The sequence below is a fragment of the Stenotrophomonas sp. 99219_Sma genome (genome assembly GCF_056480785.1).
Map to the genome: position 1 here is coordinate 4570001 of NZ_CM151117.1, position 57203 is coordinate 4627203.

The following is a 57203-nucleotide window of genomic DNA, read 5'->3' on the forward strand; positions in this document are numbered from 1 at the left end:
GTGCCGATGGCGCTGGCCGCCGGCATGCTGGCCGGGGTGCTGCTGCGCTTCGGCCTGGACGTGTTCGTGGCCATGAACACCCAACTGGTACTGGCGCTGGCCATGTTCGCCACCTGGCTGGGCGGACGCCGCCTGTTCCCGCGCTATGCGGTCATCGCCACCCTGCTGGTCGGCATCGCGGTGGCGGCCAGCCGTGGCCTGCTGCACGCACAGCAGGTGCAGCTGCAACTGGCAGTACCGCAATGGGTGACCCCATCCCTGTCCTGGACTGCAGTGGCTGGCATCGCCCTGCCCCTGTTCGTGGTCACCATGGCCTCGCAGAACATTCCGGGCGTGGCGGTGATGCGCGCATCCGGCTACGAAGCACCGGTGTCGCCACTGATCGGCTGGATCGGTGTGGTCAACACGCTGCTGGCCCCCTTCGGTGCCTATGCGCTCAACCTCGCTGCAATCACCGCCGCGATCTGCATGGGCCGCGATGCGCATGAGGACCCGGCACGACGCTATACCGCAGCGATGGCGGCCGGCGCCTTCTACATTGTCGTCGGGCTGTTCGGCGCCACCGTGGCCGCACTGTTCGCGGCGTTCCCGAAAGAGCTGGTGGCCTGCGTGGCCGGTATCGCGCTGTTCGGCACCATCGCCAACAGCCTGGCCAGTGCGCTGGCAGTAGAGCGGGACCGCGAGGCGGCACTGGTCACCTTTCTGGTCACCGCCTCGGGCGTCTCGCTGGCCGGCATCGGTTCGGCGTTCTGGGGGCTGGTGGCCGGAGCCCTGTGCCTGCTGGTACTGCGGCCACGCCAGGCCGGCTGATCCGGCCTAACCCGCCAATGCAGCGCCGACCGTACTTAGCACCACCGCGATGACGATGGCGATCAGTGTAGCGACCACGCTGGTGCCGCCGCGTGCAGTCAGCTCGCTGCGCAGCCGTGTGTCATCACCGCCGGTCACGGTACGGGCCTGGGCGATCAGGCGCTGGCAGTGTGCCAGGTACCAGCTGTTGCCAAAGATGCCGGTGGTGATGCTGAGCGCGAAGGTGATGACCAGCGACAGGCCATCCGGCACATCCAGCAAGGTCTCCACCACACTGATCAGCAGCAGCAGGCCAGCCCACATCGCCGCCAGGCGGTACATCTTGCGGTACATCATCCAGATCAGGCCGAGCAGGAAGGCCGGCCAGTGCCAGGTGCCACTGCCCGTGGCGATGCCCTGATCCAGCCGCCAGCGCTGGCGATAGATCGGGAAGTTGCCACCGACCACGCTGGCGTACAAGGCCATCTCGCCCTCCAGCCCGGCAGCCGCAGCCACATCCGGTGCAGCGACCGGCGCACGATAGGGGTCGGACGGATCGCCGACACTCGACGCGATGCCCTCAGCCGCGGGCGCTGCGTCGATATCCAGGACCGGAGCCACCTCGACCTGCGTTGAGGCCTGATCCAGCTCCGCCAACGGCCGCCACGAGGGCATGCCCTCGCACCAGAGCAGCGTTCGCGCCGTGACCGTCCCTTCCCGCTGCAGCTGGCGAAGACCGGCCAGATCCACCGGCCCACTGCTCTGCCTGCCATTGGCGTACCACCATTGTGCTTCCTGCATGTTTTCCGTCCTTGCTACTGCATCGACAAACTGAAACCGCTGCCAGCGCCTACAGCGCGGTACTGGCCAGGGTCTGCACCAGTTGATGGCGCTCACCCGGCGCAAGCGTAATCTGCTCCGGGCCTGCGTTGGCCACTTCCAGGCAAACGTAATCGTGCCAGCCATCGCCGACATCGGCCATTTTCGCTGCCGCCTCCGCACCGGGATTCCAGGCCACCAGCGTCTGGCTGCCTTCGCTGCGGATCTCGATCCGCCGCTGCAGTACGGGATCACGCAGCACGTAATGGCCGCCGGCACCGGTATAGATGCGATCGCTGCGACCGGGGTCACGCGGATCGCGCAATGACCACGGTCCCTGTTGCAGGCGAAGCTGCGCATAGTCCTCGTACTTGTCCAGGTACTGCAGGCCGTCGAGGCCCTCGACCTCGACCTGGTTGGCATCGCCCACCCGGAAATAGCTGTGCAGGGCCTGGGTGAAGGTCACCGGCGAGGTTCCGGTGTTTTCGGTGACGAGCTGCTGACGCAGCTGGCGGCCGATGCGCAACTGCATCTGCAGGCGCAGGCCGGGATCGGCGCAGGGTGCAGGTGCCAACTGCAGCTCGACCTCACCGTCATCGCTCTGGCTGGCCTGCAGAAGCTCCCAACGCGCGGTGCGCACCAGGCCATGCGCGGGCACATCATTGTTCTGGCCCTGGCGGCCGAACCACGGCCAGCACACCGGGACGCCACCGCGGATGGGCGTGGGCAGCTCGGCGCGCGTGGGCGAAAGCCACAGTACATCGGGCTGCCCATCGGGAATGAACGACAGCAGCTGTCCGCCGAACACGCTGATGACCGCCGTCGCGCTGGGGGTGCGCACGTGCCAGGCCTCCAGCCCGTGATACAGGCCGCTGCTGATGTCCGGATCCGACTGCATGCGATGACGCTCCTTGAAGACCGCGGCGATGATGTCGCGGTCAGCGTGCCTGGGGCAAGGCCTTCTGCGCAGCGGGTGCGATGGCGGCCGCCTCTTCCTGCAGCGCGCGCAGGATGCGCTGGCCGGCACGCCCATCGGCATTGGCCCAGCCCAGGCGCTGCTGCTCGGACTGGATCGCGCGACGGGTGGCGGTACCGATCATGCCGTCGGCGGTACCGATGTCGTGGCCACGCGCCAGCAGCAGGGTCTGCAGCTGACGGCGTTCATCGCGGCCGATGCCGGGATCATCGGTCGGCCAGGCGGTGGCCAGCTCATTGCCGCCACGCAGCTGGTCGGCCAGCGTGGCGATCGCCAGCGCATAGCTTTCGGCGGCGTTGTAGCTGTAGATCGCGTCGTAGTTGCGGAACACCAGCAACGCCGGGCCCTTGTTGCCGGCCGGCAGCAGCAGGGCGGCGCGCGCATCCGCCGGCAGGTTGGCCGGAGCCAGCACACTGCCATCCAGCGCGGTCAGGCCCTGCGCACGCCAGTCGGCCAGGGCGCGACGCTGGGTACGTCCGGCCTGGCTGGCGTTGAAGCCAGCGGGAACAAGAACTTCCATGCCCCACGGCTCGCCACTGCGCCAGCCGGCACGCTTGAGGTAGTTGGCAGTGGAGGCCAGCGCATCGGGAATGCTGCCGACCAGATCGCGGCGGCCATCGCCATCACCGTCCACGGCGATGCGTGCGTAGGTGCTGGGCATGAACTGCGTATGCCCGAAGGCACCGGCCCAGGAACCGGTGAGGCCCTGTGCCTGCAGGTCGCCGCGGTCGATCAGCTTGAGCAGTGCCAGCAATTCACCGCGGAAGAAGGGTTGGCGACGGCCGGCGCAGGACAGCGTGGCCAGTGACTGCAGCAGGGGGCGCTTGCCGAACACGCGGCCGTAGTCGCTCTCCACGCCCCAGACCGCGACGATGGTGGCCGGATCGACGCCGTACTGCGCCGACACTCGATCGAGCAGGTCGCGATGCTGCTGCAGCATGGCGCGACCATCAGCCACGCGCTGGCGATCGACCAGCGCGGCCAGGTAGTCCCAGATCGGCGTGGTGAATTCCGGCTGCGCGTCGAGCAGGCCGAGCACGCTGGGGTCCGGGGTGAGGCCGGCGGTGATTTCGTTGAAGCGCTCGGCGCTGATGCCCTGGCTGGCGGCCGTGGCCTGCAGGCCCGAAAGGCAGCGGCTGAAGGCCAGATCGACGCTGGCATCCGGTGCTGCAGGCAGCGCGGGGGGCGAGGCGAGAGCGGCCGCCAGGCCGAGGGTGGTCAGAATGGGCATGGCGTCCTCCGTGTTGCCGTTGCACGGCCATCTTAGGGGTAGCGGTGCTGCAGAACCTGAAGGGGTACCGGCTGGCCGGCCGCCCTAGATGGCACGCAGCAGGCGCAGGCCGTAGGCGGGACTGTCGGCATTCCAGCGCTGCGTGACCTGCAGGCCCGCGTGCTGCAGCAGCGCCTCGAAGCTGTCGTCGGTGTACTTGTGGCTGTACTCCACACGGATCGGTTCGTCGGCGGCGAAGTGGAAGGTGCGGCCGTCCAGATGCATATCCTGCGCCCAGCGGCTGACCAGATCGGTTTCGATGCGCAGCCGCGCGGTGCTGTAGCAGGCACGGTGGTGGAAGCCGTCGAGGTCGAAGTCGCTGCCGATCTCGCGATTGAGCCGGGCCAGCAGGTTGAGAGTGAACGCGGCGGTGACGCCCTGCGCGTCGTTGTAGGCCGCTTCGATCAGAGCCGGGTCCTTGTGCAGATCGATGCCGACCAGGGCCAGGCCGTCGCGGCCCATCGTCTGGCGCATCGCCCGCAGCAGTGCGACCGCGTCTTCGCCTTCAAAGTTGCCCAGCGTGGAACCGGGGAAGAACAGCAGCCGTCGCGCGGGTTCGCGCTCGGGCATGGGAACGGCGACGGGGCGGGTGAAGTCGGCACAGACCGGCAGCATCTCCACCTCCGGCAACGCCGGCGCCAGATGATCGATGCTGGACAGCAGCGCGGCCCGCGAGATTTCAATCGGCGTATAGGCCACCGGGTCGTGAAGTGCGGCCAGCAGCAGCGCGGTCTTGCGTCCGCTGCCGCTGCCCAGCTCCACCACGTGCAGACGCGGGCCAACGCTGCGGGCGATGTCCGGCAGCACACGCTTAAGCAGGGCCAGCTCGGTGCGCGTGGGGTAGTACTCGGGGGTCTGCGTGATCTGCTCGAACAGTCGCGAGCCACGCGCATCGTAGAAGTACTTGGACGGCAGCTGGCGCGGCGTACGTGAGAGTCCGGCCACTACGTCGGAGAGGATCTGCTGCCGCCCGGGGGTGAGATCGGTCAATGCCTGCAGCGCGTCATGCACGGTGCTCATGTGAGGTCCCTGGCCAGGCGCAGCCCGGAGAACTGCCAGCGCGCCGGCGGCATGAAGAAGTTGCGGTAGCTGGCGCGCACATGGCCGCGGGGTGTCGCGCAGCTGCCGCCACGCAGCACCCACTGCCCGCACATGAACTTGCCGTTGTACTCACCGAGGTTGCCGGCGAAGGGACGGAAGCCCGGATAGGCGCCATACGCGCTGTGGGTCCACTCCCAGACATCGCCGAACAGCTGCCGTATTCCACTGCCCTGCGATGCCTGCGGGTGCAGCCGGTCGTCGTCAGCGAAATGGCCGCGCAGCGGCTGCGACGCAGCGGCGGCTTCCCATTCGTACTCGCTGGGCAGGCGCGCGCCGGACCAGCGGGCGCAGGCATCGGCCTCGTAGTAGCTGAGGTGGCAGACCGGCGCGTGCGGATCCAGTTCGCGCCAACCGCCCAGGGTGTACTCGCGCTGCAGGGCGTCATCCCAGTACAGCGGGTGCTGCCAGCCCTCGGCTTCGCGCAGCGCCCAGCCTTCGCTGAGCCACCAGCGCGGTTCGCGATAGCCACCGGCGTCGATGAAGGCCCGATACTCGGCATTGCTGACGGGACGCTCGGCCAATGCGTGCGCGGGGAGCAGCACGCGGTGCGCTGGCGATTCGTTGTCGTAGGCGAACGCGGCCTGCTGCGGCCATGCCGCGGCGCCGACCGTGACGATGCGCTCGGGTGATTCGATCCAGCCCTGCGCACTGGCAGCGCTGGTGGCAGGCTGCAGGTCCTCGCGGTAGGCGGGCTGCAATGGGTTGCACCAGAACGCATGCTTGATGTCGGTGAGCAGCAGTTCCTGGTGCTGCTGCTCGTGCTGCAGGCCCAGCTGCAGATGTTGCAGTGCCTGTTCATCGAGATCGCCCGCCGCCAACCGCGATTGCACCTGCGCATCGACCTGCTGGCGGTAGTCTCGCACCTGCTGCAGCGACGGGCGCGACAGCAACCCGCGCTGTGGCCGCGCATGCGCCGGGCCGATGCTCTTGTAGTAGCTGTTGAACAGGTAGTCCCAGCCCGGGTCATGCGCTGGCGCGGTGCCGAAACCCGCCAGCACGAAGCGTTCGAAGAACCAGGTGGTGTGGGCCAGGTGCCATTTGCTCGGGCTGGCGTCAGCCATGCTCTGCAGCATGGCGTCCTCGGCACTGAGCGGCGCGGCCAACTGCAGGCTGCGCGTCCGTACATGGGCGAACTGGCGGGCGAGATCGTGCTGCGGGGCAGCGACGGCGGCGGGTACGCTGTCCATGTGGGCAGCATCGGCGCTGGATGGTGAGTGCGACGTCATGGTTCGGCATCACTTCGTTCACATGGATGAGCCTGCCGCATTCAAGAAGCCACCACGAACGCCGCTAACGGCAATGCTGCGGCCGCGTCGTCACCGCGCTGGAATTCCTGCTTGCCCCTGCATCCGCTCCGCCAGCCTGCGCATTACCTGTTCGTGCTGCCTGCCGTGCTGGTTGCCGTGGTGGTGTGGACCGCATTGGATACCGCAGACGTGGCCAGCCCGGCGCAGCGCATCCTGCCCTGGCTGCTGGCCTGCCTCGGTGCCGGCCTGGCCCTGCTCTACCACCAGGTGCGCACGTTGTGCCTGCTGATGGTTGTGGCGGTGATGTTCGCGCTGCTGCACCAGGACGTCGCTGGCTACCTGCGCAATGGCCATGTCACCACGCTGACACCGCTGCGCTTCCACGCCATCTCGGCCTGGTTGCCGCTGTTGTCTGCCGGCCTTGCGTTGTGGCCGGAGCGCGGACGGCGGCGCCAGGACCTGCTGCTGCGCGGTATTGCCAGCGGCACCGCGGTGATGATCTTCCTGCTGCTAGCCACACAGCAGCCGCGCGGCATGCACGATCTGCTGTCGAACCGTCACTGGGCCTGGATTCCCGCCGACTGGAACGCGCTGGCGCAGCTGCCGGCGCTGCTGTTCCTGCTGGCGACCGCAGCGTTGGGCTGGCAGGCGTGGCGGCATCCTCGGCCACTGCACACGGCGATGCTGCTGGCCCTGCTGTGCCTGTGGTGGATGCTGCCGCGGATCTTCCTGCACCCTGTACTGCTGCCGGCGCTGAGCAGCGCCGCCCTGCTGCTGATGCTGGGCGCGATGCTGCAGGAGTCCTTCCACATGGCCTTCCGCGATGAGTTGACCGGCCTGCCGGGGCGACGGGCATTCAACGAGACCCTGCAGCGGGCACGCGGCACCTACAGCATCGCGATGGTGGACGTGGACCACTTCAAATCATTCAACGACACCCATGGCCACGACACCGGAGACGATGTACTGCGCCTGGTGGCCTCGCGGCTGGCGCGGGTGGGCGACGGTGGCCGTGCATTCCGCTATGGCGGTGAGGAGTTCGCGGTGGTGTTCCTGGACCGCTCGGCGGCGGCCTGCATGGATGCCGTGGAGGCGCTGCGGCAGAGCATCGAGGAGACCCGCATGCAGCTGCGCGACCGCAGCACCCGCAGCCGCGATGACGAAGCCGGCCGCCAGCAGCGCGGACGCGGTGGCAGCGGCCAGGTGGTACAGGTGACAGTGAGCATCGGCCTGGCCGACAGCCATGTGGATCCGCGCCCGATGGCGGTGGTCAAGGCCGCCGACCAGGCGCTGTACGTGGCCAAGGACGGGGGGCGCAACCAGGTGCACGCACATGCCGGCCAGCGCGTGCTGGCCGTGCGTGGCGGCTGAGGCTCAGACCGCGTCGAGGTAGTACCAGCGGCCGTCGATGCGCTGGAAGCGGCTGTGTTCGGTCATCTTGACCGCACTGCCGCCGCCGACGCGATAGCGCGCGGTGAAGCGGACATCGGCGCTATCGGCACCGGTGACGGTGTGCTCGTGCACGGTCAGGCCCAGCCAATGGGTACGCTGGCCGGGTGCTTCATCCAGTGACAGCTCGGCCGGACGCGTGTCCGGGTGCCAGCTCTGGCGCAGGTAGTCAGCCAGACCGCGCACGTAGGCGCTGTAACGCGAACGCATCAGGCGCTCGGCGTCGGGCGCGGCTTCACCGGTGTGGAAACGGCCGCAGCAGGCGGCATAGTCGGCGGGCAGGCCACAGGGACAGGGATCGGCGGGTTTTCGGCTCATGCCGGCATTGTCGCCGGGTTGCGCGGATTGATCCACGCGCGGCACGGGCCAGCTGAAGCAGGACAGGCGTATGCTGTCGCGCCCCCACCTTGATTGATCGCCGTGCTGGAACTGGTTCCCCCTGAGTTGTGGTGGCTGGTGGTGATCGCCTTCATCGCCGGTCTTGTGGATGCCGCCGTGGGTGGCGGTGGCCTGGTGCAGCTGCCCGGCCTGTTCACGGTGCTGCCGCAGCAGACGCCGGCGATGCTGTTCGGTACCAACAAGTTCAGTTCGATGTTCGGCACCGGTGCGGCTGCCTGGCGCTATGCGCGCAACGTGCGCTTCCCGTGGAAGCCGGTGCTGTTCGCGGCCGGCACCGCCTTCATCTTCTCCTTCGCCGGGGCCACCGCGGTGAGCCTGCTGCCCAAGGACGCGGTGCGCCCACTGGTGCTGGTGCTGCTGATCGCGATGCTGGCCTACACGTTGTGGAAAAAGGACTTCGGTGCGCTGCACCGGCCGCAGGAGATCGGCCGCCGCGAGCTGGTGATCGCGCTGGCGATCGGTGCAGCGATCGGCTTCTACGATGGCTTCTTCGGGCCGGGCACCGGCAGCTTCCTGATCTTCCTGTTCGTGCGCTTCTTCGGCCTGGATTTCCTGCGCGCGTCGGCCGCGTCGAAGGTGGTGAACCTGGCGACCAATGTGGCGGCGATCTCGTTCTTCGTGCCGACCGGCAACATCCTTTGGCTGTTCGCGCTGCCGATGGCGGCGGCCAACATCATCGGTTCGGTGGTGGGCACGCGGTTGGCGCTGAAGGGCGGCACGCCGTTCATCCGCAAGCTGTTCGTGGGGCTGGTGGTGGTGCTGATCGCGCGGATGGCGTGGGATACGTTCCGCGGAGCGTGAGTGCGGTTGCCGGCCAGCGGCCGGCACTACCGGGTCATGAACCCCGCCCATGGGTAGTGCCGGCCGCTGGCCGGCATTCCCATTCAATCGGCCGGGTCAGGCCTCCGCTTCTTCCGGTTCGTTGGCCTGCTGGCGGCTGCGCTCGGGCAGCTTCAGGCGCTTGCCTTCTTCGTCGTACTCGATCAGCAGCACGCCGGAGTCGTGGCGGCCGCTGATTTCGACGAAGCAGGCACCGCCGATGAACGGTTCCAGCGTCATCACCGACTTCAGCGGGGTGGCCACCACCATCTGGAAGCCGAAGTTGTCGAAGATGTTCATCGCCAGTGCGGTGAACTCGTTGTCGGCCTTGTCGAAGGCTTCGTCAAGCACGACCGCGGCGTAGCTGGGCAGCTGGCTGTCAGCGCCGCCGAGCTGGTAGCGCAGTGCCGCAGCCAGGCAGGTGGTGGCCAGTTTCTGGCGCTGGCCGCCGGACTTGCCGGCGCCGCTGCGGTAGATCTCGACCTGCTGGCGCGTTTCCGCATCCAGCTCGACGCCGATGAACTCCACGTGCATGCGCACGTCCAGCACCAGTTCGCGCCAGCGCTTGTCTTCGCCTTCCTGTGAACCCAGGCGGTTGACCAGCTGGCGCAGCACGGTGAACTGCGATTCGGCCAGCTCGCGCTGCTCGGTCTGCTGCTGCGACAGCACCTCGCGCAGCTGCAGGTGGAACTCACCGACTTCCGGCAGGCGGCGGTCGCTCAGTTCAATGGTCAGCAGCGTGCCACGGTTGAACGGCACCTGTTCCAGGCTGGCGTTCACCTCGTCCAGGCGCTGGCCGATCGACTTGCGGGCCTCGGCGCTGTGGCGCTGCAGGGCCAGCAGGTTGTTCTTGCTCTGGTTCTGCAGCAGATCGAAGAAGCGCTCTTCGTGCTGCGGCAGGCCGTCGCGCTCCAGGCGTTCGAGGCGGGCGAGGAAGTCCTCGGCCGAGGCCACCGAGACGGTGAAGTCGCCCGATTCCTCCGGCCACTGCTGGATGAAGCGACGGAAGCAACCGATCAGCTGGTTCTCGATGCGGTTGAGGTCCTGCTGCGAGGACGACAGCTGCTCGTTCAGCGCGTTGCTGACCTGGCGCATGTGCGCCTCCAGCGTTTCCAGGCTGAGCGGGCCCTGCTCCTGCAGGCGCTCGGCGAGCCCGGCTTCCTGCTCCTGGGCCAGGCTCGGCAGCACCAGCGCACGGCTCTGCTGGCGGGCGCGGTCGAGGCGATCGCGCTCCTTGACCAGCTGGCCGCGCTCGACGCGGACGTCCTCATAGGTGCGGCGGGACTGCTCGATGTCGGCGCGCACGGCGTCGATCTGCTTGGCCAGCTTGGCCAGATCGGCATTGCCTTCGCGCAGGTCACGCAGGGTGGCCTCGATGTCGCTCAGGCGCTGCTGCGGAGCGGCGATGTCGATCTCGTTCCAGCTGATGCTGACCAGCTCGTGGCAGGCCAGGCGGCGTTCGTTGTCGCGGTCACGCTGGCCGCGCAGGCGCGCGATGTCAGTCTCGCAGCTGGCGATGCGCTTGGCCAGTTCCTGTGCTTCGCGCTCGAAGGCGCCCACCTTGTCGTGGTTGTTGAAGCCGAGGATCCAGCGGCGGCGGTCGCCTACCGCGCTGCGGTCGTCCTTCTCGAAACGGTCGCCCGGATGCTTGACCTGGCCTTCGCGGGTGATGCCGCGGTCGACGTTGCGCAGCTGCTTGGCATCCACGCATTCGTAGTCAAAGCGCTTGCCGAGCTCGCGCCGCAGCCAGCTTTCGAACACATGCTCGCGCAGCTCCAGCTTGTGCAGCAGCGACTTCGCCGACGGCTCGCGCGCGAACGCATCATCGTTGCGGCGCACGCGGTAGTAGGTGAAGCGCATGCCCAGGTGAGTGCGGTTCACCCACTCGGCGACGTCGTTGTAGTGCTTGTCATCGACCAGCAGCGACAGCGCGAAGCCGCCCAGCACACGTTCGATGGCGCCCTGCCAGCCCTGCTCTTCCGAGCGGACCTGGATCAGCTCGCCGACGAACGGCAGCGCCGCTTCGGCGATGCCGGTTTCCTCGGCCAGGCGCGCGCGCAGCTTCTGCATCGGCGCCGGAATGTTGGACGGCGTGCGCTGCATCGCTTCGAGTTCGACGCGTACTTCACCGAAGCGGCGCTCGTCATCGCGCTTGCCGCCGAGGCGATCGCTGATCGCATCGTCCAGTGCCGCCGAGGCACGCTGGCGGTCCTGCAGTTCGTTCTGTGCGCGCTCGACCAGCTCGGCGAAACCATGGGCATCGTCGGGCAGTTCGGCCTGCAGCTGCTGTGCCGCCTCCTGGGCCTGGTCACGCTTGGCCTTGCGGCGGTCGCGCTCGGCTTCGGCGCGGCCCTGCTCGCGCTCCAGTTCCTCGATGCGCTCACCGCCCTGCTGGCGGCGCTGCAGTTCCAGTTCGGCCAGGCGCTCGGTGTGGTTGTCGAGCGCGGCGCGGCGCTGGGCCTCTTCGCCGAGCAGGCCACGGTCACGCACGTCCATCTCGCGCAGGCGCGCTTCGATCAGCGCCTGGCGGCGGCTTTCGCGGAAGCTGTCGACGCCGAGCTTCAGTGCTTCGTCGTCGCCACGCTGGCGGTGCATCTCTTTCAGATCGTTGTAGTAGGCGCGTGCCGGCAACAGGGTTTCCACCTGGCGGCGCGCGGTGACCACGGCCTGGTGCGCGCCATCGAGCTCGGCGAAGTCGCTGACCAGGCGCTCGGCGGCGTCGAAGGTCTTCGGCGTGTCGAGCATGAAGTCGCGCAGGAAGACGTTGAGGTCGCCCAGGTTCTTCGCCGACTGCGTCTTGTGCAGCAGGCGCAGTGCCATCTCGTTGTCGATGCCGAGCAGGTCGCGGAAGCGCTCGGCGTAGCCGGAGAACGTGTCGAAGTGGTGCAGGTCGGACAGCTTCTGCTTGAGCTTGCGCAGGTCCAGGTCGAAGCCGCCGAGATCCTTGGCGATGTCGAACGGACGCTCGGCGATCATGTAGTGCTTGCGCACGTCACCGGCCGAGGTGCCGTTTCCGGAGATCCACAGCAGGCGCACCAGGCTGACCACGCGGCCGTCGCCAGCGCGGTATTCCAGCACCAGTGCAGTCCAGGTCGCACCCTTGCGCAGGTACTGCGTAGCGATTTCACCGGTGCCGCTGTCCTGCTGGTCGGCCCACGCGCCACGCACATAGGACACCAGGTTGCGGTCGCGCCCACTGCGCTCGGCTTCACGCGCGGCGGCGTTGAAGTCGACGATGGCCGGTGGCGTCAGCAGCGCGGACATGGCATCGAGCAGGGTCGACTTTCCCGAGCCGGAACGGCCGACGAACAGGAAGCCGCGCTCGGCGATCGGCACTTCGGTCAGGCCATTGAAGGTGCCCCAGTTGTGCACCTGCAGGCGGCGCATGCGGAACTGCTGCAGGCGCGGGTCCGGCAGGCCTTCGTTGAACAGGGCGGGAGTGTGCTTGGAGATAGCCATGCGATGTTAGGGTCTCTCAGGCCTCGGCGGCCGGGGTTTCGCGCAGCTGGCGGTACACCGCCGAAAGCTGGGACACGTCTTCGGCGGAGAACAGCAGCTTCAGCGCCGGCGAGACTTCGTGGCGGTCTTCCTGGCCGCTGAGGCGGGTCAGGATGTGGTTGTCCTTCATTTTCTGCACCGCCGAGGCGACACGGCGGTTGAAGCCGGCGCGGTCGGTGGACAGGTTCTTCTCGTAGATGGCCAGTGCTTCGGCCATCTCGGCATCGGCCACCACCGCGCGGTTGCCGCGCGCATCGGCCTCGGCCAGCTGCTGGCGCAGATACAGCAGCAGCACCGAGTCGATGAAGGTCAGCGGCGAGGTGCGCAGCAGCACCGGCGCGTCGACGTCTTCGGTATCGGCCTGGCGGGTGAACGCCACGCCGCTGTCGCGATCCAGTACCAGTTCCAGGAACAGGTCGGCCAACGACGAGCGGATGGCGGCTTCGCTGCGGATCAATGCCGGCCACAGCTTGGCGTGGCGCAGCTGGTCGATGCTGGGGCCGATCAGCAGCTGGCACAGCGCGCGGCGCGCATCCAGCGGCAGGCGTCCGGTATCGCCCAGGTAGTACACGTCGTTGCCACGGCGGGGCTGTGCCACGGCCGCCACCGGCTCGGCTTCGTAGGCGTCTTCCGCCACGTCGGCCTGCGCTGCATCGATGGGATCTTCATGCCAGCTCATGGCGTCTCTCCTGGGTGAACCAAACCAGCGGGATGCGGGCGCGACGGATCTGGCCGTCGCCACCACGCCATTCGGCAAGCTCCTGCTCGCCGGCGATCACGTTGCCGAAGCGCGTGCCCAGCGACAGGTAGCCGATGACGCTGCCCAGGCCCTGCGGCGCTTCACGCTGCGACAGCGCCTGGGCAATGCTGAGCCGCGGCTGTGCATCGAGCAGGTCGTGCAGGTCGCGGCGCAGGGTGCGGAAGTCGATTTCGGACGAGGCGACCAGGTCGCCAACGCTTTCCAGGCTGATCGCGGCCGCGTCGTTGTATTCGACGTTGCCATCGACCTGGGCACTGCGCGGATCATGCAGCTTCCACTGCGACCACGAACGCAGGCGGCTGGTGGTCAGCTGCAGGTCGCGGCCGATGCCACGCTGTGCGGGGAACTCGTCGCGCAGCGCCAGCGCTTCGGACTGCGCCTGTTTCAGCAACTGGTTGAGACGGCGCTGTTCCAGGTAGCCACGGCTCTGCACGAAGCCGCGCAGGCTGCGCGCAAAGTTCTGCAGCACGTCGTGCACCTGGCCACCACGCTCGAGCATGGTGCTGGTGAAGCCACGCAGGAAGTTGCGTTCGTTGCGGTCAAGGCGGCGCGCAAAGCCACGCGCCAGCACCGCTTCCAGCGCGGCATCGAGCTGGGCGCTCCGCTCGGCGTCGTTGAGCAGGCGCCAGAAGGCCTGGAAGCTGCGCCCGGCATCACTCTCGCCGATCACGTCCACGCCTTCGAACAGCTGCGACAGCACGTCGCCGCGCTCGCCCTCGTCGTCGATGATGCGTTCGCGGAAATCGCGGTTGAGCTGTTCGAAGTCGTCGCGCACGCGGCGGAAGTCCTCGGTCAGCTCGTCGGCGAGGCCGATGATCTGGCGCGCACGTTCCAGCGCGCGCTTGCCGTCCAGCGCGATCACGCGGCCAGCGCCGACGCGGGCGATCTCGGCGTCGATGCGGTCGCGCTCGTCGCGCAGCGCCGACAGGCGCGCATCCGGATCGGACTCGGTCTGCGCGGCCAGCTGCGAGAGCTGTTCGATGACCAGCGCCAGGCGGCTTTCGGTGGCAGCCACGCGGGCCTGCTCCAGGCCATCGGCGAAGCGGATCGCCTGCAGTGCCGCGGTCGACAGCTCGTACTGCTCCTGGTCTGCGCCTTCGGGCAAACGGCGTTCCAGCCAACCCTGGGCCAGCCAGTGCGCGATGTAAGCCTGCGCGGTACGCGGCAGGTCGCGCGACAGTTCGTCGCCATTGAGCTGGTCCAGCGCACGTTGCAGGCGCTCGTTGAGCACTGACGACGACAGCGTGCGCTCGCCGTCCATCAGCAGCCCCTGCAGCAGGCCGATGATTTCCGGAGCGTGGTCGGCGGCGAGCAGCTTCCACTGGGGCTGTTCGCGCAGATGGCGGTAACGGGAGATGCGTTCGCGATGCTTCATGCAGCGAAAGAGGTCTGTTGGGCTGACAGGGACGAGCAGCCACGCACGGCGGCCGCGCGGGCAGCCGTGGGCATGCCGGCCCGCAGCGGCCGGCGGAGTGCGGGCAAGCGGCTCAGCGCTTGCCGCCCACTTCGATGAAGCGCAGGAACTCGGCGCGGGTACGCGCGTCGTCGCGGAAGCTGCCCAGCATCTTGGAGGTAACCATGCTGACGCCGCGCTTGTGGATGCCGCGGGTGGTCATGCATTCGTGGGCGCCTTCGACGACCACGCCGACACCGATCGGCTGCAGCACATCCTGGATGCACTGGGCGATCTGCGCGGTCATCTTCTCCTGCACCTGGAAACGGCGGGCATAGGCTTCGACGACGCGGGCCAGCTTGCTGATGCCCACCACCTTGCCGGCCGGCAGGTAGCCGACGTGCACGCGGCCGATGATCGGCGCCATGTGGTGTTCGCAGTGGCTTTCGTACTCGATGTCGCGCAGGACGATCAGTTCGTCATAGCCGGCCACTTCCTCGAAGGTCCGCTCCATGTAGGCGCGCGGGTCGTCGCGGTAACCGCTGAACCAGTCGCCATAGGCTTCGGCAACACGGCGGGGGGTATCCAGCAGGCCTTCACGGGACGGGTCCTCACCGGCCCAGCGCAGCAGGGTGCGCACGGCATCCTCGGCCTGGTCCTGGGTCACGTCGCCCTGCGGGGCGGCCTTTTCGTTGTTCTTGCTCATTGCGTACAGCGTCCCGAACGGGGGGCGAGCATCGTACCCGACCGGGGGGTGGGTCGTCCTGTTGGGACGGTTCATCGGGGGGTCGTTGTTGGCGCGTCGTTGCTGTCGGCCTGGAGGGGGAGAGGGGGCTGCGCAGGACACGCCGTAAACCCCCCTCCGGGGTCCGGCCCAGCCGCTGGCGGCTGTGCGTTCGAGCGCTTGCGAGGCATGCCTCGCAGGCAAAGCGCCCTCACCCATGGGGGCTCGATGGCGCCATCCATGGCGCCAACGGTCCTGCGCAGCCCCCTCTCCCCCTCCTTGACGGTTTCCTGCGGGCGCGACCGGACCGCCCGAAAGCGGGGGTCAAAAGCGGGGTTCATGGCTCCGGAAGCACCGCGCCGCTGCTGTGGTTTTTCCTGCTTTGGTGGGTGCGGACCTTGGTCCGCACTGCATCTGCTGCTGCCCCACCCGACACCAGGCAGGCGCAACGCTTTCCTCACTACACCCCGCCCATTCAGCAAAAACCATTGATAGGAATGAAATTAGTAGTATCCTATCTATCTCTTATGGACCGACCCCTCGACGAGCGCACCGTGCTGCAGATGCAGCTCAGCTCCGGCCTGCTTTACGCAGGGCGGCAGTGGCAGCGCCTGGCCGACAGCCGGCTCGGCAGCTACGGCATCTCCACCGCCTGCACCATGCCGCTGCTGATGATCGGCCGCTCCGGCGGTGGCATCCGCCAGGTGGCGCTGGCCCAGCAGCTGGGCATGGAGGGTCCTTCCCTGGTGCGCCTGCTGGACAAGCTGTGCGCCAGCGACCTGGTCCGCCGCGAGAGCGACGCCAGCGACCGCCGCGCCAACCTGCTGTGGCTGACCGACGCGGGACACGCGCTGGTCAGCGAGCTGGAAGACCAGTTGATCGGCCTGCGCCAGGACGTGTTCGGCGAGCTTTCCATGGATGAACTGCACGCCGTGCTGAAGGCATGGCGCCTGCTGGCCGAGGCTGCCGACCGCATCACGTAAGAGCGCTGCCCCCGAATACCGCCGCTGCCGTGCACACGCCAGCGGCTTTTGCCCGTTGCTGTTGTTTCGTTGTTCCTCCCCTCCCCCACCTCGCCCCCGCCCCTACCGATGCCCGGTGAATTCAGTCTCCACGGAGTGTTCGTCCCGACCCTGCTCGGGTTGATGTTGTTGGCCTATCTGGTCAACAGCGGCCTGCACGCGCTGCTGCAGCGTGCCGGCGCCTATCGCCATGTATGGCACCCGGCGCTGTTCAACCTGGCGCTGTACGGAATCGTGCTGGGCCTGCTGTTCCACCTCCTGCGTTGGATGCAATCGTGAACAAGATCGTGAAGAAGACCCTGCCGGTGCTGCTCACCAGCGCAGCCGTGATCGTCGCCCTGCTGGTGCTGCGCCAGCTGTGGGTCTATTACATGGATGAGCCATGGACCCGCGATGCCCATGTCGGCGCCGACGTGGTGCAGGTGGCGCCGGACGTATCCGGACTGGTGGAAACGGTGCAGGTGGCCGACAACCAGGCGGTGAAGAAGGGCGACCTGCTGTTCGTGGTCGACCGTGCCCGTTACCGCATCGCGCTGGAGCAGGCCAAGGCCAGCCTGGGCGAGCGCCAGGCCTCGGTGGCACAGCTGCGCCGCGAGATCGGCCGTGACCGCAGCCTGCAGGACCTGGTCGCCGCCGAGGACGCCGAAGTGCGCCGCGCCAAGCTGCAGGCCGCACAGGCCGCGCTGGCCACCGCACAGGCGGCGGTCGACCTGGCCGAGCTCAACCTGGGGCGCACCGAGGTGCGCGCACCGGCTGATGGCCGGGTCAACGACCGCACCATGCGCGTGGGCGACTACGTGGTGGCCGGCAAGCCGGTGCTGGCGCTGCTGGATACCGGCTCGTTCCGCATCGATGGTTACTTCGAGGAAACCCGCCTGCGTGGCGTGGCCCCGGGACAAGCCGTGGACATCCGCCTGATGGGCGAATCGACCCCGCTGCGTGGCCATGTCGAAAGCATCGCCGCCGGCATCGAGGACCGTTACCGCAGCAATGGCAGCACCCTGCTGCCGAACGTGACCCCGGCCTTCGACTGGGTGCGCCTGGCGCAGCGCATCCCGGTGCGCATCGCCATCGACGAAGTACCCAAGGGTGTGGAACTGATCGCCGGCCGCACCGCCACGGTGACCGTGGACACCGGCCGCCATCCGCACAACGACAAGGCCGGCACGGCGCCGACACAGGCGGGCCTGTGAACGCCGCCCTGCCCCGTCTCGGCCTGATCGTCGCGCTGGCCAGCCTGGCCGCGTGCAGGACCGTCGGCCCGGACTATGCATTGCCGGAAGGTTCGGCGTTCAAGCGCCCGCAGGCCAATGCCGCCTTCATCGATACCCAGAACCCGCAGATCGCCGCCAACCAGGCGCTGCCCGACCGCTGGTGGTCGCTGTACAACGACCCGGTGCTGGATGGCCTGATCACCCAGGCGCTGCGTGACAACGTGGAGCTGAAGGCCGCCGATGCGCACCTGCGTCGTGCGGCGGCGGTGTACGAACAGGCGCTGGACGCCGGTGGCTTCGAGTACGAGGCCGAGGCCGGGGTCAGCCGCGCGCAGCTGTCGGCCGAATCGTTCCTGCAGGAACACGAGCTGCCGGTGATCAACCTGGCCGATGGCAAGTTCGCGGTCAGCTACCAGTTCGACCTGTTCGGCAAGCTCAAGCGCGGCGCCGAAGCGGCCCGTGCCGACGAGCAGTCGGTCGCCGCGGCACGCGATCTGGCCCAGGTCAGCGTGGTCGCGCAGGTGGCCGACAGCTATCTGGAAATCTGCCACGCCAACCACGAACTGCACGTGGCCGAGCATTCGCTGCAGCTGCAGCAGCGCAGCCGTACGGTCACCGAGCGCCTGATCGCGGCCGGCCGTGGCACGCCGCCGGAACTGGCCCGCGCCAATGCCCAGGTGGCGCTGCTGGAAGCTGCACTCCCGCCGCTGCAGGCGCAGCGCTCGGCGGCCGCCTATTCGCTGGCCGCGCTGCTGGGGCAGACCCCGGGCCAGCTGCCGGCCGGTGTGATCGACTGCGCGCACGCCCCCGCCCTGGCGCAGCCGCTGCCGGTCGGTGATGGCCGTGCACTGCTGCAGCGTCGCCCGGACGTGCGCCAGGCCGAGCGCAAGCTGGCCTCGGCCACGGCGCGGATTGGTGTCGCCACCGCCGAGCTGTACCCGGACATCCGCCTGGGTGCCTCGCTCGGTGCCGCCGGCCTGCTGGAAGACTTCGGCACGCCGATGACCCAGCAGTGGTCGATCGGCCCGCTGATCTCGTGGACGCTGCCGTCGTCCGGCACGCACGCACGCATCCACGCCGCCGAAGCCGGTGCCGATGCGGCCCTGGCCGAGTTCGACCACACCGTGCTGCAGGCGCTGCGCGAGACCCAGACCGCACTGGACCGCTATGCACAGGACCTGCGCCGGCTGCAGTCGCTGCGCATCGCGCAGGAGCAGGCCGCACTGGCCGCCGAGCAGAACCGCCGGCTGTACCAGGGCGGCCGCACGCCGTACCTGTCCAGCCTGGATGCCGACCGCAGCCTGGCCACCAGCGATGCCACCCTGGCCGCCGCCGAAGCGCAGGTCTCGCGCGACCAGATCCACCTGTTCCTGGTGCTGGGTGGCGGTTGGCAGGCCAGCGCCGCCGCGCCCAACGCCTCGACCGCAGCGAAGTAAGCCATGAACGCGCTGACCGACCGCCAGGCCTGGCTGTTCTCGATCAAGACCTACCTGGCCGCGGTGGCCGCGCTGTACATCGCCATGGCCGGCAACCTGTCGCGCCCGTACTGGGCGATGGGCACGGTGTACATCGTCAGCCAGCCGCTGCTGGGCCCGACCCGCGCCAAGGGCGTGTACCGCATCGTCGGTACGCTGGTGGCGGGCCTGGCCACCCTGCTGGTGCTGCCGGCGCTGGTGGAATCGCCGCTGGTGCTGAGCGCGGCAATGTCGATCTGGCTGGCCGGCTGCCTGTTCATGGCCCTGCTCAACCGCGGCCCGCGCGGCTACGCGTTCCTGCTGGCCGGTTACACGACGGCCTTCATCGGCTTCCCGGCGGTGACCTCGCCGGAAACCATCTTCGACACGGTGGTGGCACGCAGCGAGGAGATCATCCTTGGCACGGTGGTGGCGGTGCTGTTCGCGTCGCTGCTGTTCCCGGCCTCGGTACGTCCGATGCTGCGCGCGCGCATCGGCAACTGGATGGAGGACGCCGCGCAGTGGTGCCGGCAGATCCTTGAACGTGGCCGCGCGCATGCGCCGCGCAACCGGCTGGCCGCCGACCTGGTGCAGTTCGAGGCGCTGATCGAGTTCCTGCGCCGTGATGATCCACGCCATGCCGGTTCGGCGGTGTCGATGGAGCGCCTGCGCGAGCGCATGCTGCTGCTGTTGCCAGTGCTGTCCTCGATTGCCGACCGCCTGAGCGCGCTGCGCAGCGATGGCCAGGCCCTGCCGGAAGGACTGCCGGCACTGGTCGACGATATCCATGACTGGCTGGACGGGCCGACCAACGCCAGCGAGTACGCCCGCCTGCGCGCGCGCATCAGCGCACTGAAGCCGCAGGTGGACCGCGACCTGCAGCACCTGCAGCTGGCCAGCCTGCTGCTGCGCCTGGAGGAACTGGTGGACCTGTGGCAGGACTGCCGCACCCTGCAGCACGCGATCGACCACGGCACCGCGCCACTGGACCGCGCGCACTACCGCATCCGCACCGAACGCGTGGCCGCCGACAAGCACGTCGACTACGGCATGGCGCTGTTCTCCGCGCTCAGTGCCGGCGTGGCGCTGATGAGCTACTGCGTGCTGTGGATCGCGCTGGGTTGGGAAGGTGGTGGCAACGGCGCGATGATGGCCGCGGTGACCGCTGCATTCTTCGCTGCACAGGACGACCCTGCACCGAGCATGGTGTCGTTCCTGGTGTGGGCGATGGTCGCCTCGGTGGTGGCTGGCGTGTACCTGTTCGGCGTGTTCCCGGCGGTGCACGACTTCGGCCTGCTGGCATTGGTGCTGGCGGTGGCGTTCCTGCCGCTGGGCTTGATGCTGCACCACCCCAAGAGCGCATTGTTCGCGTTGCCGTTGACGGTGAACCTGGCCGCGCTGCTGAGCCTGCAGAACACCTACAGCGCCAACATCCAGACCTTCCTCAACTCGTCGATTGCGATGTTCATCGGCATTGGCTTTGCGGTGGTGATGACCCGCCTGTTCCGTTCGGTGGGTGCCGAGTGGACCGCACGCCGCCTGGTGCGGCAGGGCTGGACCACGCTGGCCGAGGCCGCCGAAGGCCGTGGCCAGCAGGACCGGCAGCGCTTCGCCGCACGCATGCTCGACCTGCTGGGCCTGCTCGCACCGCGCCTGGCAGCGACGCCCGAGGGCAGCGACATCGCCTCGGTGGACATGCTCAACGAGGCGCGCATCGGCCTGAACATCCTGCAGTTGCGTCGCGCACGGCTGGAACTGCCCGAGCGCAGCCGCGAAGCGGTCGAGCACATCCTGGAAGAAATCGCCGTGCATTACCGCCGTCAGATCGCCGCGCGCAAACCGATTGTGGCGGCCGAGGCGCTGCGCGAGCGGCTGGATACCTCGCTGGGCCGGGTCGGCAGCGTGGCCGCCTGCAAGGCGCGCGACGAGGCGCTGATGGGCTTGATCGGCCTGCGCTTCGCGCTGTTCCCGGAGGCGAAGGCGTTGGCGCCGGGGCTGGCGGATGCCAACACTGCATCGGCCTGATAATGAGCACTAGCGCCGGGCGACGCCCGGCAGCCTTTCACCACGCCCACAGGACGGTTCAATGAGTTACGACATGATGGTGTTCGAGGCCAGCACCGCTCCACGTGAGGCGGCGGCCTTCATCGCCTGGTTCGAGAAGCAGACGCAGTGGAACGAACGCCACGAGTACGACGACCCGGCGGTCAGCAGTCCCACGTTGCAGGCGTGGTTCGCGGAGATGGCACAGGAATTTCCGCCAATGAACGGGCCGTTGAGCAATGACGACGATGATCGTGCTGAGGTGACCGAGTACAGCATCGGTAGTCAGGTGATCTACGGCGCGTTCGCCTATTCGGTGGCCGAGCGCGCGCATGGCCGCGTGCAGGACCTGGCCGAGAAGCACGGCGTGGGCTTCTTCGATGTGAGTGCCGATGAAGCGGCGATCGTGTTCCCGGATGGCCTGGTACTGATCGCGTAGATCCACGCAATGCGTGGATGAACCCCGAAGCGATCAGGACGCTCTTTTGTAGAGTCGAGCCATGCTCGACTCCGTGGCCCATCAGCCGAGCATGGCTCGGCTCTACATTATTGCGGCGCAGTCGAGCATGGCTCGACTCTACAGGGGCGCATCGCGCCCGTTTCAGAACAACGTGCCCTGCACCATGGGCTGTTCAATGCGCGCCGGCTCTTCGGCCACCGCTTCCGCACCCAGTCGCCAGGCCAGACCACCCAATCGGCTGGCGTGGCGTTTCAATGCGGCCTGCAGCACATCGGCGCTGCCGGCCACATGCAGCACCTGGCGGGCGCGGGTCAGGCCGGTGTAGACCAGTTCGCGCGACAGCACGCGGCTGTCCTGGCGCGGCAGCTGCAACCACACTTCGTCGAACTCCGAACCCTGCGCCTTGTGCACGGTCATCGCGAAGGCGCTTTCATGCGCGGGCAGTGCGGCCGGGTGGAAGGCGCGCGGCTGGTCGACGCTGTCGCCGGGGAACCAGGCCACCATCGCGCCGCTGCCATCACGCAGGCAGATGCCGATATCGCCGTTGAACAGGCGATGCCGGTAGCTGTTCTCGGTGACCAGCAGCAGGCGACCCTGGAAGTAGCCGGGGGTGTTGCCGGCCAGCAGCTGTTCGATGCGGCTGTTGAGCCCGCGTGCGCCCTGCGGGCCTTCGCGCAAGGCGGTCAGCACACGCAGGCGCCCGGCCTGCTGCAGGGCAAGCACTGGATCAGCCGCGTCGGCCAGTGCGCGCCAGTGGCCCAGCAGGTGCTCGCGCTGGCCACGCAGCGGATCGGCCTCGCCTTCGTGGAAATGCACGCCGGCCAGTTCACCGCTGCGCAGCAGCTGCAATGCTGTGCTGCTGTCGCCCTCGCGCACGGCGTGGGCCAGCGGTGCCAGATCCAGCGCATCGCTCTGCCGGTAGCCGCGCTGCAGCTGCACGCGGCGCCCGGCGAAGGCGCGTGGTGCGGCCTGCGGCTGCAAGATGGCCGGCGCCAGAAGACCATGCAGTGCCTGCGCGTCATCAGCGCGGGTACCGATGCCATCACCGCTGGCACGCAGGATCGCGCTGAGCACGTCGCCGGCCTCGACCGAGGGCAACTGATCGGGATCGCCGAGCAGGATCAACCGGGTGCCGCTGGCGATCGCGTCGACCAGCTTGGCCATCATCGGCAGATCGATCATCGAGGCTTCGTCGACCACCACCACATCCACCGGCAGCGGATTGTCGGCATGGTGGCGGAAGCGCGGTGAATCGGGAATCACGCCGAGCAGGCGATGCAGGGTGGTGCCGGTACTGGGCAGCGCCGCGCACAACGCCGGGTCCAGTCCTTGTTCCTGCAGCCGTTGCACGGCGACGCGAAGGCTCTCGGCCATGCGCTCGGCGGCACGCCCGGTGGGCGCGGCCAGCGCCACCTCGGGCAGTGGCTGGCCGGCGTGCCGGGCCTGCGCGGCCAGCAGCAGCAACAGGCGCGCGATGGTGGTGGTCTTGCCGGTGCCGGGGCCGCCGGTGACCAGCGCCAGCGGATGGCGCAGGGTCACGCCGGCGGCGCGTGCCTGATGATCTTCGCCGCCCAGTGCCTGCGGGAACAGCTGCGCGAACAAAGGCGCCAACGCTGCCATGTCCGGCGCCGGCAGCGGATGCCGGCCGATGCGCTGCAGCCCAGCCGCCAGCTGACGCTCGTACTCGCGATAGCGGCGCAGGTAGAGCAGGCCGTTCTCCAACACCAGCGGCGCATCCTCGGCGATGGCGTCGGCCTGCTCCGGCGTCGCGACCCACGGCGATGCGCACAGCTGCTCCAGCCAGTCCTGCGCGGCAGGCCACTCGGGTACGCCTTCCAGCAACCGCTGCGGTTGCGCCGGATCGAACGCAGCATGGCCTTGCGATACCGCCAGCGACGCAAGCGCAGCCGCCAGCGCCACGCTCTCGGGCGTGTCGTCGCGCAGCCGCTGCAGGCTGGTCGCCAGTGCATGGTCGAGGGTGCGCAGCAGGCCCTTCTGGTGCAGTTCCTTCAGCAGGCTCATGCACTGGCTCCGCGGGCACGCGCAGCCAGTTCGGCCTGGGCCTGTTCGCCACCGGCGAACAACGCATCCAGGGCATCCACCAGCGCCAACGGGAAGCGGTCCACATGCACACCGTTGCCGGCGGCATCCAGGCCGCGGCAGAACAGATAGCGGATGCCGCCCATGTCGCGCTCGTAGTCGTAGGCCGCACCCAGGCGGAAACGCAGCCAGCGATGCAGGGCCACGGTGTAGATCAGCGCCTGCAGGTCGTACTCGCTGTGCCGCATGGCAATGGCCAGCAGGTCCGGGCTGTAACCAGGCAGGCGGTTGGACTTGTAGTCGAGCACGTACCAGCGCCCATCGCGCACATAGGTCAGGTCGATCATGCCGGTCATCAGCCCTTCCAACCGGCGGCGCTGGCCGAAGCCGCGTCGCGTGCTGGAAACACCGTGCGCATGCAGCACCTGCAGCAGCGCCGGCACCGTGGTCGGCTCGATGGCGAAATGGAAGTCGATTTCCGCGCGACGCTCGCCTTCACCCAGGCTGTGCAGCGTACCGCCTTCGGGCAGCGGCACGGTGAGCGTGTGGCCGACCAGCGGCACCAGTACGGACACGCCATCATCCAGATCGACGTCAGCATATCCTTCGTCGTGCAGTGCCTTGCGCAATACCTCGGCCTGTCCCTCAGGGGCTTGCAGACCTGGCTGCCAATCACCCCATGCGGCGAAGTCGACGTTCTCCATCGCTTCGTGCAGCACGTTGCCGAAGCGACTGCCCATGAAGCGCGGGTCGACCGGTGTGCTGTCTTCGGCCGCCGCGGCGGGTTCCGGCAACGCCGGTTCCAGTGGCAGTTCCGGGCCAGCGGGTTCGTCGGCAGCGGGCGCCGGCAGCTCGGTGGCGGCGGCTTCGATATCACTGCCCGCGCCGGCATCGGCGTGGGCCAGCTGGGTGAAGCTGTACACCCACCAGTCGTGCGGGACGCGCCGGGTCAGGGCACGCACCGCCGGAAGGTCACCTTCCACTTCGGCCGCCAGCTGCGGCAGCGCGGCCGCTGCCTCACTGTCATCGATGTGCACATCGGCGTGCGCGCGCAGCGCCTGCAGGTCACCCAGCAGCGGCGCCAGCCGCGTCTTGCCGAGCCCGGCCAGATCACCCACGGCGATCCACAGCGCATGCTCGGCACGGGTCAGTCCCACATACAGCAGGCGCGCATCCTCGGCCCGCTGCTCGCGCTCACGTTGGTTGCTGGCCGCTTCCCAGGCCTCGTCCTTGTCCAGCTTCCAGTGCAGCTGGCGCTGGCCACCGACGTGCACCGTGCAGTGCGAGGCGGTGTTCGGTGCGCCGCCGTCGATGCCGACGAAGGGCAGGAACACCAGCGGATACTCCAGGCCCTTGCTCTTGTGCAGGGTGATGATCTGTACCCGGCGCGCATCCGATTCCAGGCGCAGCAGCTGTTGCTCGTCATCCTGATCGGCGCTGGCCATCTGCCCCTGCAGCCAGTCCAGCAGACCGTGCATGCCCAGCGCCTGCGCCGAGGCTTCCTGCAGCAGTTCGCCCAGCTGCAGGTAATTGGTCAGGCGGCGCTCGCCGTCGATCAGCGCCAGCAGGCGTTCGCCCTGTGCGGCACAGACATCGGCGATCACCGCGAACGGTCCGCCGCGCTGCCAGCGCTCGCGCCAGTTCAGCAGCTGTGCCTGGAACTCGCGTTGCAGGTCGCCCTCGCGCTCCATCGCCGCGATCGCGCTGGCGCGTTGACCGAGCAGGACAGTGGCCAACGCTGCACGCAGGCGGCCTTCGTCAGCCGGTTGCAGCAGCGCCAGCAGCAGCGCACGAAGATCGCGCGCTTCAGCGGTGGCGAACAGGCTCTGCTTGCCGGCTGCCACCGCGGGAATGCCGACCGCCGCCAGCGCGCGCTGCACCAGCGTGGCCTCGCGATGCGAGCGCACCAGCACCGCGATATCACCGGGTTGAACCGGGCGCCCACGCAGCACGGCATTGCCCGCACGCGCCTCGACCAGGATCTGGTGAATCGCAGCCACGCAGGCCTGGGTCGCGGCATCACGCGAGGCGTCCGCACTCATCGCCTTGTCACCGCCACTGCGCAGCACGCGCAGGGTGAGTGCCGTGGCGGCATGGCCATCACGCTGGTAGTCCTCGTCGATGCGCACGCCACCGGGCCGCACCGGCTCGAACTGGATGTCGCGTTCGAGGAAGGCGTCTTCGCCACCGTTGTCGTACAGCGCCTGCAACGCACGCAGCACAGCCGGTCGCGAGCGGAAGTTCTGGTCCAGCACCGGCGCCTGCTGTGCCACCTGCTTGGCCTTCAGGTAGGTGTGGATATCACCGCCGCGGAAGCCGTAGATCGCCTGCTTGGGGTCGCCGATCAGGAACAGCGCCGGTGGCAGGCCGAGTTCACGCACCTCCGGCGAATCGCCGAACACGGTGTGGAAGATGCCCCACTGGCGATCGTCGGTGTCCTGGAACTCATCGACCAGCGCGATGCGGTACTGCGCACGCAGTTGTTTCACCAGCGTCAACCGTTGCGGGCCTTCCAGTGCCAACGCCACGCCATCGATCAGGTCGTCGTAGGTCTGTACCCGGCGCGTGCGCTTCAGCGCCTGCAGGCGCTGCGTGGCTTCGGCGCGAAGCGCGTGCAGGAAGTTCAACGCGGTACCACGCAACCAGGCATCGCGTTCGGCCAGCAGCGCGACATAGCGCGCCAACGGCGCCTGCAATGGCGACGATGGCGTGCGATCGGGGAATTTCTTGTTGGTCTTGTCGGCCAGCACCTCCGGCAGCAGTGCCGGCAGGCGCTCGCTGGCCAGCATCTCGCGCGGGTCGCCGCGCTCAGCCCAGGCCAGCAGCTGTCGGCCTAGCGGGTGCAGCCAGCCCAGCTTGTAGGACACGCCGTTGATCCACTTGTTGTCGACGGCATCGCAGAGGTCGATGAAGAACTGCTCGCCATGCTCGCGAAGCGCCTGCTGCAGTTCGGCGGCGGTGGCCTGCAAGGCCGGGTGTGGATCAGCCAGCGTCACCGGCTGTGGCAACGGGTGCAGGGGCGGCGTGCCCAGCAGCGCGCGCAGATCGGCGGCCAGCGCGTCCGGGTTGGACCACAGCCAGGTCAGCGGCTCCAATGTGGCCGGGTCGTTGGCATGCACGCGCCACAGATCAGCGGCCAGCTCCTCCAACAGTTCACGATCGCTGGCCAGCAGTTCCGGCGGATCAAAGGTATGGCCGCTTTCCAGTGCATGCTCGCGCAGCACGCGGGTGCAGAAGCCGTGGATGGTGAAGATCGAAGCCAGGTCGATCTCGTCGGCAGCCACCTGCAGGCGGCGTTTCAGTGCGACCGCGCTCTCGGTTCCGCCCTGTAGATGGCGCTGCAGTACCTCGCGGGTCAACCGCAGGTCTGGCGCTTCGCCCTCGGCCGGTTCCAGATCGACCAGGCGCGCGGCCAGCGCCAGGCGCTCGCGGATGCGTTTGCGCAGTTCCTGGGTGGCCGCATCGGTGAAGGTCACCGCCAGGATCTGGCCGATACGCAGGCCCTGCTCCACCACCAGTCGGGTGAACAACGTGGCCAGGGTGAAGGTCTTGCCGGTGCCTGCGCTGGCTTCAATCAGGCGAATGCCGTCCAGCGGCAGGGCCAGGTAGGGATCGCCCGCCATACGCTGGGTTTCCTTGTCTGCGATGGCGGTGTTCATGCGTTGCCCTCCTGGCGTGCTTCGGTACCGAGAGTGCGGCCTTCGCGCACCGCGCTGAAGACCACCTGGCTGTTGCGCAGCAGCTCGGCATAGCTGGCATCGGTGGCAAACGGGTCGGCACCGCGCAGCAGCAGCTGCCAGGCGTCGCTGCTGGATTCACCCCAGCTGCGGTCGCTGCCATGCCACTGCTTCCAGCCTTCGCTGCGCTGTTTTTCTGCCGGCGCGTTGTACAGCACCCAGCCGGTGTACGGGGCAAAGCGCAGCGGCTCACGCAGGCCGCGCTGGCGCAATTGCAGCAGCGCACGCAGCGCGGCGCGTGCAGCGGGGGCGCTCAGTGCTGGCAGCACATGCGGGCCGGGCCCGGCGTCACCGCCATCGTGGAACTGCACCAGCGGCAACGCATCGCCGGCGGCGTTGGCCAGCAGCCAGTCCAGGCCCTGGCGGATCACTGCATTGCCATTGAGGGTACCGGCGCGCAGGCGCACCAAGCCCTCGGGATGCCGATCGGCCACGCGGCCATGCAGGCGCACGCCCTCGATGTCCACTTCGTAGCGACGGCTTTCCAGCGGTTCGCCCTGCATCCAGCCCAGCAACGCACTGGCATACGGGCGCGTCTTCAACTGCTCCCCCTCGAACTGGCGCTCGCCCAATGGGCCGGACGGCAGCAGGCCGCGCGCGCGCAGCCGCGGGTACAACGGCTCGGTATCGCCGCTGAGCGTGGCGCGCACCACCGCCGCCTGCACGCTGCGCTTTTCCGGGCCGCGCGATGACAGCACCAGCGGTTCCAGGTCATCGACCTCCTCGATATCGTCGGCCAGGCGCAGGCCCAGCGACTGCGCGAGGAACTGCCCGGCCGGATCGCACAGGAAACGGCGCAGGGTATCGAGTGCGACGTCGTCCTCCACCGCATCGTCGAGCGGCGGTGGCAGCGGTGCGTCGAACCACGGCTGCAGTCCACCGCGCTGGCCAGTGAGGCGACCGGCCGCCGGATGCCACTGGCGGCGATAGCTGAAGCGACGCGGATCGCCATCACCAAACGCCGCCGGTGAGAACGGCTGCATTGCGTGGCGCACGGTGAAGTCGCGGACCGCCGCAGGCGGATCGAGGTGATACGCAGCGGCGGCATCGATCAGTTCACTGACCAGCACCGACGGCTCGCGCACGCTGCCATCGCGCGGATCGGCACCGAGGTAGCTGAGGTAGAACACCTCCTGCGCGGCGGCGAACAGCTGCAGGAACAGGAAACGGTCGTCTTCGCGGGTGGAGCGGTCGCCCGGTCGGCGGCGCGGCGTGTCCAGTTCGGCGGTGAGCTGGTTGAGACCGGCCGCCGGGTCACGGCGCGGGAAATCGCCATCATTGAGGCCCAGCACGCAGATCACCCGGAATGGCAGCAGTCGCATCGGCACCATGCGGCCGAAACTGATGCCACCGGTCAGCAGCGGTGCGCGCGTATCGGCCTCGCCCAGCGCGCCGGCGAAGTGCGCACGTACCACCTCCGGCGGCACGCCTTCCGCGAAGCCGGCCTTGGCAGCATCCTCGGCGAACTGGTTGAGCAGCTTGCGCAGGCGCTCCAGGGCACGCTGGCTGTTGGGTGAACTCGGCGCGGTGGGCAGCAGTGCATCCAGCAACGACAGCAGGCGCTGTCGCCATTGCGCCGGGGTCAGCAGCTCGCCGAGGCGACGCTGGTAGATCGCCAGCACGCGCAGCAGGCGCAGCAGCCGGTCCAGCGCGTCCAGCGCGCCGCCTTCCAGTTCGATCCACGGTGCGACACCCGCCAGGTCGGCCTCGCTGCCGGTGGCATGGCCGAGCACCAGGCGATCCAGCGCGAACTGCCAGGTGTAGGCGTCGTCGGCCGGCGCCTGGTGCTGGTGGCGGTGCTTCGCATCCAGGCCCCAGCGTGCACCGGCCTGCTGCAGCCAGCCATGCAGGCGGTCGAAGTCCACCGCTTCCAGCCCGGCCGCTTCGGCCAGCGGCGCGCTGGCCAGCAGGTCCAGCACCTCATTCAGGCCAAAGCGCGAGACCGGCAGGCCCAGCAGGTGCACGAACACATCAGCCAGCGGTTCACCGGCCAGCGGGCTGCTGTCGGCCAGCGCATAGGGGATGTGCTCCTCCTCGCCACCACGGCCGCCGAACACCGCTTCCAGGTACGGCACGTAGGGATCGATGTCCGGCGCCAGCACCGCGATCTCGCGCGCCTGCAGCGGCGGGTCGAAGCGCGGGTCCTGCAGCAGGCTGCGCAGCTGGTCGTGCAGCACCTGCAACTCGCGCAGGCGGGTATGGCAGGCGTGTACCTGCAGGCTGGGGTCGTCGCTGCGAAGCCCGTCACGCAGCTCGCCCGAGGGCAGTGCGCGGCGGTGGAACAGGTCACGCTGCAGGCGATGCAGCAGGCTGTCGGACAGGCCGCCTTCGTCCAGGGTCGGCCGGGTGTCGTCCTCCGGATCGGAATAGGCGGCGATTTCGCCGGCCGGATGCACCACCTCGTAACTGCCCAGCACCGCCATGAAGTCGCGCCCGGCCGCGCCCCAGGCTTCCAGCAGACGGTTCTCGCCGGCTGCTTCGCCGAAGGGATCGGGCGCGCCGCTGCGCAGGCGCTCGGCCAGGGTCTGCAGATCGCCCCAGTACGACTGCACCGGGGTGGGCATATAGAAATGCAGCTCGCCAACACGTGCCTGGGTGGCCATCACCCGCAGCACATCGGGCGAGATGTTGAGCGTCGCGAACGCAGACATGCGCGGTGGCAAGCCCTTCGGCAAGGGTTGGCCGGCCCCTTCGAAACGGTCCAGGTATTCCTGGATGCGGCGCGCGCGGTAGTCGTGGCCGTGGGTGATGGTGCGCCACAGGATTGCCTGCGGATCGGACGGATCGGCACCGGCCGCCCAGCGCAGCAGCCAGTCGCGGCGCCACGCCTGGTACTTCTCGAACACCGAGGCCAGCTCGCCAGCCAGCGCCCACGGCTTCAATGCGTCATCGCCGGCAAGATAGGACTGCAGCGCGCGCATCGGTGGCTGCGCCAGCAACGCCGGGTCGCGCAGGGCCTGGTACAGCTTCCAATGCAGGCCGGCCGCGTCCAGGTCGTCCTGCTCGCCGCTGACGTTGGCCTTCAGCGCGCGCGCCACGAACTCACCCGGGGTGAGGAATTCGAGGTTCGCAGCCACACCGAACTCGGTGGCCAGTGTCGCTTGCAGCCAACGCCGCATCGCTACCTGCGGGATCAGCACCACTTCCGGTGCCAGCAGCGGCTGGCCAGGAACGGGCGTACGCACATTGCGCGCCAGCAGCGCGGCCAGCACGTCCAGGGAGTTGGAATGGTAGAGGCGGAAATCGCTGCCTGGGTCACTCATCATGCACAGTGTGCAGGACAGCAGGCAGTATTCAATGGTTGGGCCGCGAGCGGTACGGATTGTTCCGGGACACCAGCCGATTGTCCCGGCCTCCGCCGAGGCTTGTCGTGCAACAATACTGCACCGTCCAGTCTGCTTATGTTCAGCCGACGGGCCCGATCCTTCGATGTCTAAAAAACGTTAATGGTGCCCATGTCGGCTTCCACCTCCAGTCTGGTGCAGTTATCCAACGTCCGCATCGACCGGAGCGGACGCACGATCCTGCGCGACGTGTCGCTGCAGGTGCCCAAGGGCAGCATCACCGCCGTTCTGGGTCCGTCCGGCAGCGGCAAGTCGACCCTGCTGGCGGCGCTGACCGGCGAACTGCGCCCGGTCGCCGGCGAGGTCACCCTGTTCGGCAAGCCGATTCCGCATGACAGCGGCGCGCTGCTGGAAATGCGCAAGAGCGTGGGCGTGCTGCTGCAGGGCAACGGCCTGCTGACCGACCTGACCGTGGCGGAAAACGTGGCGCTGCCGCTGCGTACGCACACCCGCCTGCCGACCGCCGTGCTGCGGCGGCTGGTGCAGATGAAGCTGCATTCGGTGGGCTTGCTGGCCGCCGCCGATGCCTGGCCGCGCGAGCTGTCAGGTGGCATGGCGCGCCGCGTGGCGCTGGCCCGTGCACTGGCGCTGGACCCGCCGCTGATGATCTACGACGAGCCGCTGACCGGGCTGGACCCGATCGCCTCGGGGGTGATCATGAGCCTGATCCAGCGCCTCAACCACAGCCTGGGCCTGACCAGCATCATCGTCAGCCACCACGTGCACGAGACCCTGCCGATCTGCGACCAGGTGATCGCGATCGCCAATGGCGGCATCGTGTTCCAGGGCACGCCCGAGGCACTGCAGTCCAGCCAGGACCCGCTGCTGCGGCAGTTCCTGCACGGCCAGCCCGATGGCCCCATCCCGTTCGATGCCGCGCCGCGCGCGAGGGTCGCCTGATGCCGTTCGTTCAAGCCACCCGCTCGCTGGGTCGTGCCGGCCTGTTCTCGCTGACCGTGCTGCGCGGTTCGCTGCCGACCCGTGATTTCCTGGCCGAGTTGACCCGCGAGATCTACAAGATCGGTGCGCGCTCGCTGCCGATCATCGCCGTCGGCGGTGCCTTCGTCGGCCTGGTGCTGACCCTGCAGGGCTACCGCACGCTGACCACCTTCGGTGCGGCCGACGCACTGTCGACCCTGCTCGGGCTTTCGCTGTACCGCGAGCTGGCACCGGTGCTGACCGCGCTGCTGTTCATTGGCCGCGCTGGCAGCTCGATCGCCGCCGAGCTAGGCCTGATGCGTGCCACCGACCAGATCAAGGCGCTGGAGCTGATGGCGATCGACCCGGTGGCCAAGGCGGTGGCGCCGCGCTTCTGGGCGGCGGTGCTGACCGTGCCGCTGCTGACCGGCATCTTCTGTTCGCTTGCAATCAGTGCCAGCTACTTCGAAGCGGTGCACGTGCTGGGCCTGGACAATGGCGTGTTCTGGTCGGCGCTGCGCAACAGCGTGGACTTCTGGGACGACTTCGGCGTGGCAATGCTGAAGTCGGCGATCTTCGGCGGCACTGCCGCGCTGGTTGCCGCCTATGTGGGTTTCCACGCCGAGCCGACCATTGAAGGCACTTCGGTGGCGACCACCCGTGCGGTGGTCAACGCTTCACTGCTGGTGCTGATGTTCAACTTCGTGCTGTCGGCAATGTTGTTCACCTAACCCCTCCACCGGCGGTGCGCAGGCGCGCGCGGCCACAACGACTCGATCAGGTAATCCACATGGCCATCCGCGGTCCCAGACTCGAATTTTCCGTCGGCGCCTTCCTGCTGCTGGCCCTGGCCTCGCTGATGGTGCTGGCCGTGGCCTCGACCAACCAGCGCTGGAGCTGGGGCAGCGAAGGCTACGACCTGAAGGCACGCTTCTCCCAGGTCGGCCAGCTGCGCAAGCAGGCACCGGTGAAGATCGGCGGCGTCACTGTCGGCCAGGTCGCTTCGATCGACCTGGACCCGGTGAAGTTCGAATCGATCGTCACCCTGCGCATGGACAGCAAGGTCAAGGACCTGCCGGCGGACACCTCGGCCGGCATCTTCACCAGCGGTTTGCTCGGCGAGAGCTATATCGGTCTGCAGCCGGGCGGTGATCCGGACGTGCTGAAGGCCGGTGACGAGATCGTCTTCACCCAGCCAGCGGTGGACCTGATCCAGCTGGTCGGCAAGTACATGTTCAGTGGCGGTGCCGGTGGCGGCGCTGCTCAGAAGCCCAACGATGGCGCGCAGGCGCCTGCAACGGAACCGCAACCATGAAGATGAAACTGATCCCGGCCCTGCTCGCCTCGGCGCTGCTGGCGGCCACCCCGTTCCTGGCCCAGGCCCAGGCCGCTGCGCCTGCCGCTGCCGCAACGCAAAGCCAGGCCGGCAAGGTGGTGATCGATGCCAGCAGCCGCATCCTGTCCACGCTGCAGCAGCGCAAGAGCGAGTTCACCAGCAACCCGGCCAGCCTGCGCAGCTACATCGACAGCGAGCTGACCCGCACCTTCGACCGCGACTACGCCGCGCGCCTGGTGCTGGGCCCGCACGCCCGCGGCGCCTCCGACGCCGACATCAAGCTGTTCGCCGATGCCATGGCCGACAGCCTGATGCAGCGCTACGGCTCCACCCTGCTCAACATCCAGGGCAAGCCGAGCTTCCGCCTGAAGGGTGAGAGCCCGCTGCCGGGCAATCGTGGCGTGCGCGTGAGCACCGAACTGGTGCGCGCCGGCAACGAACCGACCCCGGTCGAGTACTGGATGCGCAACGTGAACGGCCAGTGGAAGATCTTCGACGTCAACATCGAAGGCATTTCCTACGTGCAGACCTTCCGCAACCAGTTCGACACCCCGCTGCGCCAGAAGGGCATCAAGCAGGTGGCCAACGAACTGCACAGCGGCAGCATGCAGGCCGGGCCCGCGGGCAATGGCAAGTAACGCACTGGCGCTGCTGGAAGGCGACACCCTGCGCCTGCGCGGGGTGCTCGACCGTGCCGCGGTGATCGCGCTGTGGCCGCAGCTGCAGGCCCTGCCGGCAAAGCTGTCACGGCTGGAGCTGGGTGAGGTCGAACGCGTGGACAGCGCCGGCCTGGCGCTGCTGGCCGAGCTGGCCGCACGTGCGCGCAAGAGCGGTCACCCGCTGGCAGTCTCCGGCGCGCCGGCCGGCTACAACGAGCTGAGCGCAGCCTACCGGCTGTCGCCCGACCTGGATTTCAACGCTACTTCTGCTGCGAGCTGACATGAACGTCGTACGCACTTTCCCCCTGATCGTCCTGGCCACCGCCCTGACCGCCTGCGCCGGCAAGCCCGCACGCAGCGATGCGCCCGCAGCCAGCACCGTGGTCCCGGCCAGCACCATCGCCGAGGCCTCTGCCCCCACCGCCGATACCGTTACGGTCGATGCCGCACCGGCAACAGCCGTGGTTGCCGCACCTGCGCCGGCCACGCCGCCATCCGCACCGGCCCGCAGCGCCGACACCGATGCGGCCAGGGCCGCGGCGGCGACCGCCCCCGGTGGTGACGACGACTTCGATGCCCTCTACGGCGGTGCCGGCAACACTGGCAGCGCGGCAGCCTACGATCCGTGGGAACCGTTCAACCGCAAGGTGCACACGTTCAACAACGCGGTTGACCGTGGCATCGCCCGCCCGCTGGCCACGGCCTACACCCACGTGGTGCCGCGCTTCGCCCGCACCGGCGTCAGCAACTTCTTCAGCAACCTGCGCGCACCGGTGACCATCACCAACCAGCTGCTGCAGGGCCGCGGTGCAGATGCGTGGGACAGCCTCGGCCGCTTCCTGATGAACAGCACGCTGGGTATCGGCGGCCTGTTCGATCCGGCCAGCAAGGCGATGGTGCCGCGTCGCAATGAGGACTTCGGGCAGACCCTGGGTGCCTGGGGCTGGCGTCGTTCGCGTTACGTGGAACTGCCGTTCTTCGGCCCTCGCACCGTGCGCGATGTGTTCGGCCTGGCCGGTGACATTCCGCTGTCGCCGATCCGCCGCATCGAAGAGGACAAGATCCGCATCGGCCTGCAGGGCATGCAGCTGGTCGATACCCGCGCGCAGCTGCTGGCGATCGACGACCTGCGTGACACCGCCGTGGACGAGTACTCGCTGGTACGCGATGCGTGGATGCAGCGCCGCAACTACCAGATCGAGAACGATCTGCGCAGCAAGCGCGACCGTGGCCACGACGATGCCAATTCGCCGATCCCGGTCGATGCGATGCCGATGCCGCAGTGGACGCACTGAGTCCGGTCTGCAGCGCATGAAAAACCCCGCCTCGGCGGGGTTTTTCTTTTCCGGTAGGTGCCAACCTTGGTTGGCACGCTTTCCTCAGGCTGCCAGCGCTGCCTCGATGGCCTCGCGCAGGCGCGCGTCATCGGCAGCCACGTCCGGGGCGAAACGCGCGATGACCTTGCCGTCGCGGCCAACCAGGAACTTCTCGAAGTTCCACAGCACCGCCGGTGCTGCGTGGATCGGGATCTCCTTGCTGGCCAGGCGCTCACGCAGCGGGCCTTCGCCGATCGACTGCGGCTGGGCGGCGGTCAGCTGCTGGTACAGCGGATGGGTATCGTCACCGGCCACGCTGATCTTGGAGAACATCGGGAAGCTGACGTCGTAGGTGAGCTGGCAGAACTGCTGGATCTCTGCCTCGCTGCCCGGCTCCTGGCCGAGGAAGTTGTTGGCGGGGAAGCCCAGTACTTCCAGACCCTGCGCGTGCTTTTCCGCATACAGCGCCTGCAGGCCTTCGTACTGCGGGGTCAGGCCGCACTTGGAGGCGACGTTGACCAGCAGCAGTACCTTGCCCTGGTAGTCGGCAAGCGAGGACGGCTGGCCGTCGATGGTGGTGAGGGAAATGTCCTGGATCGGGGTGCTCACGCGGGGGCTCCGGCAACAGCGGGGAATGGCCCACCAGCATAGCGCCGCGCGATGGCGGTAGTGCCGGCCGCTGGCCGGCAATCGTGCGACCGTTCGCAAGGGTTCATGCGGTTGCCGGCCAGTGGCCGGCACTACGATCAGTCCACGCAGATCGTGCCCTGCGCCTTGCCGTCATCAATGCGCTGGCGGCAGCCGAAGTTCTGGCGCACATCGCGCTGGCAGGTACCGGTAGCGGCGCTGCCAGCGCCCACCTCGGGACCGGCCAGGCACTGGCCCGTGCAGTCGCTTTTGCGGCTGCAGGCCTTGCCGGCATCGGCATAGGGAATCACGCACTGCTCGCGTTGCAGCCGGCCCAGCCGTTGCAGGCTGCCGCCGGCGGCCTGGCAGTCGACGTCGCGCGCTTCGCGATACGCCTCGGCCGCTTCAGGGCTGGTGGCTGCGGCAGGTGCCGCGGTCGTATCGGCAGCCGGTGGTGCGCTGCTGCAGGCGGCAAGCAGCGCGGTCAGGACAAGGCTGGTGAAGCGGCGCAGGCGCATGACGATACCTGATCGAGGCGGACAGGCCGCCAGCATACGCATCGGCGATGCAGGCGGCGTGTCAGCGTGGCTCAGGCCTCGTCGCCGTCACTGCCTTCCTCTGCTGGCAGCGCGTCCGGCAGCAACTGGCGGCTCTGCTCAACCGGCAGCGACTCGACATCCCTCAGCTTGCGGGCGATCGCGCGGGTGCGCACCCCGGTCTGGTCGATCTGCTTGCTGGCCTGGTCCAGCTTGGCCTTCACGTTGTCCAGCACATCGCCGAACTTGCCGAACTCGGTCTTCACCGCACCCAGCAGGCTCCACACCTCGCTGGACCGCTTCTCGATGGCCAGCGTGCGGAAGCCCATCTGCAGGCTGTTGAGCAGTGCGGTGATCGTGGTCGGCCCGGCGACCACCACGCGGTGGTCGCGCTGCAGCAGATCGACCAGGCCGGGGCGCCGGATCACCTCGGCATACAGGCCTTCGGTAGGCAGGAACATCACCGCGAAGTCGGTGGTGTGCGGCGGCACGATGTACTTCTCGCAGATCGACTTGGCCTGCACCTTCACCGCACGCTCCAGCTGCGCACCCTGCACGCGTACCAGTTCGGCATCACCCTGCTCCTGTGCGTCCAGCAGGCGCTCGTAGTCTTCGCGTGGGAACTTGGAGTCGATCGGCAGCCACACCGGCGTGTCGTCGCTGCTGCGACCCGGCAGGCGCACGGCGATGTCGACCATTTCGCCACTATCCGGGCGTACCTTCACCCCGCGCGCGTACTGCTCCTGGATCAGGGTCTGCTCGAGGATGTTCTCCAGCTGTACTTCACCCCAGCTGCCGCGCGTCTTGACGTTGGTCAGCACGCGCTTGAGGTCACCCACGCCGGTGGCCAGCTGCTGCATCTCGCCGAGGCCGCGCTGCACCTGCTCCAGGCGCTCCGAGACCAGTTTGAAGGACTGGCCAAGGCGTGTTTCCAGGGTGGACTGCAACTTCTCATCCACCGTCACGCGCATCTGTTCCAGCTTCTGCGCATTGTCGCTCTGCAGCGCGCGCAGCTGCTCTTCCAGCGTCGTGCGCATCTCGGCGATGCGCTGCTCGTTGCGCTGGGTCAGTTCCTGCAGGCGCAGGCCAAGGCTTTCAGTCAGGCGCTGCTGCGACTGCGCGCCCTCCTCGCGGCCCTTGCGTGCATCGTCCACCAGGGTCTGCCGCAGCGCGCCGAGCTGGGTATCGGTACGCCCGGTGAGCTCCTGCAGCTGCTGGCCAAACGCATGGATGCGGGCTTCCTGCTGCTGGCCGAAGGTCTCCAGCTGGCCGCGCAGCTCCTGCAGCCGCTGTCCCATCAACGCCGCGCCGCGCTGCTGGCTCTCGGCCGCTTCGGCGCGCGCCTTGCGGGCATCTTCGCCCAGCGCTTCGCGCAGCAGGTCCAGGCGCTGGTCGGTGCGGGTGGACAGATCGGTCAGCGCGCGGGCGAAGCCATCGAGCTGTTCGCGCAGCTCGCTGCGCCCGGCCCGCGCCTCCTCGCGCACCGCCTGTTCCAGGCGGTCATGCGGCGGGCGGCGCAGCAGGGCGACCAGCTGCAGGATGAGCACGGCCAATAGAAGGCCGCCAATGAGCAGATATTCGGTTTGCATGGGGCAAGTGTAGGCTGGCCGAGTCTCAACTGCTGCGTCAGGACCATGGTCGTCCTCTACGGAAAGCCCACCTCCATCAATGTGCGTAAAGTGCTGTGGCTGTGCGCGGGGCTGGATCTGCCCCTGCACCACGAACCGGCCCCCTCGCCGGACCTGCTGGCCACGCTGAACCCCAACCGGCAGGTGCCGGTGCTGCGTGATGGCGACTTCGTGCTGTGGGAATCCAACAGCATCTGCCGCTACCTGGCCGCACGCGCCGGTCGCGAGGATCTGCTGCCACATGCAGCAAAGGACCGGGCCCGGGTGGAGCAGTGGATGGACTGGCAGGCCAGCGACCTCAACAGCGCATGGCGCCATGTGTTCATGGCGCGCGTGCGCCAGCATCCGGACTATCCGGATGACGCCCGTGCCGAGGCCAGCCTGGCGCAGTGGAACCGGCTGATGGGCGTCCTTGATGCACAGCTGGCCACTACCGACGGCTACGTGGCGGGCAACACCTTCACTCTGGCCGACATCGTGCTCGGGCTGTCGACCCAACGCTGGTGCAGCACGCCGGGCAGCAAGCCGGTACTGGCACACGTAGATGCCTGGTTCGAACGCCTGCGGCAGCAGCCCGGTTTCGCCGAGTACGTCGACAACGGTGTGGCCTGAGCAGTGGCTTCCGCAGCTGTTGGCAGGTGTCGACCTTGGTCGACACGGCTGATCCACGCCATGCGTGGATGAAACGCTGTAGAGCCGGGCGCAGGCTCGGCTCCACAGGAAAAACCGGGCCTTACCAGCCTTCCAGCACGATCTTGCCCTTGGCGCGGTGGCTCTCCAGCAGCGCGTGGGCACGCCGCAGGTTGGCCGCGTCGATGCGCCCGAAATGCTCGCCCAGGGTGGTCTGCAGCACGCCTGTGTCGATCAGCTCGGCCACCCGGTTCAACAGGTCATGCTGGCGCTGCATGTCGGCGGTCTTGTACAGCGGCCGGGTAAACATCGACTCCCAGTGCAGTGACAACGCCTTGCGCTTGAGCGCCATCACGTCGACCTGGCCGGGATCATCGATCAGCCCCAGCTGGCCCTGCGGCGCCAGCAGTTCCACGATCTGCGCGTAGTGCTGGTCGGAGTGGGTCAGGCTGGCCACGTGCTGCACCTCGCTGATGCCGAGCCGCGCCAGGCCCTCGGCCAGCGGCAGGCTGTGGTCGATCACATGGTGTGCGCCCATTGCGTACGCCCAGTCCTGGGTATCCGGACGTGAGGCGGTGCCGATCACCGTCAGTTTCGTCAGCTTCCGCGCCAGCTGCACCAGGATCGAACCGACACCGCCGGCAGCGCCGATCACCAGCAGGGTCTGGCCTTCGCCACCGCCCTCGGGGATGCGCAGGCGGTCGAACAGCAGTTCCCAGGCGGTGATCGCGGTCAGTGGCAGCGCGGCGGCGGCGGCATCGTCGAGGCTGGCCGGCTTGCGGCCGACGCTGCGTTCGTCCACCAGCTGGTACTCGGCGTTGCTGCCCGGGCGATCGATGACGCCGGCGTAGTAGACCGCATCGCCGGGCTGGAACAGGGTCACCTCGCTGCCCACCGCGTCGACGATGCCGACCGCATCCCAGCCCAGCACGCGTGGGCCATCGGTGGCCACGCCGCGACGGACCTTGGTGTCGACCGGGTTCACCGCCACCGCACGTACCGCCACGCGCAGGTCACGCGGGCCAGGCTGCGGCAGCTCCAGTTCGATGTCGATCAGGGCCTGGGCATCATCGATCGGCAGGCCGGCTTGGGTGTAGGCAATGGCGCGCATGGCAGCGGTCCAGTGGGGAAGGAGGCGACAGGTTGCGCCGCACGCGCTCCCGCAGAAAGGCGCAGAATCGGGCAGCACTTTCACTCTGGCAATGAAGATGATCCGCTTCGACGATCTGCAGCTGTTCGTCCGCACTGCCGCACTGGGCAGCTTCTCGCAGGCGGCGCGCGAGGCCGACCTGCTGCCCGGGCAGGTCGCTGCGGCGGTGGCGCGGCTGGAACGCGAGCTGGACCTGCGCCTGTTCGTGCGCACCACCCGCAGCCTGCGCCTCACCGGCGAGGGTGCGCTGTACCTGCCGTATGCGCAGGAGGTACTGGCCACCCTGCGCGAGGGACAGGCGCGCGTGCAGGGCGAGGACACCGAGCTGCACGGCACCCTGCAGCTGTCGGCGCCCTCGGACCTCGGCCGCAACCTGCTGCTGCCCTGGCTGAGCGCCTTCCGAGCTGCGCACCCGCGGCTGCGCCTGCACCTGCGCCTGTCCGACGAGGTGGCCGATGTATTCCGCGACCCGGTCGACGTGGCCATCCGCATCGGCCACTTCGACGACGCCAACTACGTCGCCCTGCCGCTGCTGGAAGGCAATCGACGCGTGCTGGCCGCCTCGCCCGGCTACCTGCAGCGGCGTGGCACGCCCACCCGCCTGGAGGATCTGCGCGAGCACGACTGCCTGGTCTATCAACTCAACGGCCGCGCCTACGATCGCTGGTCATTCGAGGTCGACGGGCGTCGCAGCGTGATTCCGGTGCGCGGTCCGCTGGTCTGCGACGACGCCGATGTAGTGCGACGCTGGGCCGTGGCCGGCGAAGGCATCACTTACAAGTCCTGGCTGGACCTGCGCGAGGACGTGCTGGCCGGGCGCCTGCAGCTGCTGCTCGATGGTGTTGGCAGCAGCATCCCGCTGCAGCTGGTATGCCCGCACCGCAAGCAGTTCTCGCCAGCGGTACGGCAACTGCATGCGCAGCTGCGCCAGCACCTGCAACCGCTGCTGTCTGGCATGCCCACTGGCCTCACCCGCCCCCTGTCGCCAACGGCGGCACTGGCCGACAATGGCGGCCCCCCGTAACAAGAGAACGCCGCCATGCCGTGGATGGGCATCCAGGACCTGTGGACGTTTCTGGTCGCCGTGCTGGTGTTTCTCGCCCTGCCCGGCCCCGGCACCTTCACCCTGCTGACCGCCACCGGCCGTGGCGGCGTGCGTGGTGGCTATACCGCGCTGGCCGGCCTGCTGGTCGGCGACCAGATCCTGATGTGGCTGGCGTTGGCGGGCGTGGCGGCGCTGCTCAAGGCCAACCCGCTGGTGTTCCACGCGGTGCAGTACCTGGGTGCGGCCTACCTGGTGTGGGTCGGCATCAGCCTGCTGCGCACGCCGAAGCACGAGGGCGGCGACGCCGGCCCGATCCGCATGCAGCCGGGCCGCTACTTCCAGCAGGCGATCCTGGTCAGCCTGCTCAATCCGAAGGCGATCCTGTTCTACATGGCCTTCCTGCCATTGTTCATCGATCCGAAGGCGCATCAGGGCATTGCTACCTTCGCGGCGCTGGCGGGCATCATCCTGGTGGTCAGCATCGCCTACTGCTCGATGTTGATCGGCGTGGGCAACCTGGCCCGCCGCCGCCTGATCCAGCACCCGCGAATCAGCGATGCGCTGCGCCGCGTGGCCGGCCTGTTCCTGGTGGGGTTCGGCATCCGGTTGGGGCTGAACGGATGAAACCCTGGTCGACGGCGATGGGCGCCCTGCTGCTTCTGGCCAACACGACCGCCCCGGCGGCCACCGCGCAGGATCATCGCTGCCTGAGCGGCGGCCGCAATGACGGCATCCATCTGGAATGGCGTTGGCTGGATGACGGCCAGGCCGACGTTCGCTATGCCGGGCAGCGCGAACGCCTGCTGCTGCGCCGGGTTTCGATGGAGACCACGGTGCTGGCCGAAGACCGCCCCTACCAGTTCGACAGCGTCTGGGAAGAGCGCATCAACGGGCGCCTCAATGGCCGCTACCTGCTGAGCACGCAGGGCGCGCTGGTGCTGGACCTGAGCTACGAGCGTAGCCGCGACGGACGTCGCACCACCTTCCACGATGACGTCGAGGCCTGGCAGGAAGACGGCTGCCGCTGGCCCGGCAAGGTGGCCGAGTGAGCACCATGGACGACGACACCCTGCTGGAGCGCAGCTGGGAATATCGGGAGGAGACGCTGTACCGGCGGTTGTTCGGCGATACCGGGCCGGGGATCTATCCGATCGACATGGATCTGCTGCGCAACGTCTTCAAGCAGGACCAGATCGACCCGCGCTGGCTGCATGTCGGCGTCAATGCCTGCCCTCCGCACGGTGATCGAAGGCACTGGATCTATGTCAGCTCCGGCCTGTCCAACCCCTGGGAAGGGCGGCACGAAGATGGCGATTCGGGGTTGGGCATCGAACTGATGCTTGAGACGCAGGAAGAAGCGACCTGGGCACTGACCACCTTGCGCTGGTTCACCGCGTACCACCTGCTGCTGTGCCACTCACGCATGCCCGGCAATCCGTTGGCGCCATGGGACCGGCTGAAGCTGGGGGGGCCGGTGGATCACGCAGGGAGCATGCTGCAGGCGGCCGTCTTCGTTCCGTCACTGCATTTTCCTGGACCCCAGCAACTGCCATCGGGACGATTCGACTTCCTGCAGCTGCTGCCGTTGACCCTGGACGAGCATGCGTTCGGCCGCGCCCAGGGCTTCGAAGTGCTGGTGGCCCAGTTGAGAACCCAAGGTGCGGCGCCGGTGGTCGATCCGCAGCGGGTCAGCATCGATCTGGCCCCTGCTCTCACGCTTCAAGCGCCTCCCGGCTCGCCTTGAGGGATCGAATCATTTCGAATCCTGTCGGCATTTGTGCCGATTCCGGCAGAATGCTCGGAGTACAGCCGCGCCGGTGACGCATCTGACCCTCGTATGACCCCCGTCAGTGGTAATGCTGCGCTGCGTTCGGTCACACTCGGGAACTTGTCGTTCTTAGTCACCCCTTCCGAGGCCTGCATGTCCCTGTTCCGGCGCAAGTCCCTAGATTCCGTCACCGTCCACGAAGCCGGCAGGCGCCTGATCCCGACGCTCAGCTGGCCGCACCTGATCGCGCTGGGTATTGGCGCCATCGTCGGTACCGGCATCTACACGCTGATCGGCGTCGGTGCCAACCTGGCCGGCCCGGCGGTGCTGATCTCCTTCGCCATCGCCGGTGCGGTCTGTGCCTGTGCGGCACTGTCCTACGCCGAGCTGTCGACGATGATGCCGGCCGCCGGCAGTGCCTACACCTACAGCTACAGCGCGCTGGGCGAGGTGTTCGCCTGGGTGGTGGGCTGGAGCCTGATCCTGGAGTACTCACTGGTGGTGAGTACGGTCGCGGTGGGCTGGTCCGGCTACTTCGTCGGCTTCCTCGAATGGGTCCACACCCAGTTCGGCTGGAACGTGCACCTGCCAGCGTGGCTCGCAGCCGGCCCGCACGTGGAAGGCGGCATGATCAACCTGCCGGCGATCGTCATCACCTGGCTGGTGGCCGGCATGCTGATGGCCGGCACCAAGGAAAGCGCCACCCTCAATGCCATCCTGGTGGTGTTCAAGCTGATCGCGCTGGCCATCTTCGTGGCCGTGGCCCTGCCCGCCTTCGACAGCGCCAACCTGCAGCCGTTCATGCCGTATGGCTTTGCCAAGTCGATGGGCCCTGATGGCGTCGAACACGGCGTAATGGCGGCGGCAGCGATCATCTTCTTCGCCTTCTACGGCTTCGATGCGATCTCCACCGCCGCCGAAGAAACCAAGAACCCAGGCCGCGACCTGTCGATCGGCATCATCGGTTCGATGATCGGCTGCACCATCGTCTACGTGCTGGTCGCGCTGGCCGCGGTCGGTGCGATGAGCTACGCGGTGTTCGGCCACAGCGCCGAGCCGCTGGCCCTGATCATGCGCCAGCTGGGCCATCCGACCGCGGCGATGGTGATCGGCGTGATCGCGATCATCGCGCTGCCGACGGTGCTGCTGGCCTTCCTGTACGGCCAGAGCCGCATCTTCTTCGTGATGAGCCGCGATGGCCTGCTGCCGCGTGGCCTGTCCAAGGTCAACGCACGTACCGGCACGCCGGTGGCGACCACGCTGTTCACCGCGGTGGTGGTGTCGGCGCTGGCCGGCGTGGCCCGCCTGGACGAGATCGCGGCGCTGGCCAATGCCGGCACCCTGGCCGCGTTCACCGCCGTGGGCATCTGCCTGGTGGTGCTGCGCCTGCGCGAGCCGAACCGCGAACGTACCTTCCGTACCCCGCTGGCCTTCGTGGTTGGTCCGCTGGCCGCGCTGGGCTGCATCTATCTGTTCCTCAGCCTGCCGCACAGCACCCAGCTGTACTTCCTGCTGTGGAACCTGGCCGGCCTGGTGCTGTACTTCCTGTACAGCCGCCGCCACGCGCTGATCGCGAAATAACCGGATCACCGGTAGTGCCGGCCGCTGGCCGGCACCTCGCATCCTGTTGATACGGGCAATGCCGGCCAGCGGCCGGCACTTCCGCAGGGCGGTCAACCGCCCTGCTTTGCAGCGTAGTCCTGCGCCTGCCGCATCACCCGCAGCAGGTTGCCGCCCCAGATGCCGGCAATCTGCTTCTCGGTATAGCCCTTGCGCAGCAGCCACGCGGTGATCTTCGGCAGCTGGCTGACATCGGGCAGGTCGCTCAGGCCACCGCCGCCATCCCAGTCCAGGCCGATGCCCACGTGCTCGGGGCCGACCACCTTGAGGATGTGCTCGAAGTGGGCGAAGAAGTCGTCGAGGCTGGCATGGCGCACCGGGTGCTCGTGGTCCAGCGCCTGCTCGGCCTTCAGCAGGGCAACGCCCTGTTCGATGCCCATGCCTTCCCAGCCACCCAGCTGCTTGCTCAGCGCTTCCTCGGCCTGCTTGCGCTCGGGCGTCTTTGCGGTGTCGATCAGGTAGCCGCCATAGGCGTTCACCTGGATCACGCCGCCGGCCTTGGCCAGCTTGCGCAGGCGCGCGTCATCCAGATTGCGCGGGTGGTCGTAGACCGCCTTGGCCGAGCTGTGCGACAGCACGAACGGCACCGGCATCATCGCCAGCAGGTCGTCGAACACCGCGTCGGACGCATGCGACTGGTCGATCACGATGCCCAGCTTCACTGCTTGCCGCACCAGATCCTTGCCCGCCGGGCTCAGGCCTTTCCACTCCGCCCCTTTGGGGTCGGTGGCCGAATCGGCAAACTCGTTGTTGGCGAAGTGCACGGTGCTGAGCAGGCGCAGGCCGGCGCGGTGGTAGAACGACAGCAGGCTCGGGTCTTCCACCAGCGGGCTGGCGTTTTCCATGCTGATGTAGACCACGCGCTTGCCGGCGGCCTTGATCCGCGCCGCGTCATCTGCGGTCAATGCCAGCGCGAAGCGCTCGGGGTTGGCCGCCAGCATTTCGCGGATCTCCAGCAGCCGCTGCAGGCCATGGTCACGCTCGGCGAGGTGCGCGGCGGGGCTGCGGTCGCCCTGATCGGTGTAGATCGCCCAGAAACCGCCGTCCAGCGCACCTTCGACCATGCGCGGGTAGTCGACCTGCGAAAGCGCGTTGCGGTCGTGACGCTGCTCGATGTCGAAGCCCGTTCGGCCGAAATTGGCCGGCGTATCCAGGTGGCTGTCGAGGGTGACCAGGCGCTGCTGCAGGGCCTTGGCGCGCGCCAGCTCCTGTGCGCTGAACTCGATGGCATGAGCCGACAGCGGCGCGCACAGCGCCAGGGCAAGCACGACGGACAGGTGGCGCAACGATGGCATGGGCTCTCACCGGCAATGGGAAGAGCCCGACCATAGCGCTGCGGCCCGCGGATTTGTAGAGTCGAACTGTGCTCGACTGATCAGGCACCGCGAGTCGAGCATCGCTCGACTCTACATCTGGAAATCAATCCACCACGCGGCAGAACACGGCCTTGAGGTAACGCGATTCCTGCACGTGGGCCATGAACGGATGGTCCGGACCGGCGCCGGCCACCTTCAGGATCTGGATCGTGCGGCCGGAGAAATAGGCCGCGCGGCGCAGCATGTCGAGGAACTGGTCCTCGGCCACCAGGCCGGTGCAGGAGAACGTGGCGAACAGGCCACCGGGCTTGACCACGCCCAGCGCCAGCTTGTTCATGTCCAGGTACTTCTTCAGCGCAGTGATGACCTGGTCGCGGTCGCGGGTCATCTTCGCCGGGTCCAGGATCACCACGTCGTACTGCTCACCGCGGTTGGCGGCGTCGCGCAGCCACGGGAAGATGTCGGACTGGACGAACTTCGGGCGCACGTTGTTCAGGCGCGAATTGCCCTTGGCGATCTGGATGACGTCTTCATCGATGTCGATGCCGACCACTTCAGTGGCACCACGCGCCGCTGCGTACACGGCGAAACCGCCGGTGTTGCAGCACAGGTCGAGCACGCTCTTGCCTTCCACCTGCTGGCTCAGCCACTCGCGGTTCTCGCGCTGGTCGGCAAAGAAGCCGGTCTTGTGCGCACCGGCCGGGTCAGCGCGGAACTTGATGCCGTACTCGGTGATCACCGCCGCTTCGGTGGTGGTGTTGCCGTGGAAGTCGAAGCTTTCCTGCTTCTGCACGTGCTCGTCGGCAAAGCTGTGGAAGCGGCAGCCCGGGAACTGCTCGCGCAGGGCGTCGTAGATCCACTCGCGGTGGCGGAACATGCCGGCGGCGAAGAATTCGACCACCACCAAGTCGCCGTAGCGGTCCACCACCAGGCCGGACAGGCCATCGCCCTCGCTGTGCACCACGCGCCAGGCGTCGGACACCGCGTCGAGCTTCAGCACCTCACGGCGCAGCGACACCGCCTGGGCGATCTTGCGCGAGAACCAGCCAGCATCGACCGGCACGTTCTGGTCGGTTTCGAGGATGCGCACGGCAATGCGCGAGTGCCCGTTGTAGAACCCGCGGCCGATGAACTCCCCGTCCACGCCGACCACGTCGACGATGGAACCGGGCTTGGGCCGGACGGTCGGCTTCTCGACCAGTTTCTGGAAGATCCACGGGTGGCTGGAACGCCACGCATTCTTGAGGCGGACAATCGGAAGAGGGGGTATTCATCCACCTATTGTAGCCGGGGGGCGCTTTCGTAGAGTCGAGCTGGCGCGACGGGCGTTGCTGAACGGCCCGGGCAATGCGTGCCAACCAAGGTTGGCATCTACCAGGGCGGGGGCCCCGGCCGCCCGGCATTTGACGGCAGCCCGGCCAGGCCGCAGAATCGGCGCCAGAAGGGGAGTAGCTCCCAGACGTTGTCGCCGTCATTTCGAGCCCGCAGGCTCCGGTGCAACGGCAGTTCCAGCCGACTGGAACTGCGAGCGAGACCTTCGCCGTACTGGCGAAGCTCTGTCCCTGGATCCCCCTCCCGATCCTCCGTTGCAGATCCTCGCCGTCCGGCCTGGCATTCATCTTTCCAACGGACATTCCCAATGCAGACGATCGGTAACGTGTGGTTGTGGGGCGGCTTCGCAGCGGTGGTGGTCATCGCCCTGCTGGTCGACCTCGTGTTGATGCGCCATGGTGGACCGCACAAGGTCACCTTCAAGGAGGCCCTGTGGTGGTCCATCGGCTGGGTCGCGCTGGCCCTGCTGTTCAATGCGGGCCTCTGGTACTACCTGAATGAGACCGCGGGCCAGGTGGTGGCCAACAAGGTCGGCCTCGAATTCCTGACCGGTTACCTGGTCGAGAAGGCGCTGGCGGTCGACAACATCTTTGTCTTCCTGATGATCATGAGCTACTTCGCGGTGCCGGAGGAGCAGCGCCAGAAGGTGCTGATCATCGGCATCCTGGGCGCGATCGTGCTGCGTACGATCATGATCTTCGCCGGCAGCGTGCTGATCACCCAGTTCCATTGGCTGCTCTACGTGTTCGGCGCCTTCCTGCTGTTCACCGGCTGGAAGATGTGGTTCGCCGCCGGGCAGGAGCCGGACCTGGAGGCCAACCCCGCCCTGCGCTGGATGCGCAAGCACCTGCGCCTGCTGCCGGATTACGCGGGCAATGCGCTGAGCGTGAAGCGCGACGGCGTGCGCTGGTTCACCCCGCTGTTCGCGGTACTGATCCTGATCGCGGTCACCGACGTGATCTTCGCGGTGGACAGCATCCCGGCGATCTTCGCGATCACCACCGACCCGTTCATCGTGCTCACCTCCAACGTGTTCGCGGTGCTGGGCCTGCGTGCGATGTTCTTCCTGCTGGCCGGCATGGCCGACCGCTTCCACCTGCTGCCGTACGGCCTGGCGCTGGTGCTGGGCTTCATCGGCATCAAGATGATGATCATCGACCTGTTCAAGATCCCGACCCCGATCTCGCTGGGCGTGGTGGCGGTGATCATCGCCGCTACCGTGGTGTTGAGCCTGAAGTACCCGCCGAAGGAAGGCGAAGGCCAGGCCTGAGCCTGACCCGCTGGATGGCGCGGCCGGTGGGATTGTCCCGCCGGCCGTTTCCACTCTCCCGCAGCGGTGGCCTTGGTTTCGCGCCAACCACCGCCATTGCTGAGGTATGAACAACAACGCGCCCCTGCCCGCCGGCGACGTGCCGGCCCCCCGCAATGACCGCTCGCGCATCCTGCGGGCGTTCAATGTCAGCCTGGCCGCCGTGCTGGTGCTGGTGGCCGTGTTCGCCCTGCAGGGCACGTTCGACTGGCGACCGTGGGCGGTCGCGCCACTGGAAGCCAAGGGCCTGCTTGGCCTGATCGGCGGCCCGATGCTGCATGCCTCGGTCGAGCACATCGTCGCCAACAGCATCGCCATCCTGATCCTCGGCACGCTGGCCGGCAGCGTCTACCCGAAAGCCACTGTGCGCGCCCTGCCCCTGCTGTGGCTGGGCTCGGGCATCGGTGCGTGGATGCTGGGCAATCCGGGCAGCGTGCACCTGGGCGCCAGCGGCGTCACCCACGGCCTGATGTTCCTGCTGGCCAGCCTCGGCCTGCTGCGCCGTGACCGTGCGGCGATCGCCACTGGCCTGATCGGCATGCTGTTCTACGGCGGCATGCTGATGACCATCCTGCCGCACGCCGACGGCGTGTCCTGGCAGTCGCACATGGGCGGTGCCTTCGCCGGCATCATCGCCGCGCTGCTGTTCCGCAACGCCGACCCACTGCCGCCGCGCCCGCGCTACAGCTGGGAGGACGAAGAAGAAGACGTCGAACCGCTGCCCGACGATGAGCTGGAGCCGCCGTCACCGCAGCGCGTGCCGGTGCTGTGGCAGCCGCGCGAGGGCCAGGACTACGTGGTGATCCCGTTCCGCCGGCCGGACGAGCCGCGCGGTTGATCGGGTGACGGGGTCCGGCATCTTCATGACCCAGTAGTGGCCGACCTTGGTCGGCGCTCCTGCTGCATGCCAACCAAGGTTGGCAACTACCAGAGCATTCCGTCACATCCGGTAGCGCCGGGCCATGCCCGGCGGCATTGGCCGGTCAGTTCGCCGCATTCCCCGCCGTGCCCATGCCATCCACCGCCTGCCGGCCCAGTGCCGGATCATCGGTGAAGAACGCATCGATGCCAGTGGCCAGATAGGCGCGCATCTCGGCGACCGAACCCTCGGCATTGCGCGCGTTGTCGGCGCCCTTGCGCAGGTTGCTGGCCTGGAAATGGTTCTCCGGGCGGAAGGTATACGGAATCACCATCAGGCCCACTGCATGTGCGTCCTGTACCAGCGTGGTCGGTGTCCCCAGTGCACCCTTGGCGTCCAGCGGAATGATCGAGCGCAGCTCCGGGCCGATGCTGTCGGCGTAGCTGGCAATGTCCTTCAGTCCGGCCGGCGTCATCATCTGCGCGTAGGTCAGCTTGCCACCGGCCTTGGCGATGTCGGCCGGCTGGGTATCGCCTTTCCAAAGCAGCTGCAGCAGGCGGATGTTGCTGCCCCGCCCGATCTTGCCGCGCAGGTAGCGCAGGTTGGCGGTCTCGAACGACTGGATGGTGACCGGGCCCACGTTGGTATAGGCATTGCCGCGCAGCGCGGCCAGCAGCTTGTCTTCCATCGGCAGGCCGATCGACTGGAAGTAGGTCGGATGCTTGATCTCCGGCACCAGGCCGATGCCGCGGTTGGCGCGGCCGGCCTGCTGCACCAGGAACGCCAGGATCTCGTCGAGGCTGGCGATGCGGAACTGGCCATCGTAGGCGGTGCTGCGCAGTTCCGGCAGGCGTTCACGCGCGTACAGCGTCTTCAGCTCGGCCAGGGTGAAGTCTTCGGTGAACCAGCCATCGACCTTCTGCCCGTCGATGACCTTGCTGGTGCGGCGGCTGGCGAATTCCGGATGCGAGGCGACATCGGTGGTGCCACTGATCTCGTTCTCGTGGCGGGCCACCATCACCCCGTCCTTGGTCATCACCAGGTCCGGTTCGATGTAGTCGGCGCCATCGGCGATGGCCTGCGCATAGGCCGCCAGGGTGTGCTCGGGCAGCAGTGCGCTTGCCCCGCGGTGGCCATAGACCGACACCTTGTGCGCGGCCGGGGTGGAGGATTCAGCACTCATGGCCACCGATGGTGCCACGGCCAGCGACAACAGCAACGCACAACCCCACGACTTCACTGCGACTTCCCCAAGCGGTATGTGATGGGCGTCAGTATGCGGCGGCAATGTGACAGGCGGGGGACCCCATGGATCCGGTAGTCGCCGACCTTGGTCGGCGCTCTGCCAGTCGGCGTCCATGACCCCGGGCGTCCTGTGCCAACCAAGGTTGGCACCTACCAGAGCGAAGGTTGGCACCTGCCAGAGCATGAGCCGAGCAATTGATCGATGACGGGGTCAGAGATCCCTTCGGGGATCTGGCCCCGACCTTACTTGCCGTAGAAAAAGAAGTATTAAAAGAAGTACGTACACACCGCTCACAACCCGAAGTGCGGGTATCGGGGCCAGATGTGCCAGCCCGCTTCCGGCAACTGCCGCAGGATCAGCAGCGGGTTCTCACCGCGCGTCTCAGGGGCTTGCCTCCGGAGCAACGCCTGGCGGTGCTGGCCGAGTGGGACGTGCGCTGCGAATCAGGTGGCGTGCACAACGCCATCGCCTACCTCTACGGGTTGATCAAGAAGGCCGTGGAAGGCATGTTCAAGCTCTGGGCGGCGCGCAAATCCACCCCGCAGCAGACACCCGTGCAGGCCGTCAGCAACAGCCAGCATGGCTCGCCGCCGGCTCTTTCTCCATCGTCCAGCAGCCAAGCCGCAAAGCCTGCATCGCGCGAGGTAGCGCAACGGCATCTGGATCAGATCAGGCGCATGTTGAAGACCCCATCGCTGCCCATCGGACAGATCATCGGGTGCATGGCTGACAGCGGAATGCTGCTAACAGCCCCGGGAAACACGCCTGCTGCTGCAAGGTTGGGGCCACTGGGCTCGGCGTGAGACAGACGGGGGCCGTCACTGCCCGCCGCAGTGACGGCCCGGCGAAATGCAGCAGGAATGCGGGTTGGCGCGGCGTCGCATTGATGGCTGCGCACATGACGATGCCCCGGCACACTGGCCCAGCAACGACCTGCCGGTGGGTATGAACACCGGAACCCTGGCGCAGGTTCCTGCAAGCGCCGACCCGGCTCGCCGGACGGAACCATCCCAGGCATACCCAGGCTCGCTTGGTGTGCCGCCCTACCCATGGGCAGAGCCTTCCTCATCCTCGGCGTGATTCGTCTCGCCATCGTCGTAACACACATCCGCCGTTCCAGGCACTCGTCGCGGGTCGCCCGACCTGCCGGCTTCTTTCCACCACTGCACAACAGGAGGCACCCATCCCAGCACATCGCGTTGTTGTCCCTTGCAACTCTTCCGCCCGGCCTTCCCACAGGAAGCAAGGCGGACGCCTCATTCGAGGCCACAGGTGAACTGAGCACCTGGCCCTTGCCCTTCGGGGATCTCACCTTGGCGAGTTGGCAAAAACACTGACCGTTTGCTTCTCAGCCCCGACAACCGATGGAACAACGCCGCGATGGACGACCTGACCTATACCTTGCGCCAGCTCTGCCTGCGCAACCGCGACGGCAGCCACGCCACCCAGGCTGACCGGCAACGGTCGCTGAGTCTGGCCGCACGCCAACTGCGCGAAGCAGGTTTCCGCCAGATGCGGGCCATCTCGCTCAAAGGCAAGCATGTCGAAGCCCTGTTGCAGCGTTGGCAAGCCGAAGGCCTGTCGGCAGGCACGATCAAGAACCGCATGGCGCACCTGCGCTGGTGGGCAGAGAAGGTCGGCAAGGCAGGCATCCTGCCAACGAACAACACCAGGCTGGGCATCCCTGACCGTCGCTATGTGACCAACGAAAGCAAGGCCAAGGAATTGGGCGACGGACTGGACAGAATCTCCGATCCACACGTTCGCATGAGCCTGCGCCTGCAAGCGGCCTTTGGCCTGCGGCGGGAAGAGTCCATCAAGTTCCAGCCCCGCTATGCCGACCGTGGGGATCACATCGCCATCAAGGGGTCATGGGCCAAGGGTGGGCGCGACCGGACAGTGCCGATCACGACGCCGGAACAACGTGCGGTGCTGGACGATGCTCACCGCCTAGCTGGTTCGGGCTCGCTGATCCCGACGCACAAGACCTACATCCAGCAACGGCATGCCTACGACGGCCAGTGCAAGGCAGCGGGCCTGAGCAACATGCACGGACTGCGGCATCGGTACGCGCAGATGCGATATGAGGCACAAACGGGGTGGAAGGCACCTGCGGCGGGGGGGGGGGCGCCGACTGCGGCGCTGACACACAAACAACTCGCCCAAGATAATGCCGCACGGCAAAGAATCAGCCGAGAACTTGGGCATGAGCGGATCCAGATTACAGCGGTGTATCTTGGACGATAGATTACTTTTCAGATTGATCCACCTACACCCTTGAACTTCTCAACAAAGGCCGCGATCTTCTGGAAGACAGTCTGCTTCTTGGTCAGAAATTGCGGGTTCAATGGGCTCATCTTGGGCAGAACCGCGTTGAGTTCGGTGCCGTTTTCGCTGGCGAACTCACGCTTGAGTGAGGTGATGATGTAACGCTTCGCAGCCTCGGCGTAGAGGCTTTCCGAAGTGATCAACTCCTGCGCCTCACGCTGCTGCTCAGCCTGGGCGAACTTGAAGAACGCATCGATCACGCTGGCCTTGTCACCGATCTGGTCCAAATCGGTCTGGTTGATGAAGTCCACCACTAGACTTTCTTTCGCGCGGTTGCCCAGGCTGGCGCGAATCACACGCCGCACCTCATCCACCAGTTCAGTCTTGCTCTTGGTCTTCTTGTTGTGCTCGAAGATCAGTTCCAGGATGTAGTCCAGGTTGATTTCCTGTGACCTCAATAGGTCCACCTCAAAGACCACGTCATCCCAGTCAATGGTGGACTTCTCTTTCTCGGCCCCCGCCTTCTCTCGGCGTAGCCAGTCGCGCACGTCGTTGTAGGTCGAGCGATAGTCCTGAATCTTCCGCTCGGGCGGGAGCGTGACGGCTTGCAGCGCGGTCAGATCTTCGTCACTCAGGTAGTGCTTGGCCTTGAACGCCTCAACTGCGGCAGCGTCGGCCAGATCGACGCTTTGCAACTCCTTCAAGCTGGCAAATTCGTCATAGTTCTGCAGCACGTTCTCCACGCGCAGGTACTCGCCGAACAGCTTGGCAAACGCCTTCTTGTCGGCCTCCTTCTCAATGGCCGCAGGGTCGGGGAAACGCTCTTCCAGCTCCTGCACCACATCCTTGAAGCCCCTCCGTGCCTCGCCGGTAGCCGCATCGGTGAAGCCTTCCATGTACTCCTTGTAGCTCTTCTCCAGCACCACGTTCTTGGTGTTCTTGTCACCGAACAGGGTGATGGCGTCGATGGTCGCTTGCTCCAGATCGCGGAACGTGACGATGTTGCCGAAGGTCTTGGTAGCGTCAAAGATGCGGTTGGTACGCGAGTAGGCCTGCATCAGTCCGTGGAAGCGCAGGTTCTTGTCGACAAACAGTGTATTGAGCATGGGCGCATCAAAACCAGTCAGGAACATGCCCACCACGATGAGCAGGTCGATTTCCTTGGCCTTCACCTGTTTGGCCAGATCGCGGTAGTAGTTCTGGAAGCCGTTGCTATCCACGCTGAAGTTGGTCTTGAACAGCGCGTTGTAGTCGGCGATGGCCGCGCTCAGGAACTCCTTTGCACTGCTGTTCATGGCCGAGACATCAAAGTTCTCGTCCTGGATGTCGCCAATCGCGTCCTGCTCTTCGTTGGCGGCGAACGAGAAGATGGTGGCCACCTTCAGCGGCTTCTCGCTGGTCTTCTGCAACTCGCGGAAGCACTCGTAGTACAGCTTGGCAGCATCCACGCTGCTGACGGCAAACATGGCGTTGAAGCCCTTGTTGCCCGCATGCTGGCGATGGGTCTTTTGCCGGAAGTTGTTCAGGATGTACTGGGTGATCTCGCGGATGCGATCCGGGTGCAGCAGGGCCTGCTTGTTTTCGGCTGCACTCAGCTTCTTCTCGTCCTGCTCGGTCTCGATGGCCTTGAACTGCGGACGAACGTCGTTGTAGTCCACCTTGAACTTCAACACCTTCTCGTCGCGAATGGCATCGGTGATCACGTACGAGTGCAGCTCACGGCCAAACACGCTCGCTGTGGTCTCGGCACCCAAAGCGTTCTCCGGGAAGATGGGTGTGCCGGTGAAGCCGAACTGGCAGAACTTCTTGAACTTTTTCTTCAAGTTCTTCTGTGCTTCGCCAAACTGGCTGCGGTGGCACTCGTCGAAGATGAACACCACTTGCTTGCCGTAGATGGGCAGGTCTGCCTCGCTCTTCATCAGGTTGTTGAGCTTCTGGATGGTGGTGACGACGATCTTGTTGTCGTCCTTCTCCAAGTTGCGCTTCAAGCCTGCCGTGCTATCCGAGCCGTTCACGCTGTCCGGCGAGAAGCGTTGGTATTCCTTCATGGTCTGGTAGTCCAGATCCTTGCGGTCTACCACGAAGAACACCTTATCGATGAAGTCCAGCTCGGTGGCCAGGCGCGCGGCCTTGAAACTGGTCAGGGTCTTGCCGCTGCCGGTGGTGTGCCAGATGAAGCCGCCGCTTTCTGTGTTGCTCCAGTTTTTGGCCTGATGGCTGCTCTTGATCTTCCACAGAATGCGTTCCGTGGCGGCGATCTGGTAAGGCCGCATCACCAGCAGCGTGTTGCTGACGTCAAACACCGAATAATGCAGCAGCACATTGAGCAGCGTGTGCTTCTGGAAGAAAGTGGCCGTGAAGTCCTTCAGGTCGCGGATCAAGCTGTTGTCCGCCTTCGCCCAGTTCATGGTGAAGTCGAAGCTGTTCTTGTTGCGCTGCGTGGTGTTGGCGAAGTAGCGGCTGTCGGTGCCGTTCGAGATCACGAACAGTTGCAGATACTTGAACAGGGAGTGCTCGCTGTTGAAGCTCTCCTTGCTGTAGCGGTGCACTTGGTTGAAGGCTTCCCGGATCGCCACGCCGCGCTTTTTCAGTTCCACCTGCACCAGTGGCAGGCCATTGACCAGGATGGTCACGTCATAGCGGTTGGCGTGCGTGCCTGCCTGCTCAAACTGCTTGATCACCTGTACCTTGTTGCGGGTGATGTTTTTCTTGTCCAGCAGGTAGATGTTCTGGATGCGCCCGTCGTCAAAGACAAAATCGTGGATGTAGTCGTCGTGAATCTTGCGGGTTTTCTCGACAATGCCATCACTGGGCTTGTCCAGCCAAGATTCGACGAACCGCAGCCATTCACCGTCGGTGAACTGCACGGCATTGAGCGCCTGCAGTTGCACGCGTACGTTGGCCAGCAGATCGACAGGGGTCCTGATGAACTGAGCGAACTCGTAGCCCTGATTGACCAAATCTTGGATCAGCTCGCGCTCCAGATCGCTTTCGCTTTGGTAGTGCTCAGAGACCTTCCACTCCCGGGTGTACTGGTCGAGGACGATGAAGTTCTTGGACTCAGCGATGGCCTTGTAATCAAACATTTTCGGCCTCCTGCTTTTTGAAACGGTAGGTGTCGCCTAAAAATGAAACCAGCTGAGCAAGCCTTTCCTTATCAGATTCTTCTATCTCAGCCACTTCTTCACCTGCGTGTGCAGAATGACTAGACAGATTCAGGATTCTGTTTGCAAATGGGTCCGGCACACCATCTGAAGTCGTCTGAAGCAAATCTTCCCATCGTAGATAACCCAGAAATGTCGCCGTCTTTTCGAGAATGTTTCTCAAGAAATTGAAGTGATACTTCTTTATCTGTCCGTCCTTTATGGCGGATCGCAATTCCGCCAGCAAGAACAAGTGATAAGAGAAAGGGTGGTCATTAGACGTGATTAAATCAAAATTTCCATCGGCCTTCTTCTCCAGCCTGTATTTCTCAGATTGCCCACGCTTATAAATCCAGGATGAACTGCCATCCTGATTGCGTTTTTTTAAATCGTTGTTAAGCTCATTGTGCAAAACGTTGTAAAAAAGAGGGCTGTGCGTTGTTATCACAAACCTCAATCCATGGCCATCAACATAGGCGCTTTTTTTAATTAGTCCAGCCAAATCAACAGCAAGTTCTATGAGATGACCGTCATCCAATGAACTTACCGGGTCATCGATAAAAACATACTTCAAGCTGTTGAATTTATCGGTGATCCTATTTGCTACATTCCCCTCATTACGTATCAATACAACCTGCTCCAAAAGCGTATACAAAACACTCCAAATAAAATTACTTTCTTCGCCTTTGGAGACTTTTATTATTTCGTATTGGCCCTGAATTGGGGCATCGACAACACTTGCTTCCGAATCGGCTTGAGCGGCGACAACAGGCTTATTGATAGGCACCTGGAAAGAAATTTCCGAAAAGGCTGGCACGACCAAGTCAATCTCTTGTTCGTCAAAATTTCTAATCTTCTTTGTATATCTTTGATTGAATACCGGATTGGTATTGCTGCTCGTATACCGTTGAAAGTTTGATGCAATGTTGCCGTCTTCACCCAAATCTTGGAGTATCGTTATTAGCCAGTCCGTAAAAGTATTCGGTTGAACCTTAAGCTTGGGTTCAATGTCGCTGTCTAAGTCGTTATCCCAGTAAAATAAGTCTTCAGTGAACGCGTTGTAATAAAGTATCTTGTTCCGCGGCGGGTCTACTTCTCCTCCGTTGTGATCCTCGGAGTTCTTTGGCGCAATTAAATCCTTGAACGCCCGGGATAGCCGAGTTTTGCCTGATCCGTTGAATGCATAGATTAGTTGCACCTTTTTGTTGGCATCTTGTAGCTGTTGCGCAATCTGCGCGAGTGTCTTTCCCATGTTATGCCTTCACCTCTTCCGGCTTTGGAAAGCTCATCAGCAGATCACGGTAGTACTCGTATTGCTTTTGGCGCAGCTCGATCTCGTGGGGCAAGCCTTCAGTTAGGGATGTGGTTAGGGCGTGGAACTTATCAAGGATGCCCGCAATACGCTGTTGCTCGAACATTGAAGGAAATGGGATTTTTAATCCTTTTAAAAGGCCGCCCGTCACTAGAGGCTGTCCACCACCCACTGCGTACTGATTTAGATTCATTTGCGTTAGTTGATGAAATGCGAAACGAATATTCCATTCATCTTTGGGGCGAACTATGAGCGTGTTGTCGGATACGTCAAAGGTTCCGGACACTGCATTAACTCGCCCGGCATTCGCACCGACGCGCGCAACCAGAAGTACTTTGCCCAAGTATGCTGCTTCGCTAGTGAACCCGATCAAACCTGTCGATCCATAGACTGGGATAGGACCATCTGTGGCTCGATCCTTATTTCGTCCTGATGCAATACTTCTTGTAACGTCTTCCAGGGTCTTCCACTCAACGTCACTATCGTCAAAACTCAACAACTGATCACGATAGTATTTGTATTGTTTCCTGCGGGCAGTCAGCTCAGCGGTCAGCTCGGCGGTCAGCTCGGTGAAGGCGTCCAGGATGCGGACGATTTCGGCTTGGATTTCAAGCGATTTTTTTGGAT

At 66.3% G+C, this 57203-nt stretch carries 48 protein-coding genes (2 of these 48 running past the window's edge); 25 read left to right on the forward strand and 23 right to left on the reverse strand.

The window, feature by feature from the left end:
- Positions 1-810 carry the 3' portion of a benzoate/H(+) symporter BenE family transporter gene (locus ACZK13_RS20815; RefSeq protein WP_125895934.1) on the forward strand. The gene continues 378 nt to the left of window position 1, outside the view, so the window shows 810 of its 1188 coding nt (coding positions 379-1188); the start codon falls outside the window, past its left edge; the stop codon is at positions 808-810.
- 6 nt (positions 811-816) lie between these two features.
- On the opposite strand, the gene ACZK13_RS20820 is transcribed toward ACZK13_RS20815, so the two are convergent.
- The 5 genes from ACZK13_RS20820 to egtB form a co-directional block, all read right to left on the reverse strand.
- A complete protein-coding gene (locus tag ACZK13_RS20820) occupies positions 817-1590 on the reverse strand; it encodes a DUF2628 domain-containing protein (RefSeq protein ID WP_125895935.1) in 774 nt (257 codons plus the stop codon).
- A gap of 49 nt (positions 1591-1639) precedes the next feature.
- Positions 1640-2506, reverse strand: a complete 867-nt coding sequence (locus tag ACZK13_RS20825; protein ID WP_071229489.1) for a D-hexose-6-phosphate mutarotase — start codon at positions 2504-2506, stop codon at positions 1640-1642.
- 40 nt (positions 2507-2546) lie between these two features.
- Positions 2547-3815, reverse strand: a complete 1269-nt coding sequence (locus ACZK13_RS20830) for a lytic murein transglycosylase (RefSeq protein WP_125895936.1) — start codon at positions 3813-3815, stop codon at positions 2547-2549.
- An 84-nt stretch (positions 3816-3899) separates the two neighbouring features.
- Complete coding sequence (gene egtD, locus ACZK13_RS20835) at positions 3900-4874, reverse strand: L-histidine N(alpha)-methyltransferase (protein WP_125895937.1); 975 nt, start codon at positions 4872-4874, stop codon at positions 3900-3902.
- Positions 4871-6142 carry an ergothioneine biosynthesis protein EgtB gene (gene egtB / locus ACZK13_RS20840; RefSeq protein WP_125895938.1) on the reverse strand — a complete coding sequence of 424 codons (1272 nt, stop codon included), beginning with the start codon at positions 6140-6142 and terminating at the stop codon, positions 4871-4873. Before egtB ends, egtD begins: the two co-directional genes overlap by 4 nt.
- 150 nt (positions 6143-6292) lie before the next feature.
- Between egtB and ACZK13_RS20845 the strand changes: the two genes are divergently transcribed.
- Complete coding sequence (locus ACZK13_RS20845) at positions 6293-7573, forward strand: GGDEF domain-containing protein (RefSeq protein ID WP_253146059.1); 1281 nt, start codon at positions 6293-6295, stop codon at positions 7571-7573.
- Between the two features lie 3 nt (positions 7574-7576).
- Here the strand turns inward: ACZK13_RS20845 and ACZK13_RS20850 are convergent, their stop codons facing one another.
- On the reverse strand, positions 7577-7969 hold the full coding sequence (locus ACZK13_RS20850) for a YchJ family protein (RefSeq protein ID WP_125895940.1): 393 nt from the start codon (positions 7967-7969) through the stop codon (positions 7577-7579).
- 102 nt (positions 7970-8071) lie between these two features.
- Between ACZK13_RS20850 and ACZK13_RS20855 the strand changes: the two genes are divergently transcribed.
- Complete coding sequence (locus ACZK13_RS20855) at positions 8072-8851, forward strand: sulfite exporter TauE/SafE family protein (protein ID WP_014039007.1); 780 nt, start codon at positions 8072-8074, stop codon at positions 8849-8851.
- Between the two features lie 96 nt (positions 8852-8947).
- Here the strand turns inward: ACZK13_RS20855 and ACZK13_RS20860 are convergent, their stop codons facing one another.
- From ACZK13_RS20860 to folE, 4 genes are all read right to left on the reverse strand, one after another.
- The gene (locus ACZK13_RS20860) at positions 8948-12328 is read right to left on the reverse strand and encodes an ATP-binding protein (protein WP_125895897.1); all 3381 of its coding nucleotides are present in this window, start codon (positions 12326-12328) and stop codon (positions 8948-8950) included.
- A gap of 16 nt (positions 12329-12344) precedes the next feature.
- The gene (locus ACZK13_RS20865) at positions 12345-13046 is read right to left on the reverse strand and encodes a DUF4194 domain-containing protein (RefSeq protein ID WP_005411692.1); all 702 of its coding nucleotides are present in this window, start codon (positions 13044-13046) and stop codon (positions 12345-12347) included.
- Complete coding sequence (locus tag ACZK13_RS20870) at positions 13033-14502, reverse strand: DUF3375 domain-containing protein (RefSeq protein WP_253143486.1); 1470 nt, start codon at positions 14500-14502, stop codon at positions 13033-13035. Before ACZK13_RS20870 ends, ACZK13_RS20865 begins: the two co-directional genes overlap by 14 nt.
- A 112-nt stretch (positions 14503-14614) precedes the next feature.
- Entirely contained in the window at positions 14615-15226 is a 612-nt protein-coding gene (gene folE, locus ACZK13_RS20875) for a GTP cyclohydrolase I FolE (RefSeq protein ID WP_004141296.1), read from the reverse strand.
- 545 nt (positions 15227-15771) lie between these two features.
- Between folE and ACZK13_RS20880 the strand changes: the two genes are divergently transcribed.
- The 6 genes from ACZK13_RS20880 to ACZK13_RS20905 all read left to right on the forward strand — a co-directional run bounded on the left by ACZK13_RS20880 (position 15772) and on the right by ACZK13_RS20905 (position 21416).
- Positions 15772-16227 carry a MarR family winged helix-turn-helix transcriptional regulator gene (locus tag ACZK13_RS20880; RefSeq protein WP_012481667.1) on the forward strand — a complete coding sequence of 152 codons (456 nt, stop codon included), beginning with the start codon at positions 15772-15774 and terminating at the stop codon, positions 16225-16227.
- Between the two features lie 108 nt (positions 16228-16335).
- Positions 16336-16545 carry a DUF1656 domain-containing protein gene (locus ACZK13_RS20885; protein ID WP_010487502.1) on the forward strand — a complete coding sequence of 70 codons (210 nt, stop codon included), beginning with the start codon at positions 16336-16338 and terminating at the stop codon, positions 16543-16545.
- Positions 16542-17459, forward strand: a complete 918-nt coding sequence (locus tag ACZK13_RS20890) for an efflux RND transporter periplasmic adaptor subunit (protein WP_032973896.1) — start codon at positions 16542-16544, stop codon at positions 17457-17459. The genes ACZK13_RS20885 and ACZK13_RS20890 overlap by 4 nt, the downstream gene beginning before the upstream one ends.
- The gene (locus ACZK13_RS20895; RefSeq protein ID WP_049400357.1) at positions 17456-18916 is read left to right on the forward strand and encodes an efflux transporter outer membrane subunit; all 1461 of its coding nucleotides are present in this window, start codon (positions 17456-17458) and stop codon (positions 18914-18916) included. The genes ACZK13_RS20890 and ACZK13_RS20895 overlap by 4 nt, the downstream gene beginning before the upstream one ends.
- A 3-nt stretch (positions 18917-18919) precedes the next feature.
- The gene (locus ACZK13_RS20900; protein ID WP_049462913.1) at positions 18920-20959 is read left to right on the forward strand and encodes an FUSC family protein; all 2040 of its coding nucleotides are present in this window, start codon (positions 18920-18922) and stop codon (positions 20957-20959) included.
- Between the two features lie 61 nt (positions 20960-21020).
- Complete coding sequence (locus ACZK13_RS20905) at positions 21021-21416, forward strand: hypothetical protein (RefSeq protein WP_125895899.1); 396 nt, start codon at positions 21021-21023, stop codon at positions 21414-21416.
- Positions 21417-21578: 162 nt separating this feature from the next.
- Here the strand turns inward: ACZK13_RS20905 and recD are convergent, their stop codons facing one another.
- From recD to recC, 3 genes are read right to left on the reverse strand one after another with little or no spacing between them, the layout of a single operon-like run.
- Complete coding sequence (gene recD / locus ACZK13_RS20910) at positions 21579-23459, reverse strand: exodeoxyribonuclease V subunit alpha (RefSeq protein WP_180837995.1); 1881 nt, start codon at positions 23457-23459, stop codon at positions 21579-21581.
- Positions 23456-27136 carry an exodeoxyribonuclease V subunit beta gene (gene recB, locus ACZK13_RS20915; RefSeq protein WP_253143487.1) on the reverse strand — a complete coding sequence of 1227 codons (3681 nt, stop codon included), beginning with the start codon at positions 27134-27136 and terminating at the stop codon, positions 23456-23458. Before recB ends, recD begins: the two co-directional genes overlap by 4 nt.
- The gene (recC, locus tag ACZK13_RS20920) at positions 27133-30480 is read right to left on the reverse strand and encodes an exodeoxyribonuclease V subunit gamma (RefSeq protein WP_125892567.1); all 3348 of its coding nucleotides are present in this window, start codon (positions 30478-30480) and stop codon (positions 27133-27135) included. Before recC ends, recB begins: the two co-directional genes overlap by 4 nt.
- A gap of 189 nt (positions 30481-30669) precedes the next feature.
- On the opposite strand from recC, the gene ACZK13_RS20925 reads away from it, so the two are divergent.
- From ACZK13_RS20925 to ACZK13_RS20950, 6 genes are read left to right on the forward strand one after another with little or no spacing between them, the layout of a single operon-like run.
- Positions 30670-31458 carry an ABC transporter ATP-binding protein gene (locus tag ACZK13_RS20925; protein ID WP_049462908.1) on the forward strand — a complete coding sequence of 263 codons (789 nt, stop codon included), beginning with the start codon at positions 30670-30672 and terminating at the stop codon, positions 31456-31458.
- The gene (locus tag ACZK13_RS20930; protein ID WP_005414955.1) at positions 31458-32207 is read left to right on the forward strand and encodes an MlaE family lipid ABC transporter permease subunit; all 750 of its coding nucleotides are present in this window, start codon (positions 31458-31460) and stop codon (positions 32205-32207) included. Before ACZK13_RS20925 ends, ACZK13_RS20930 begins: the two co-directional genes overlap by 1 nt.
- Before the next feature lie 59 nt (positions 32208-32266).
- Positions 32267-32791, forward strand: coding sequence for an outer membrane lipid asymmetry maintenance protein MlaD (mlaD, locus tag ACZK13_RS20935; RefSeq protein WP_010487482.1), 525 nt, complete (start codon positions 32267-32269; stop codon positions 32789-32791).
- Complete coding sequence (locus tag ACZK13_RS20940) at positions 32788-33450, forward strand: MlaC/ttg2D family ABC transporter substrate-binding protein (RefSeq protein WP_010487479.1); 663 nt, start codon at positions 32788-32790, stop codon at positions 33448-33450. Before mlaD ends, ACZK13_RS20940 begins: the two co-directional genes overlap by 4 nt.
- Positions 33440-33751: an STAS domain-containing protein gene (locus tag ACZK13_RS20945; protein WP_032128488.1), complete on the forward strand. Its 312-nt coding sequence runs from the start codon at positions 33440-33442 to the stop codon at positions 33749-33751. Before ACZK13_RS20940 ends, ACZK13_RS20945 begins: the two co-directional genes overlap by 11 nt.
- A 1-nt stretch (position 33752) precedes the next feature.
- Positions 33753-34766 (forward strand): MlaA family lipoprotein, encoded by a 1014-nt coding sequence (locus ACZK13_RS20950; RefSeq protein ID WP_253143488.1) that lies wholly within the window; start codon positions 33753-33755, stop codon positions 34764-34766.
- Between the two features lie 84 nt (positions 34767-34850).
- Here the strand turns inward: ACZK13_RS20950 and ACZK13_RS20955 are convergent, their stop codons facing one another.
- The 3 genes from ACZK13_RS20955 to ACZK13_RS20965 all read right to left on the reverse strand — a co-directional run bounded on the left by ACZK13_RS20955 (position 34851) and on the right by ACZK13_RS20965 (position 37539).
- On the reverse strand, positions 34851-35396 hold the full coding sequence (locus tag ACZK13_RS20955) for a glutathione peroxidase (RefSeq protein ID WP_010487473.1): 546 nt from the start codon (positions 35394-35396) through the stop codon (positions 34851-34853).
- Between the two features lie 137 nt (positions 35397-35533).
- Entirely contained in the window at positions 35534-35932 is a 399-nt protein-coding gene (locus ACZK13_RS20960; RefSeq protein ID WP_049462906.1) for a hypothetical protein, read from the reverse strand.
- Between the two features lie 71 nt (positions 35933-36003).
- Positions 36004-37539 (reverse strand): DNA recombination protein RmuC, encoded by a 1536-nt coding sequence (locus ACZK13_RS20965; RefSeq protein ID WP_049400349.1) that lies wholly within the window; start codon positions 37537-37539, stop codon positions 36004-36006.
- Positions 37540-37584: 45 nt separating this feature from the next.
- Between ACZK13_RS20965 and ACZK13_RS20970 the strand changes: the two genes are divergently transcribed.
- Complete coding sequence (locus tag ACZK13_RS20970) at positions 37585-38190, forward strand: glutathione S-transferase family protein (protein WP_071228676.1); 606 nt, start codon at positions 37585-37587, stop codon at positions 38188-38190.
- A gap of 121 nt (positions 38191-38311) precedes the next feature.
- Here the strand turns inward: ACZK13_RS20970 and ACZK13_RS20975 are convergent, their stop codons facing one another.
- Complete coding sequence (locus tag ACZK13_RS20975) at positions 38312-39319, reverse strand: zinc-binding alcohol dehydrogenase family protein (RefSeq protein WP_049420932.1); 1008 nt, start codon at positions 39317-39319, stop codon at positions 38312-38314.
- 91 nt (positions 39320-39410) lie between these two features.
- Between ACZK13_RS20975 and ACZK13_RS20980 the strand changes: the two genes are divergently transcribed.
- The 5 genes from ACZK13_RS20980 (at position 39411) to ACZK13_RS21000 (ending at position 43752) form a co-directional block, all read left to right on the forward strand.
- Positions 39411-40382 (forward strand): LysR family transcriptional regulator, encoded by a 972-nt coding sequence (locus tag ACZK13_RS20980; protein ID WP_121504956.1) that lies wholly within the window; start codon positions 39411-39413, stop codon positions 40380-40382.
- A gap of 15 nt (positions 40383-40397) precedes the next feature.
- Positions 40398-41027, forward strand: a complete 630-nt coding sequence (gene leuE, locus ACZK13_RS20985; RefSeq protein ID WP_005411716.1) for a leucine efflux protein LeuE — start codon at positions 40398-40400, stop codon at positions 41025-41027.
- A complete protein-coding gene (locus ACZK13_RS20990; protein ID WP_049400345.1) occupies positions 41024-41452 on the forward strand; it encodes a hypothetical protein in 429 nt (142 codons plus the stop codon). Before leuE ends, ACZK13_RS20990 begins: the two co-directional genes overlap by 4 nt.
- A 5-nt stretch (positions 41453-41457) precedes the next feature.
- Positions 41458-42147, forward strand: coding sequence for a suppressor of fused domain protein (locus ACZK13_RS20995; RefSeq protein ID WP_219629534.1), 690 nt, complete (start codon positions 41458-41460; stop codon positions 42145-42147).
- A gap of 177 nt (positions 42148-42324) precedes the next feature.
- The gene (locus tag ACZK13_RS21000; RefSeq protein WP_032128498.1) at positions 42325-43752 is read left to right on the forward strand and encodes an amino acid permease; all 1428 of its coding nucleotides are present in this window, start codon (positions 42325-42327) and stop codon (positions 43750-43752) included.
- Between the two features lie 92 nt (positions 43753-43844).
- Here the strand turns inward: ACZK13_RS21000 and ACZK13_RS21005 are convergent, their stop codons facing one another.
- Positions 43845-45086 carry a dipeptidase gene (locus ACZK13_RS21005; RefSeq protein ID WP_182266965.1) on the reverse strand — a complete coding sequence of 414 codons (1242 nt, stop codon included), beginning with the start codon at positions 45084-45086 and terminating at the stop codon, positions 43845-43847.
- Between the two features lie 124 nt (positions 45087-45210).
- Entirely contained in the window at positions 45211-46377 is a 1167-nt protein-coding gene (locus ACZK13_RS21010; protein WP_478482532.1) for a class I SAM-dependent rRNA methyltransferase, read from the reverse strand.
- A gap of 369 nt (positions 46378-46746) precedes the next feature.
- Between ACZK13_RS21010 and ACZK13_RS21015 the strand changes: the two genes are divergently transcribed.
- Both ACZK13_RS21015 and ACZK13_RS21020 read left to right on the forward strand, forming a co-directional pair.
- A complete protein-coding gene (locus ACZK13_RS21015; protein WP_049400341.1) occupies positions 46747-47709 on the forward strand; it encodes a TerC family protein in 963 nt (320 codons plus the stop codon).
- 106 nt (positions 47710-47815) lie between these two features.
- Positions 47816-48586, forward strand: a complete 771-nt coding sequence (locus ACZK13_RS21020) for a rhomboid family intramembrane serine protease (protein WP_253143489.1) — start codon at positions 47816-47818, stop codon at positions 48584-48586.
- Between the two features lie 145 nt (positions 48587-48731).
- Here the strand turns inward: ACZK13_RS21020 and ACZK13_RS21025 are convergent, their stop codons facing one another.
- Entirely contained in the window at positions 48732-49847 is a 1116-nt protein-coding gene (locus ACZK13_RS21025) for a glycerophosphodiester phosphodiesterase (RefSeq protein ID WP_253143490.1), read from the reverse strand.
- 200 nt (positions 49848-50047) lie between these two features.
- On the opposite strand from ACZK13_RS21025, the gene ACZK13_RS21030 reads away from it, so the two are divergent.
- Positions 50048-50656: a magnesium and cobalt transport protein CorA gene (locus ACZK13_RS21030; protein ID WP_239669697.1), complete on the forward strand. Its 609-nt coding sequence runs from the start codon at positions 50048-50050 to the stop codon at positions 50654-50656.
- A gap of 577 nt (positions 50657-51233) precedes the next feature.
- Entirely contained in the window at positions 51234-52100 is an 867-nt protein-coding gene (locus tag ACZK13_RS21035) for a phage integrase N-terminal domain-containing protein (protein WP_478482134.1), read from the forward strand.
- Positions 52101-52108: 8 nt separating this feature from the next.
- On the opposite strand, the gene ACZK13_RS21040 is transcribed toward ACZK13_RS21035, so the two are convergent.
- The 3 genes in view from ACZK13_RS21040 to ACZK13_RS21050 are tightly spaced (at most 1 nt apart) and all read right to left on the reverse strand, a layout consistent with a single transcriptional unit that may run on beyond the window.
- Positions 52109-55207: an HsdR family type I site-specific deoxyribonuclease gene (locus ACZK13_RS21040; protein WP_049400338.1), complete on the reverse strand. Its 3099-nt coding sequence runs from the start codon at positions 55205-55207 to the stop codon at positions 52109-52111.
- Entirely contained in the window at positions 55200-56516 is a 1317-nt protein-coding gene (locus ACZK13_RS21045; protein ID WP_080355117.1) for an AAA family ATPase, read from the reverse strand. The genes ACZK13_RS21040 and ACZK13_RS21045 overlap by 8 nt, the downstream gene beginning before the upstream one ends.
- 1 nt (position 56517) lies before the next feature.
- Positions 56518-57203: the 3' portion of a restriction endonuclease subunit S gene (locus ACZK13_RS21050; RefSeq protein ID WP_049399032.1), read on the reverse strand. Its footprint extends 514 nt past the window's final position; only the last 686 of its 1200 coding nucleotides appear in the window; the start codon falls outside the window, past its right edge; its stop codon occupies positions 56518-56520.

Excerpts from the sequence above, each read along its gene's own strand:
- ACZK13_RS20820 (WP_125895935.1), bottom strand. The coding sequence starts at position 1,590 with ATGCAGGAAGCACAATGGTGGTACGCCAATGGCAGGCAGAGCAGTGGG.
- ACZK13_RS20825 (WP_071229489.1), bottom strand. The coding sequence starts at position 2,506 with ATGCAGTCGGATCCGGACATCAGCAGCGGCCTGTATCACGGGCTGGAG.
- ACZK13_RS20830 (WP_125895936.1), bottom strand. The coding sequence starts at position 3,815 with ATGCCCATTCTGACCACCCTCGGCCTGGCGGCCGCTCTCGCCTCGCCC.
- egtD (WP_125895937.1), bottom strand. The coding sequence starts at position 4,874 with ATGAGCACCGTGCATGACGCGCTGCAGGCATTGACCGATCTCACCCCC.
- egtB (WP_125895938.1), bottom strand. The coding sequence starts at position 6,142 with ATGGACAGCGTACCCGCCGCCGTCGCTGCCCCGCAGCACGATCTCGCC.
- ACZK13_RS20850 (WP_125895940.1), bottom strand. The coding sequence starts at position 7,969 with ATGAGCCGAAAACCCGCCGATCCCTGTCCCTGTGGCCTGCCCGCCGAC.
- ACZK13_RS20860 (WP_125895897.1), bottom strand. The coding sequence starts at position 12,328 with ATGGCTATCTCCAAGCACACTCCCGCCCTGTTCAACGAAGGCCTGCCG.
- ACZK13_RS20865 (WP_005411692.1), bottom strand. The coding sequence starts at position 13,046 with ATGAGCTGGCATGAAGATCCCATCGATGCAGCGCAGGCCGACGTGGCG.
- ACZK13_RS20870 (WP_253143486.1), bottom strand. The coding sequence starts at position 14,502 with ATGAAGCATCGCGAACGCATCTCCCGTTACCGCCATCTGCGCGAACAG.
- folE (WP_004141296.1), bottom strand. The coding sequence starts at position 15,226 with ATGAGCAAGAACAACGAAAAGGCCGCCCCGCAGGGCGACGTGACCCAG.
- ACZK13_RS20880 (WP_012481667.1), top strand. The coding sequence starts at position 15,772 with ATGGACCGACCCCTCGACGAGCGCACCGTGCTGCAGATGCAGCTCAGC.
- ACZK13_RS20885 (WP_010487502.1), top strand. The coding sequence starts at position 16,336 with ATGCCCGGTGAATTCAGTCTCCACGGAGTGTTCGTCCCGACCCTGCTC.
- ACZK13_RS20900 (WP_049462913.1), top strand. The coding sequence starts at position 18,920 with ATGAACGCGCTGACCGACCGCCAGGCCTGGCTGTTCTCGATCAAGACC.
- ACZK13_RS20905 (WP_125895899.1), top strand. The coding sequence starts at position 21,021 with ATGAGTTACGACATGATGGTGTTCGAGGCCAGCACCGCTCCACGTGAG.
- recD (WP_180837995.1), bottom strand. The coding sequence starts at position 23,459 with ATGAGCCTGCTGAAGGAACTGCACCAGAAGGGCCTGCTGCGCACCCTC.
- recB (WP_253143487.1), bottom strand. The coding sequence starts at position 27,136 with ATGAACACCGCCATCGCAGACAAGGAAACCCAGCGTATGGCGGGCGAT.
- recC (WP_125892567.1), bottom strand. The coding sequence starts at position 30,480 with ATGATGAGTGACCCAGGCAGCGATTTCCGCCTCTACCATTCCAACTCC.
- ACZK13_RS20925 (WP_049462908.1), top strand. The coding sequence starts at position 30,670 with ATGTCGGCTTCCACCTCCAGTCTGGTGCAGTTATCCAACGTCCGCATC.
- ACZK13_RS20930 (WP_005414955.1), top strand. The coding sequence starts at position 31,458 with ATGCCGTTCGTTCAAGCCACCCGCTCGCTGGGTCGTGCCGGCCTGTTC.
- mlaD (WP_010487482.1), top strand. The coding sequence starts at position 32,267 with ATGGCCATCCGCGGTCCCAGACTCGAATTTTCCGTCGGCGCCTTCCTG.
- ACZK13_RS20940 (WP_010487479.1), top strand. The coding sequence starts at position 32,788 with ATGAAGATGAAACTGATCCCGGCCCTGCTCGCCTCGGCGCTGCTGGCG.
- ACZK13_RS20945 (WP_032128488.1), top strand. The coding sequence starts at position 33,440 with ATGGCAAGTAACGCACTGGCGCTGCTGGAAGGCGACACCCTGCGCCTG.
- ACZK13_RS20950 (WP_253143488.1), top strand. The coding sequence starts at position 33,753 with ATGAACGTCGTACGCACTTTCCCCCTGATCGTCCTGGCCACCGCCCTG.
- ACZK13_RS20960 (WP_049462906.1), bottom strand. The coding sequence starts at position 35,932 with ATGCGCCTGCGCCGCTTCACCAGCCTTGTCCTGACCGCGCTGCTTGCC.
- ACZK13_RS20965 (WP_049400349.1), bottom strand. The coding sequence starts at position 37,539 with ATGCAAACCGAATATCTGCTCATTGGCGGCCTTCTATTGGCCGTGCTC.
- ACZK13_RS20970 (WP_071228676.1), top strand. The coding sequence starts at position 37,585 with ATGGTCGTCCTCTACGGAAAGCCCACCTCCATCAATGTGCGTAAAGTG.
- ACZK13_RS20975 (WP_049420932.1), bottom strand. The coding sequence starts at position 39,319 with ATGCGCGCCATTGCCTACACCCAAGCCGGCCTGCCGATCGATGATGCC.
- ACZK13_RS20980 (WP_121504956.1), top strand. The coding sequence starts at position 39,411 with ATGAAGATGATCCGCTTCGACGATCTGCAGCTGTTCGTCCGCACTGCC.
- leuE (WP_005411716.1), top strand. The coding sequence starts at position 40,398 with ATGCCGTGGATGGGCATCCAGGACCTGTGGACGTTTCTGGTCGCCGTG.
- ACZK13_RS20990 (WP_049400345.1), top strand. The coding sequence starts at position 41,024 with ATGAAACCCTGGTCGACGGCGATGGGCGCCCTGCTGCTTCTGGCCAAC.
- ACZK13_RS20995 (WP_219629534.1), top strand. The coding sequence starts at position 41,458 with ATGGACGACGACACCCTGCTGGAGCGCAGCTGGGAATATCGGGAGGAG.
- ACZK13_RS21000 (WP_032128498.1), top strand. The coding sequence starts at position 42,325 with ATGTCCCTGTTCCGGCGCAAGTCCCTAGATTCCGTCACCGTCCACGAA.
- ACZK13_RS21005 (WP_182266965.1), bottom strand. The coding sequence starts at position 45,086 with ATGCCATCGTTGCGCCACCTGTCCGTCGTGCTTGCCCTGGCGCTGTGC.
- ACZK13_RS21015 (WP_049400341.1), top strand. The coding sequence starts at position 46,747 with ATGCAGACGATCGGTAACGTGTGGTTGTGGGGCGGCTTCGCAGCGGTG.
- ACZK13_RS21020 (WP_253143489.1), top strand. The coding sequence starts at position 47,816 with ATGAACAACAACGCGCCCCTGCCCGCCGGCGACGTGCCGGCCCCCCGC.
- ACZK13_RS21035 (WP_478482134.1), top strand. The coding sequence starts at position 51,234 with ATGGACGACCTGACCTATACCTTGCGCCAGCTCTGCCTGCGCAACCGC.
- ACZK13_RS21040 (WP_049400338.1), bottom strand. The coding sequence starts at position 55,207 with ATGTTTGATTACAAGGCCATCGCTGAGTCCAAGAACTTCATCGTCCTC.
- ACZK13_RS21045 (WP_080355117.1), bottom strand. The coding sequence starts at position 56,516 with ATGGGAAAGACACTCGCGCAGATTGCGCAACAGCTACAAGATGCCAAC.